The organism is Polaromonas sp. P4_F9 (assembly GCF_056401235.1).
The window spans coordinates 1-56,903 of sequence record NZ_JBFUJT010000032.1; the positions used below are offsets into that span (position 1 = coordinate 1).

51 protein-coding genes (1 of these 51 running past the window's edge) are annotated in these 56,903 nt (G+C 61.7%); 38 read left to right on the top strand and 13 right to left on the bottom strand.

The window, feature by feature from the left end; all coding sequences use genetic code 11:
* The 19 genes from AC1DUB_RS22530 to slmA form a co-directional block, all read left to right on the top strand.
* A partial coding sequence (locus tag AC1DUB_RS22530) for a TDP-N-acetylfucosamine:lipid II N-acetylfucosaminyltransferase family protein (RefSeq protein WP_477731405.1) occupies nucleotides 1-735 on the top strand: 735 nt, incomplete at its 5' end.
* A gap of 1 nt (nucleotide 736) precedes the next feature.
* Nucleotides 737-1,309, top strand: coding sequence for an acyltransferase (locus AC1DUB_RS22535; protein ID WP_477731406.1), 573 nt, complete (start codon nucleotides 737-739; stop codon nucleotides 1,307-1,309).
* Complete coding sequence (gene rffA / locus AC1DUB_RS22540; RefSeq protein WP_477731407.1) at nucleotides 1,296-2,426, top strand: dTDP-4-amino-4,6-dideoxygalactose transaminase; 1,131 nt, start codon at nucleotides 1,296-1,298, stop codon at nucleotides 2,424-2,426. The genes AC1DUB_RS22535 and rffA overlap by 14 nt, the downstream gene beginning before the upstream one ends.
* The gene (locus AC1DUB_RS22545; RefSeq protein ID WP_477731408.1) at nucleotides 2,426-3,136 is read left to right on the top strand and encodes a methyltransferase domain-containing protein; all 711 of its coding nucleotides are present in this window, start codon (nucleotides 2,426-2,428) and stop codon (nucleotides 3,134-3,136) included. Before rffA ends, AC1DUB_RS22545 begins: the two co-directional genes overlap by 1 nt.
* 10 nt (nucleotides 3,137-3,146) lie before the next feature.
* Nucleotides 3,147-4,616: an MOP flippase family protein gene (locus tag AC1DUB_RS22550; RefSeq protein WP_477731409.1), complete on the top strand. Its 1,470-nt coding sequence runs from the start codon at nucleotides 3,147-3,149 to the stop codon at nucleotides 4,614-4,616.
* Between the two features lie 2 nt (nucleotides 4,617-4,618).
* Complete coding sequence (asnB, locus tag AC1DUB_RS22555) at nucleotides 4,619-6,583, top strand: asparagine synthase (glutamine-hydrolyzing) (RefSeq protein WP_477731410.1); 1,965 nt, start codon at nucleotides 4,619-4,621, stop codon at nucleotides 6,581-6,583.
* Between the two features lie 108 nt (nucleotides 6,584-6,691).
* Nucleotides 6,692-7,945 carry a glycosyltransferase gene (locus AC1DUB_RS22560; RefSeq protein WP_477731411.1) on the top strand — a complete coding sequence of 418 codons (1,254 nt, stop codon included), beginning with the start codon at nucleotides 6,692-6,694 and terminating at the stop codon, nucleotides 7,943-7,945.
* Nucleotides 7,946-8,064: 119 nt separating this feature from the next.
* Complete coding sequence (locus AC1DUB_RS22565) at nucleotides 8,065-8,985, top strand: glycosyltransferase family 2 protein (RefSeq protein WP_477731412.1); 921 nt, start codon at nucleotides 8,065-8,067, stop codon at nucleotides 8,983-8,985.
* The gene (locus AC1DUB_RS22570; protein WP_477731413.1) at nucleotides 8,982-10,073 is read left to right on the top strand and encodes a glycosyltransferase family 4 protein; all 1,092 of its coding nucleotides are present in this window, start codon (nucleotides 8,982-8,984) and stop codon (nucleotides 10,071-10,073) included. The genes AC1DUB_RS22565 and AC1DUB_RS22570 overlap by 4 nt, the downstream gene beginning before the upstream one ends.
* 2 nt (nucleotides 10,074-10,075) lie before the next feature.
* Complete coding sequence (gene asnB / locus AC1DUB_RS22575; protein WP_477731414.1) at nucleotides 10,076-12,046, top strand: asparagine synthase (glutamine-hydrolyzing); 1,971 nt, start codon at nucleotides 10,076-10,078, stop codon at nucleotides 12,044-12,046.
* Nucleotides 12,043-13,173 (top strand): glycosyltransferase family 4 protein, encoded by a 1,131-nt coding sequence (locus AC1DUB_RS22580; protein ID WP_477731415.1) that lies wholly within the window; start codon nucleotides 12,043-12,045, stop codon nucleotides 13,171-13,173. Before asnB (AC1DUB_RS22575) ends, AC1DUB_RS22580 begins: the two co-directional genes overlap by 4 nt.
* Nucleotides 13,170-14,132, top strand: a complete 963-nt coding sequence (locus AC1DUB_RS22585) for a UDP-glucose 4-epimerase family protein (RefSeq protein WP_477731416.1) — start codon at nucleotides 13,170-13,172, stop codon at nucleotides 14,130-14,132. Before AC1DUB_RS22580 ends, AC1DUB_RS22585 begins: the two co-directional genes overlap by 4 nt.
* Nucleotides 14,116-14,676: a sugar transferase gene (locus AC1DUB_RS22590; protein ID WP_477731417.1), complete on the top strand. Its 561-nt coding sequence runs from the start codon at nucleotides 14,116-14,118 to the stop codon at nucleotides 14,674-14,676. The genes AC1DUB_RS22585 and AC1DUB_RS22590 overlap by 17 nt, the downstream gene beginning before the upstream one ends.
* Before the next feature lie 78 nt (nucleotides 14,677-14,754).
* The gene (locus AC1DUB_RS22595; protein WP_477731418.1) at nucleotides 14,755-15,108 is read left to right on the top strand and encodes an H-NS histone family protein; all 354 of its coding nucleotides are present in this window, start codon (nucleotides 14,755-14,757) and stop codon (nucleotides 15,106-15,108) included.
* A gap of 18 nt (nucleotides 15,109-15,126) precedes the next feature.
* Nucleotides 15,127-17,070: a polysaccharide biosynthesis protein gene (locus AC1DUB_RS22600; protein ID WP_477731419.1), complete on the top strand. Its 1,944-nt coding sequence runs from the start codon at nucleotides 15,127-15,129 to the stop codon at nucleotides 17,068-17,070.
* Nucleotides 17,071-17,148: 78 nt separating this feature from the next.
* Complete coding sequence (gene argB / locus AC1DUB_RS22605; protein WP_477718374.1) at nucleotides 17,149-18,066, top strand: acetylglutamate kinase; 918 nt, start codon at nucleotides 17,149-17,151, stop codon at nucleotides 18,064-18,066.
* A 95-nt stretch (nucleotides 18,067-18,161) separates the two neighbouring features.
* Nucleotides 18,162-18,854, top strand: a complete 693-nt coding sequence (locus AC1DUB_RS22610) for a response regulator (RefSeq protein WP_477721862.1) — start codon at nucleotides 18,162-18,164, stop codon at nucleotides 18,852-18,854.
* A 146-nt stretch (nucleotides 18,855-19,000) separates the two neighbouring features.
* Nucleotides 19,001-20,512 (top strand): ATP-binding protein, encoded by a 1,512-nt coding sequence (locus AC1DUB_RS22615; RefSeq protein WP_477731461.1) that lies wholly within the window; start codon nucleotides 19,001-19,003, stop codon nucleotides 20,510-20,512.
* Nucleotides 20,513-20,620: 108 nt separating this feature from the next.
* Complete coding sequence (slmA, locus tag AC1DUB_RS22620; RefSeq protein WP_477731420.1) at nucleotides 20,621-21,271, top strand: nucleoid occlusion factor SlmA; 651 nt, start codon at nucleotides 20,621-20,623, stop codon at nucleotides 21,269-21,271.
* Nucleotides 21,272-21,630: 359 nt separating this feature from the next.
* Here the strand turns inward: slmA and manD are convergent, their stop codons facing one another.
* Both manD and AC1DUB_RS22630 read right to left on the bottom strand, forming a co-directional pair.
* Nucleotides 21,631-22,842 carry a D-mannonate dehydratase ManD gene (manD, locus tag AC1DUB_RS22625; protein WP_477731421.1) on the bottom strand — a complete coding sequence of 404 codons (1,212 nt, stop codon included), beginning with the start codon at nucleotides 22,840-22,842 and terminating at the stop codon, nucleotides 21,631-21,633.
* A gap of 53 nt (nucleotides 22,843-22,895) precedes the next feature.
* The gene (locus AC1DUB_RS22630) at nucleotides 22,896-23,633 is read right to left on the bottom strand and encodes a FadR/GntR family transcriptional regulator (protein ID WP_477731422.1); all 738 of its coding nucleotides are present in this window, start codon (nucleotides 23,631-23,633) and stop codon (nucleotides 22,896-22,898) included.
* Nucleotides 23,634-23,974: 341 nt separating this feature from the next.
* Here AC1DUB_RS22630 and AC1DUB_RS22635 point away from each other — a divergent pair, with 341 nt between their 5' ends.
* The 7 genes from AC1DUB_RS22635 (at nucleotide 23,975) to AC1DUB_RS22665 (ending at nucleotide 30,672) form a co-directional block, all read left to right on the top strand.
* Nucleotides 23,975-24,781, top strand: coding sequence for a transporter substrate-binding domain-containing protein (locus AC1DUB_RS22635; RefSeq protein WP_477731423.1), 807 nt, complete (start codon nucleotides 23,975-23,977; stop codon nucleotides 24,779-24,781).
* A 93-nt stretch (nucleotides 24,782-24,874) separates the two neighbouring features.
* Nucleotides 24,875-25,582, top strand: coding sequence for an amino acid ABC transporter permease (locus tag AC1DUB_RS22640; protein ID WP_477731424.1), 708 nt, complete (start codon nucleotides 24,875-24,877; stop codon nucleotides 25,580-25,582).
* Entirely contained in the window at nucleotides 25,579-26,238 is a 660-nt protein-coding gene (locus AC1DUB_RS22645) for an amino acid ABC transporter permease (RefSeq protein WP_477731425.1), read from the top strand. Before AC1DUB_RS22640 ends, AC1DUB_RS22645 begins: the two co-directional genes overlap by 4 nt.
* Entirely contained in the window at nucleotides 26,219-26,950 is a 732-nt protein-coding gene (locus tag AC1DUB_RS22650; protein ID WP_477718366.1) for an amino acid ABC transporter ATP-binding protein, read from the top strand. Before AC1DUB_RS22645 ends, AC1DUB_RS22650 begins: the two co-directional genes overlap by 20 nt.
* Before the next feature lie 69 nt (nucleotides 26,951-27,019).
* On the top strand, nucleotides 27,020-28,081 hold the full coding sequence (locus AC1DUB_RS22655) for an Ldh family oxidoreductase (protein WP_477731426.1): 1,062 nt from the start codon (nucleotides 27,020-27,022) through the stop codon (nucleotides 28,079-28,081).
* Entirely contained in the window at nucleotides 28,078-29,226 is a 1,149-nt protein-coding gene (locus AC1DUB_RS22660; RefSeq protein WP_477731427.1) for a beta-propeller fold lactonase family protein, read from the top strand. Before AC1DUB_RS22655 ends, AC1DUB_RS22660 begins: the two co-directional genes overlap by 4 nt.
* A gap of 6 nt (nucleotides 29,227-29,232) precedes the next feature.
* Nucleotides 29,233-30,672 carry a mannitol dehydrogenase family protein gene (locus AC1DUB_RS22665; protein WP_477731428.1) on the top strand — a complete coding sequence of 480 codons (1,440 nt, stop codon included), beginning with the start codon at nucleotides 29,233-29,235 and terminating at the stop codon, nucleotides 30,670-30,672.
* A 237-nt stretch (nucleotides 30,673-30,909) separates the two neighbouring features.
* Here the strand turns inward: AC1DUB_RS22665 and AC1DUB_RS22670 are convergent, their stop codons facing one another.
* From AC1DUB_RS22670 to AC1DUB_RS22700, 7 genes are all read right to left on the bottom strand, one after another.
* Nucleotides 30,910-31,656 (bottom strand): SDR family NAD(P)-dependent oxidoreductase, encoded by a 747-nt coding sequence (locus AC1DUB_RS22670; protein ID WP_477731429.1) that lies wholly within the window; start codon nucleotides 31,654-31,656, stop codon nucleotides 30,910-30,912.
* 138 nt (nucleotides 31,657-31,794) lie between these two features.
* On the bottom strand, nucleotides 31,795-32,946 hold the full coding sequence (locus AC1DUB_RS22675; RefSeq protein ID WP_477731430.1) for a dehydrogenase: 1,152 nt from the start codon (nucleotides 32,944-32,946) through the stop codon (nucleotides 31,795-31,797).
* A gap of 127 nt (nucleotides 32,947-33,073) precedes the next feature.
* Complete coding sequence (locus tag AC1DUB_RS22680; protein ID WP_477731431.1) at nucleotides 33,074-34,600, bottom strand: UxaA family hydrolase; 1,527 nt, start codon at nucleotides 34,598-34,600, stop codon at nucleotides 33,074-33,076.
* Between the two features lie 51 nt (nucleotides 34,601-34,651).
* Complete coding sequence (locus AC1DUB_RS22685; RefSeq protein ID WP_477721873.1) at nucleotides 34,652-36,046, bottom strand: TRAP transporter large permease; 1,395 nt, start codon at nucleotides 36,044-36,046, stop codon at nucleotides 34,652-34,654.
* Nucleotides 36,047-36,622: a TRAP transporter small permease gene (locus AC1DUB_RS22690; RefSeq protein ID WP_477721874.1), complete on the bottom strand. Its 576-nt coding sequence runs from the start codon at nucleotides 36,620-36,622 to the stop codon at nucleotides 36,047-36,049.
* A gap of 124 nt (nucleotides 36,623-36,746) precedes the next feature.
* Complete coding sequence (locus tag AC1DUB_RS22695) at nucleotides 36,747-37,733, bottom strand: sialic acid TRAP transporter substrate-binding protein SiaP (protein ID WP_477721875.1); 987 nt, start codon at nucleotides 37,731-37,733, stop codon at nucleotides 36,747-36,749.
* Between the two features lie 90 nt (nucleotides 37,734-37,823).
* The gene (locus AC1DUB_RS22700; protein WP_477718357.1) at nucleotides 37,824-38,543 is read right to left on the bottom strand and encodes a FadR/GntR family transcriptional regulator; all 720 of its coding nucleotides are present in this window, start codon (nucleotides 38,541-38,543) and stop codon (nucleotides 37,824-37,826) included.
* A 171-nt stretch (nucleotides 38,544-38,714) separates the two neighbouring features.
* On the opposite strand from AC1DUB_RS22700, the gene AC1DUB_RS22705 reads away from it, so the two are divergent.
* The 11 genes from AC1DUB_RS22705 (at nucleotide 38,715) to AC1DUB_RS22755 (ending at nucleotide 51,431) form a co-directional block, all read left to right on the top strand.
* Nucleotides 38,715-39,827 carry a mandelate racemase/muconate lactonizing enzyme family protein gene (locus tag AC1DUB_RS22705; RefSeq protein ID WP_477731432.1) on the top strand — a complete coding sequence of 371 codons (1,113 nt, stop codon included), beginning with the start codon at nucleotides 38,715-38,717 and terminating at the stop codon, nucleotides 39,825-39,827.
* Nucleotides 39,828-39,872: 45 nt separating this feature from the next.
* Complete coding sequence (locus AC1DUB_RS22710) at nucleotides 39,873-40,604, top strand: SDR family oxidoreductase (RefSeq protein ID WP_305639372.1); 732 nt, start codon at nucleotides 39,873-39,875, stop codon at nucleotides 40,602-40,604.
* Nucleotides 40,601-41,347 (top strand): SDR family NAD(P)-dependent oxidoreductase, encoded by a 747-nt coding sequence (locus AC1DUB_RS22715; protein ID WP_477731433.1) that lies wholly within the window; start codon nucleotides 40,601-40,603, stop codon nucleotides 41,345-41,347. Before AC1DUB_RS22710 ends, AC1DUB_RS22715 begins: the two co-directional genes overlap by 4 nt.
* Nucleotides 41,348-41,386: 39 nt before the next feature.
* Entirely contained in the window at nucleotides 41,387-42,241 is an 855-nt protein-coding gene (locus tag AC1DUB_RS22720; RefSeq protein ID WP_477718353.1) for a fumarylacetoacetate hydrolase family protein, read from the top strand.
* 514 nt (nucleotides 42,242-42,755) lie between these two features.
* Nucleotides 42,756-43,523: a TetR/AcrR family transcriptional regulator gene (locus tag AC1DUB_RS22725; protein ID WP_477731434.1), complete on the top strand. Its 768-nt coding sequence runs from the start codon at nucleotides 42,756-42,758 to the stop codon at nucleotides 43,521-43,523.
* Nucleotides 43,524-43,539: 16 nt separating this feature from the next.
* Nucleotides 43,540-45,351, top strand: coding sequence for an acyl-CoA dehydrogenase C-terminal domain-containing protein (locus AC1DUB_RS22730; protein WP_477731435.1), 1,812 nt, complete (start codon nucleotides 43,540-43,542; stop codon nucleotides 45,349-45,351).
* A 97-nt stretch (nucleotides 45,352-45,448) separates the two neighbouring features.
* On the top strand, nucleotides 45,449-47,890 hold the full coding sequence (locus tag AC1DUB_RS22735) for a 3-hydroxyacyl-CoA dehydrogenase/enoyl-CoA hydratase family protein (RefSeq protein WP_477731436.1): 2,442 nt from the start codon (nucleotides 45,449-45,451) through the stop codon (nucleotides 47,888-47,890).
* A gap of 112 nt (nucleotides 47,891-48,002) precedes the next feature.
* Nucleotides 48,003-48,545, top strand: a complete 543-nt coding sequence (locus tag AC1DUB_RS22740) for a DUF4442 domain-containing protein (RefSeq protein WP_477731437.1) — start codon at nucleotides 48,003-48,005, stop codon at nucleotides 48,543-48,545.
* 60 nt (nucleotides 48,546-48,605) lie between these two features.
* The gene (locus AC1DUB_RS22745) at nucleotides 48,606-49,136 is read left to right on the top strand and encodes an endonuclease domain-containing protein (RefSeq protein ID WP_477731438.1); all 531 of its coding nucleotides are present in this window, start codon (nucleotides 48,606-48,608) and stop codon (nucleotides 49,134-49,136) included.
* Between the two features lie 44 nt (nucleotides 49,137-49,180).
* Nucleotides 49,181-50,377: an acetyl-CoA C-acyltransferase gene (locus AC1DUB_RS22750; RefSeq protein WP_477731439.1), complete on the top strand. Its 1,197-nt coding sequence runs from the start codon at nucleotides 49,181-49,183 to the stop codon at nucleotides 50,375-50,377.
* 184 nt (nucleotides 50,378-50,561) lie between these two features.
* Nucleotides 50,562-51,431 (top strand): alpha/beta hydrolase family protein, encoded by an 870-nt coding sequence (locus AC1DUB_RS22755; protein ID WP_477731440.1) that lies wholly within the window; start codon nucleotides 50,562-50,564, stop codon nucleotides 51,429-51,431.
* On the opposite strand, the gene amaB is transcribed toward AC1DUB_RS22755, so the two are convergent.
* The 3 genes from amaB to AC1DUB_RS22770 are packed head-to-tail and all read right to left on the bottom strand — an operon-like array spanning nucleotide 51,428 to nucleotide 55,226.
* Entirely contained in the window at nucleotides 51,428-52,945 is a 1,518-nt protein-coding gene (gene amaB, locus AC1DUB_RS22760; RefSeq protein WP_477731441.1) for an L-piperidine-6-carboxylate dehydrogenase, read from the bottom strand. The genes AC1DUB_RS22755 and amaB overlap by 4 nt on opposite strands.
* A complete protein-coding gene (locus tag AC1DUB_RS22765; RefSeq protein WP_477731442.1) occupies nucleotides 52,942-54,198 on the bottom strand; it encodes an aminotransferase-like domain-containing protein in 1,257 nt (418 codons plus the stop codon). The genes amaB and AC1DUB_RS22765 overlap by 4 nt, the downstream gene beginning before the upstream one ends.
* A complete protein-coding gene (locus tag AC1DUB_RS22770) occupies nucleotides 54,195-55,226 on the bottom strand; it encodes a 2-oxoadipate dioxygenase/decarboxylase family protein (protein ID WP_477731443.1) in 1,032 nt (343 codons plus the stop codon). The genes AC1DUB_RS22765 and AC1DUB_RS22770 overlap by 4 nt, the downstream gene beginning before the upstream one ends.
* A gap of 81 nt (nucleotides 55,227-55,307) precedes the next feature.
* Between AC1DUB_RS22770 and AC1DUB_RS22775 the strand changes: the two genes are divergently transcribed.
* A complete protein-coding gene (locus AC1DUB_RS22775; protein ID WP_477731444.1) occupies nucleotides 55,308-56,231 on the top strand; it encodes a LysR family transcriptional regulator in 924 nt (307 codons plus the stop codon).
* A gap of 6 nt (nucleotides 56,232-56,237) precedes the next feature.
* On the opposite strand, the gene AC1DUB_RS22780 is transcribed toward AC1DUB_RS22775, so the two are convergent.
* A protein-coding gene (locus AC1DUB_RS22780; protein WP_477731445.1) for an IclR family transcriptional regulator crosses the window boundary here: on the bottom strand, nucleotides 56,238-56,903 show its 3' portion. Its footprint extends 168 nt past the window's final position; only the last 666 of its 834 coding nucleotides appear in the window; the start codon falls outside the window, past its right edge — the gene reads right to left on this strand; it ends in the stop codon at nucleotides 56,238-56,240.

The following is a 56,903-nucleotide window of genomic DNA, read 5'->3' on the forward strand; positions in this document are numbered from 1 at the left end:
ATTTGGGGTGGAGATTTGTACGCACACGAAGCTGAAAGCAAGGACTGGCGCTGGAAGAAGAACGAATTTTTCCGACGTCATGTGATTCAGCGTGTAGGGTATCTGCTGACATACATTCCCGGTGATGCAGAACTTGCCAGACAATGGTATGGCGCGAAAGGAAAACATCTGGAATGCCTGATGTACCCCAGCAATGTTGTGACGCCAGTGGATCTACCTGAAGCCGAGCACAGTACCACCACGGTGTTGATTGGCAACTCGGCAGATCCTGGCAACAATCATTTTGAAATTTTCGACTCCCTGCAGAAACTGGAAGAGRAAAATTTCAAGCTCATTTGCCCAATTTCATATGGCAACAGGGACTACGCTGGAAGGGTTGCAGCCGAGGGTCGGAAGCTGTTTGGCGATAAATTTGAGCCGCTCTTGAATTTCATGTCTCATCAGGACTATTTGCGTATGCTCGCTACCATCGATATGGCAGTTTTTGCTCATCGACGGCAGCAAGGCATGGGTAACACCATCACCTTGTTGAGTCTTGGAAAAAAAGTTTATATGAGGGACGAAGTGTCCTCGTCGAAAATGCTTAAGAGCATCGGCTTCCACATCAATTCATTTTCCGATTTTAATTTGATGGCAATGGATAGAGATTCCGCAGATGAAAACAAAAAACTTGCAAGAAGCTATTTTTCCCTAGACCGGCTCGTTGATCAATTAAAAATCATTTTTAGTAATTAGTATGCCATACCTGAATAATCTGCAACTTGAGGCTATTGGATTTAAGTCTGTCGGCCGAAATGTGAAAATTAGCGACAAGGCAAGTATTTACAATCCAGAACTAATTGAAATAGGGGATTTTTCCCGCATAGACGACTTTTGCGTGATTTCCGGTAGGGTTGTAATCGGTGCGTATTGCCATATAACCCCAATGTGCCTGATAGCTGGTGGTCAGCCCGGCATTTATCTGGCGGACTTTTGTACGTTGGCGTACGGCGTCAAAATGTTTTCGCAATCGGATGACTATTCGGGTGCGGGATTGGTGAATTCACTGATTCCCAAAAAATACAAACGGGAAATGTTCAAGGCGGTGACTGTGGGGCGACATTGCATATTTGGCGCTGGTACGGTCGTATTGCCTGGCGTTGAAGTAGCAGAAGGATGCTCAGTCGGTGCAATGGTATTGCTCAACAAAAGTACATCTCCCTGGGGAATATATGTGGGAATTCCGGCGCGTCGTCTAAAAGATCGTAAAAAAGACCTTCTTGAACTTGAGAAGGAATTCCTTGCAGAAGTTGCCAATGATTCCATTTAACCGTCCCGCTCATACTGGCGGCGAAGACCTGCATGTCCTCGCCGCTATGCGTAGTAGCAAGATCTCCGGTGATGGTGAATACGGTCATCGTTGCGAGCAGTGGTTTGAGCAAAACCTTCGTTGTGCCAAGGCATTACTCACACCTTCTTGCACCCAGGCACTCGAAATGGCGGCGCTGCTCATTGACATCCAGCCGGGAGATGAGGTGATCATGCCCAGCTACACCTTCGTCAGCACCGCCAACGCCTTCGTGCTGCGAGGGGCGAAAATAGTATTTGTGGATATTCGGCCAGATACCATGAACATGGATGAGCGCCTTATTGAGGCGGCAATTACACCCAGAACCAGAGCGATTGTGCCTGTGCATTATGCCGGGGTTGGCTGTGAAATGGATGTCATCATGGAAATTGCAGGCCGCCATGAATTGTTTGTCGTGGAAGATGCCGCTCAGGGCGTGATGTCAACTTATAAAGGTCGCGCGCTGGGCAGTATTGGGCACATGGCTGCCTACAGTTTTCATGAAACCAAAAACTTTACCAGTGGTGGCGAAGGAGGGCTGTTGATCATCAACGATGAACGGTTTGTTCAGCGTGCCGAAATCATTCGCGAAAAGGGAACTAATCGTAGTCAGTTCTTTCGAGGCATGGTGGATAAGTATTCTTGGGTCGATGTGGGCAGTAGTTATTTGCCCAGTGAACTACAGGCTGCTTATCTATGGGGGCAATTAGAGTGTGCAGAGAAAATAACGAATAACCGCCTTGCAACATGGAGTCGGTATTTGAACACTCTTTTGCCGCTGAAGGGTAAAGGCCAAGTGCAACTGCCTAATGTACCCGGTGATTGCACTCACAACGGGCACATGTTTTATTTGAAGACGAAAAATCTGCAAGAGCGAACAGCTCTTCTCGATTATTTAAAAAATCAAGGGATTTATGCCGTATTCCACTATGTGCCTTTACACAGTGCACAAGCTGGCAGCAGATTTTCAAGATTTCATGGTGAAGACCGCTTTACTACGCAAGAAAGCGAACGGCTCATTCGTCTTCCGCTTTGGTATGGCATGGACTCCGATACGGTAGATCATATAGCGCACACCGTCCAGTCCTTTTACGCTTGATGATGCTTAGCAAAAACCACAGTAATCGTCGTGCGCATAATTGGCTTATTTACGATATTGGTGATCGCTTCCTGCAAAAGAATGTCAAGTATTTCAAAGGTGTTTTGTACGATTTGGGCTGTGGAGAGTCGCCTTTTCGTGATTTTTTCTTACAGTATTCCCAGCAATATGTCGGGGTAGATTGGGCCGGTAGCTATCACGATACCAAGGCTGATATTGCTGCTGACCTGAACAAGCCTTTGCCAGTAGAGTCAGAAGCTGCCGATACGGTTGTATCGCTATCGGTCATGGAGCATCTGTGCGAGCCGCAAATGATGCTTGACGAGGCTTTTCGTATTTTGAAACCGGGTGGTGCGATCGTGCTTCAAGTTCCATGGCAGTGGTGGATACACGAAGCGCCCTACGATTTTTTTCGTTATACCCCTTACGGTCTCAAATACATGTTTGAAAGAGCCGGGTTTTCGGATTTATTGGTGGAGCCGCAGGCAGGATTTTTTACCACCATAGTATTGAAATGGAATTATTTCACTAATCGTTTTGTGCGTGGACCCAAGCCAGTACGTTGGGTGATCAAGGCGGGTTTGTTGCCCTTTTGGTACTTTGGTCAGAAGGTCGCCCCGCTACTGGACAAGCTCGATCGCAACTGGGCAGCTGAAACCTCGGGGTATTACGTGACGGCTATAAAACCCCTGCAATCTGCCGCGGCATAACTGCTTAAAAATGGCGCAGCAAAACGCAACGGGTTCGCTTCGTCAACAAGCCGCAACTGGTGGCCGGTGGACTGCGATATCTGYCATGGCCAGCCTGGTCATACAGCTCATGCAATTGGCGGCATTGGGCCGCCTGCTGGAGCCCTCAGATTTTGGTTTGATGGCCATGATGATGGTCGTGATTGCGTTGGCTGCATCCATTTCCGATTTCGGCGTGGGTAACTATATTGTTCAAGTCAACGTTCTCTCGCTTCGGCTGTTCAAGCATTTATTTGCGCTGAGTTTTGCGATGTCTGTCATGTTGTCAGCAATCATCGCTTTCGCTGCGCCCTGGGTTGCTAGCTACTATGCCTCTCCGGTGCTAAAGGATTTGTTGCCTTACCTGGGGCTGGTGGTGATCACAACTGCCGTGAGTCAGGTTTATTTTTCGGTTTTACAGCGTGCTTTAAGTTTTCAAATAATAGCGATTGTTGATGTTTTTTCCGCCACCTGTGGTTTGGTTGTTGCAGTTGGGCTGGCCTGGTTTGGCTATGGCGTATGGTCATTGATGGGAGGGCAACTTGCGCTTAATTTGAGCAAGGCTCTCGCCTTGTGTCCTGTCGCATCAACCCTGCTCAGAAACGCTCCGGTGGATTGTGAAGGACGTATTGCCAATGCGCTGCGCTTTGGCTACTTTCAACTCGGCGAGCGAATCTTGAACTTCGCGGGCTGGAATTTGGACAAAATCATCATTGGAAAGTTGTTGGGCGATCGTGATCTTGGGATTTACTCAGTGGCTTACCAGCTTGTGATGCGTCCCTTTTCAGTCCTTAACCCCATCTTTACCCGTGTTTCATTGCCCATTTTTGCAAAGATAAAAAATGACGATGCGCGTTTACGGCGCGGATATCTGGATGTCGTTCGCATCATCGGTCTGATTTCGTTCCCGGTTTATTTGGGGATCGCCATCGCTGCGCCTGCCATTGTCCGCATCTTGCTGGGTGAGCAGTGGGGTGAGGCGGCTCCCGTGGTTTCTGTTTTGTGTGGGTTGGGCTTCATATTTTCTTTGGGTAATCCTATCGGTAGTTTGATCTTGGCAAAAGGCCGGGCGGATTTGGGCTTTTATTACAATCTGGTTGCATTGTTCGTCTATGGCGTTGCTTATTATTTTGGCAGCAATTTTGGTTTATCAGGTGTGGCTATTGCTTTTGTTGTGGCTGCCGGTGGAGTTATCTATCCACTTGAATTTTTTCTTCGCTTGAAGTTGGTGGGCATGGGATTCATTGAATATTTTTCCGCGATTAAAAATCACCTGATCGGTGCAGCATTGCCTTTGCTTGGCTATATTTACTTTAGTGTCAATAATTCAATGTCTGAAAATCTCTGCTATCAGCTATTGGCTGGGGCTGGTGGGACTGGTTTTTTTCTTGCCTATTTGTGGTTGACGGAGCGTGCTTTGCTTAACAGCACTTACGCCCTCTTCACGCTTGGGAAAAAATAACCATGTGCGGAATTACCGGGTACTTTTTGGCCGAGGCGAGGCGCAGTACCAGCCCTATTGTCAAAATGTCAGCTGCTATCGCTCACCGTGGTCCCGATGATGAGGGATTCTTATTGGCTGACGTACCTGCAGGCAGAGTTCATACCTTCAGTTCGGTACGCAGTCCTTCAGTAATTCAAAATCAATGGCCGGTATTGGATGGCTGTGCGGAGATGCCGACCCATCAACTTGGCATGTCGCAGGTCCGCTACTCGATCATTGATTTGACTCCTGGTGGGCATCAGCCCATGTGGAGTGCCTCCGGGAGCGTGTGTCTGACATTCAACGGTGAAATTTATAACTTCATCGAACTGCGTGAAGAGCTTATCAAGCTCGGCTATCAGTTCTCAACCGCTTCGGACACGGAAGTGTTGCTCAATGGCTATATCGCATGGGGCGAGCATGTTTTTCAGCGGCTCAATGGTTTCTTCGCGGTCGCTATTTACGACGTCAGGCGGAAAGCCGTGTTGCTGGGTCGAGATCGGCTTGGCAAGGCGCATCTTTATTTCTCAAACCGGCCAGACGAATCCTTTTACTGGGCCTCAGAAATCAAGGCCCTGATTGCCGCCGGATGTGTGAGCCACGGCAGTATTGACGTTGCCTCGATAGCTGATTTTGTTTTGTTTAACCGACGCGACCGCGGAGGCACTTTTTGGCGTGATGTGCAGGACTTCCCGCCCGGTCACTACGCATGGGTTGATCAGTCTTGCGTTTTCAGGCCTGTACGGTACTGGGCCCTTCCTGCTAGCCGCCTCACTGTTAACGACCTCAGCCCAGCGGAAGCCAGTACCGGATTGGGCGACATCCTCACCGATGCGCTTAACTTGCGCCTGCGCGCTGACGTGCCCATCGGCTTCGAGCTCAGCGGCGGGATGGACTCGTCTGCGTTGGTGGGTCTGGCTGCCGGTCGGCTGCAGCGGCATTTCAAGACCTACACCATCGAGTTTGCGGAAGCGCATTCTAATGAGGAGCCTTTCGCGCGTGCCGTGGCTCAGCGCTACCCCAACCTCATCGACTACCAGGTGATCAAGCCGCCCAGGGAGGAATTTTGGCCTGAGGCCAATGATTTTGTGTGGTTGCAGGAAGAGCCATTTCATGCGCCCAACCTACACACCAACCAACGAATGCGACGGCAACTGAAGTCGGATGGCGCGCATGTCGTCATTACGGGTGCGGCGGGAGACGAGATGCTGGCAGGTTATGCCGGAGACTATCAGGGGCCTTATCTTCGTCATTTGCTTGGGTCTGCCAATGTGACGGGATTTTTTTCCGAACTGTTGGCCAACACCGAGGTTAAGCCGATGCACGCCATGAAGGGGCTTGTTGCCGACTTGTTTTGGAGTCAGGAGCAACGTGCATTGGCTGGCAAGCGCAGGCTGGGCGAATTGCAACTGTTGAGTCAGGTTCTGGCGCCCGCTGTTTTTGCCGCAACTCTTAACAACCCCAGTACCCGTGCAGAAAACAGTTTTCATGGGCGTACTCTTGCCAATATGACGCACCGATTGATGAATTACTGGCTGCGATCCGGCGCCAAATCGGACTACGGCATTCCTATTGAATCCCGGGCGCCATTTCTCGACTATCGTGTAGTTGAATTTTGCACGCAGTTGCCGCCCGAATACCTGATTCATAACGGTTGGCACAAGCATGTACTTCGCAAGGCGGTTGAGCCCTATGTCCCGCCTGAAGTAGTCTGGCGCCGTAACAAGATGGGTTTCCCGTTTCCTTATCGCGAATGGCTTCTCGAAAGCAGGCATATCGCCGAAAAAAATATTGCCGATGTTGATTGTCCCTATATTTCAGTTCGTGCTTTGCTCGAAAATTATGATCGCATGGTGTCGATTGCTCCGGTGACCCTTTGGCGTCTGCTTTCGGTTCTTCTCTGGTGGCGTCGCGTGGTTGAGCAGCGGCCAATTTACAGCCATTGATTTAGTATTTTTCAGAGGGCGTGCGGTTTTTTATCCCCTCATTGAGTGAGAAGATATGCGGAATCCGGCTGGGTGGGCTGGGTAAATAGACGACTCCCTGGATAAGCAATGACCCATAAACAAAAAAAAGCTGTTATTTATGCTCCTTTTTGGCGACAAGCCGGTCACGTAGGGAACAACCGGGTCGACCGTTTTATACGGTGGCTGGCTGACGATGGTTACTCCGTAGTCTTGATCCGAGCCGGTACGACGGATGCCGAGCAACGGGAGACTTGGGGCCAGGAAATAACAGTGCGGGATAGCCTGGGCCTTTATCGCGATACAGCGCCCGAAGCGGCCACCGCTGTCTCACCCCGCAAACCCAGCAAGTTCCGCCGTGCCTTGGCTTACTGGCTGTTTAACCCCGATCCAACGGTGGTATGGGCGCGAGCGGCAGCCAGGCACCCCATGGTGTTGCAGGCGATGGAAGGCGTAGCTTTTATTCTCTCGTCCAGCCCCCCCGAGTCGGCCCATGTGGGGGCATGGATGCTGTCACGCCGCACAGGGGTGCCGCATATAGTGGACATGCGTGATGGCTGGCTGGATGAGCCACTGAAGCCGATATTGCAAAACTCTGCCTTGCGTCGTTGGCAGGAAGGGCGAGTCGAAGCGCGCATCTTGCACGACGCCAAAATTATCCAGGTCACTTCAGACGTGTGGAGGGAATTGTTGTGTGAGCGATATCCTGCGCTTGCCGCCAAAGTTCGGGTTTTGACCAACGGTTATCCGCAACATACGCCAGTGCCGCTGACTAGGCCGACCAAAGGCGCTGATGACGAACTGGTGTTGATCCATGCGGGCCGGTTTACCGGGTCGCGCTTGACTCAATTGCCAAACCTTCTGCTGGCACCCTTGCTCAGGGATTTATCGGGGAAGTCTGTCAGAGGCGTAGTTCGATTAATTGGCCCACTTTCAGCGGATGAGCTGGGCATTATCGATTCATTCAGGCAACGTTTTATGGAGTGTGGCTGGCGTATTGAGTGTCCTGGCACCATGCCACGCCTTGAGTTATTGAAGCTATTATCAACCGCCGATGGATTGCTATTGCTATCGGCTTCTCATGCGGCCATCCCGAGCAAGCTTTTTGAGTATATTGTCACGGGCAGGACGATATTTGCAGTAACGGAAAAAGGCAGCGCGGTTTGGCGGATGTGCGCTACATTGAGGCAGGTGTGTTTATTAAATATTTTCAACCCTGATGGAGACGTAGATTTTATCAATAAAATTCTCTCCCATAAGGAGGGTAATTCGTCGGATATTCCGGATTGCTTTGCGGAGCCGTATTTGAAAGATATCTTTAAAAAGAGCGCAGAGAAGTTTTGAGCTGGTTGCTATCATGTGCGAGATTTGACTTTTCTTCAGCAATGGTAAATATGGATTGATGCCATTGTCATGAGTTTGTTGTTTGTGTTTACTCCGTGGAAAAAATAATTAACGCCGTGATGGATATAGTTGTTGTCAACTGGAACGCCGGTCCCCAACTCCGCGCCTGCATCGAGTCGATTGCCCAACATGGTGGCGGCTTGGTCAGGCACACCGTCGTGGTCGACAACGGCTCAGTGGATGGCTCGGATTCCAGCATTGCGGATTTACCCAATGTCACCCTGATTCGCACCGGCGCCAACCTGGGGTTCGGCAAGGCCTGCAACCTGGGCGCGCAGAACGCCGATAGTGAGTACCTGCTGTTCCTCAATCCTGATGCGGCGCTGCATGCAGACACTTTGCCCAAGGCGTTGTCTTATATGCAGGACCCTGTCAACGCGAAAGTGGGCATTTGCGGCGTGCAGTTGCTGGATGAAGCGGGTCATGTATCGCGCAGTTGCACGCGCTTGCCGTCGGCACCCGGATTTGTCGCGCACGCGGTGGGCCTGGATCGTCTTTTCCCCCGGCTGGGCCACTTCATGGCCGAGTGGGACCACGCGCAAACACGCGAGGTGGATCACGTGATTGGCGCTTTCTTTCTGGTCCGGCGCGCGCTGTTTGACGCCTTGGGCGGATTTGACGAGCGTTTCTTCGTGTATCTGGAGGACCTGGACTTTTCCTGCCGTGCCCGGCAAGCCGGATGGCGCAGCGTGTATTTGGCCGATGCGCAGGCTTTTCATGCAGGTGGCGGCACGTCCAACCAGGTGAAGGCGCGCCGCCTTTTTTACTCTTTACGCAGCCGTTTGATATATGCGTTCAAGCATTTCTCGCGGCTGGGGGCTGTGGCGGTTTTGCTGACCACGCTCCTGGTGGAGCCGTGGTCCCGGTCGGCGCTGGTTCTGCTGCGGCTGTCCTGGTTGGGCTGGAAAGAAACGTGGGCGGCCTATGGCTTACTGTGGCGCTGGTTGCCGGAGTGGGTGTTCAAAGGGGTTACCCGTTGAAAACGCTCAAGGTGCTGGTGCTAACCAAATACGGCCGCATGGGGGCGTCGTCGCGGCTGCGGCTCACCCAGTACCTGCCCTGGCTGCAGCAAGATGGCGCACAGGTCACGGCGCAAGCACTTCTGTCCGACGATATGTTGCTGGCGCGTTACCAGCGCGGTAGATACGGCCTGTGGGCGTTGTTGCGCGCCTATGCCGGCCGTTGTAAAGCCCTGCTGCAGCGTCATGATTTTGATGTGCTGTGGATTGAAAAGGAGGCCTTGCCGTGGCTGCCTTTGTGGCTGGAAGGGGCGTTGCTGCGCGGTGTTCCCTATGTGCTGGACTATGACGACGCCATTTTTCATAACTACGACCAGCACCCGCGACCCTGGCTCAGGCGGCTGTTTGGCCGGCGGTTGGACGGGCTGATGGCCAAGGCTGCCCTGGTGGTGGGCGGAAACAATTACCTGGCGCAGCGTGCACACGATGCGGGTGCGCCATGGGTGGAGGTGGTTCCCACCGTGATCGATCTGGATCACTATGCATTCGCGCCAAAAAAGCCGGCAATGGTGTCTGCAGCAGATGAGCCACCGCGCATCGTATGGATTGGCTCGCCGGCAACGGTGCACTACTTGCAGGTGCTTCGCGAACCTTTGCAGGCATTGGCCGGGCGTCATGCGTTTGTGCTCCGGATCATTGGCGGCGGCGCGGTAGATCTGCCTGGTGTGCGGGTGGAAGTGCTGCCATGGTCGGAAGACACCGAGGTTGAAAATATCAGTGGCTGCAATGTGGGGGTGATGCCCTTGCAGGATTCTCTGTGGGAGCGGGGCAAGTGCGGCTACAAGCTGATTCAGTACATGGCCTGTGGTTTGCCGGTTGTGGCGTCCAACGTGGGGGTCAATCCCGACATCGTGCAGGACGGTGAAAACGGCTTTTTGGCCAGCACGCCCCATGAGTGGGTTGCGGCGCTTGGCAAGTTGCTGAGCAACCAGTCATTGCGCGCTCAGATGGGTCTGGCGGGTCGCCAGTTGGTGGAGCGTACCTATTGCATTCAGCAAACCGGGCCAAGAATGGCAAAGTTGCTGTGGACCTCAGGTGGGGGGCGCTGAGCATGTGTGGACTCGCGGGCTATTTCAGTGGTCAGTGGCCGACCGAGGGGGATCAAGCATTGGCTCGGCTCAAGGCCATGACCGATGCGATCGCCCACCGTGGCCCGGATTCGGACGGCTATTGGCTGGATGCGGCCACCTGTATGGCGCTGGGGCATCGCCGCCTGGCAATTTTGGAGCTGTCGGCCGCTGGTGCGCAGCCGATGCACGCCGCGAGCGGCCGCTATGTCATTGCCTACAACGGTGAAATTTACAACCACCTGGATTTGCGGGCCGACCTGCAAAAAAGCGGGCGGTCGCCGGCTTGGCGTGGGCATTCAGATACCGAAACCTTGCTGGCGGGGTTTGATGCCTGGGGCATTCAGGGCGCAGTAGAGCGCACGGCCGGCATGTTCGCCTTTGCCGTTTGGGACCGCCAGGAACGCATGCTCACGCTCGGACGTGACCGCTTGGGGGAAAAGCCGCTTTACTATGGTTGGCAGGGCAGTGGCAGCTCCGCGGTCTTCCTGTTTGGCTCGGAGTTGAAGGCCTTGCGTGCGCACCCGGCGTTTGGGGCGCAAATCAGCCGCGACGCCCTGTGCCTTTACATGCGGCACAACAATGTGGGGGGCTCGCATTCTATTTACCAGGGCATCCACAAGCTGCTGCCGGGCACGCTGCTCACGGTGTCGCGGCGGTCGCCTGAGCCAGTGATTCGGCCCTATTGGTCGGGTGCAGAGGTTGCCGGGCGCGGCGTGGCACAGCCATTTGGCGGCACTTCCGGCGAGGCGGTGGATGCGCTGGAGGCCTTGCTGAAAGACGCGGTGCGTCAGCAAATGATGGCCGATGTGCCGCTGGGCGCTTTTTTGTCCGGTGGGGTGGACTCTTCTGCCGTGGTGGCACTGATGCAGACCCAGTCGTCGCGACCGGTCAAGACTTTTTCCATCGGTTTTCACGAGGCGGCCTACAACGAGGCCGAGCATGCCAAGGCGGTGGCGCAGCATCTTGGCACCGAGCATACCGAGCTGTATGTGACGCCCGAGCAGGCCATGGCCGTTATTCCGCGCCTGCCCACGCTGTATGACGAGCCGTTTGCCGATTCTTCGCAAATCCCGACATTTCTGGTCAGCCAGCTGGCGCGCCAGCACGTCACGGTGTCGCTATCGGGCGATGCTGGCGATGAGCTGTTTGGTGGCTACAACCGTTACCAGCTCACGGCGAGCCTTTGGCGCAAGCTGTCGGCGGTGCCACTGCCGCTGCGCCGTGCAGCGGCCTGGGGTCTGACACGGTTTTCTCCGCAGAGCCTGAACTCCCTGGCCGCGCTGATGCCGGCCAACGCCCGTTGGGCCCATATGGGCGACAAGCTGCACAAGGGGGCGGGCGTGATGGCGGGCCGTACAGTGGAGGACTTGTACCTCGGGATGGTGTCCGACTGGCACGATCCAGCGGCTGTGGTGATCGGTGGCCGTGAGCCTGCTACCTTGTTGAGGGGGCAGCGGCCAGACTTGCCCGGGCTCACCGATGTGGAGCGCATGATGGCCCTCGATATGCTGTCCTATTTGCCAGATGACATCCTCACCAAGGTAGACCGGGCCGCCATGGGTGTCAGCCTGGAAACGCGTGTGCCGTTTCTGGACCACCGGGTGGTGGAATTCGCGTGGCGACTGCCGCTGCACTACAAGCTGCGCCAGGAAGGCGGGCGCTACACCACCAAGTGGGCGCTGCGGCAGGTGCTGTACCGCCATGTGCCGCAGGCACTGATCGACCGGCCCAAGATGGGGTTTGGCGTGCCGATTGACCGCTGGTTGCGTGGGCCGCTGCGTGACTGGGCGGAAGACTTGCTGAGCGAGACGCGCCTCAAGCGGGAGGGCTATTTCAAACCTGCTCCCATTCGGCAGAAGTGGGCCGAACATCTGGGCGGGCAGCGCAATTGGGCCCCGCATTTATGGACTGCGCTCATGTTCCAGGCCTGGCTTGAGGCTCATCGCGCATGACACGCACACTGATGTTCGTGGTGAATGTGGATTGGTTTTTCCTGTCTCATCGCTTGCCGATCGCCCTGGAGGCTCAGCGGCAGGGTTATCAGGTGCACATTGCCACGGGTTTGACCGACAGGCTCGATGAACTCCAGCGCCATGGACTCGTGGTACACCCCCTGGCGCTGGACCGCAGTAGCGTTGGTTTGGGCAATGCGTGGCGTACGGTGGCACAGCTGTGGAGGGTTTTCAGGGCTGTGCGGCCCGACGTGGTGCATTTGGTCACCATCAAGCCCGTACTCCTGGGCGGCCTGGTGGCGCGGCTGGCAGGGGTGCCTGCAGTCGTGGCGGCAGTGTCGGGTCTGGGTTTTGTATTCATGGCGCACGGCGCCAAGGCAAAGGTGCGTCGCTGGCTGGTGGGGGCGCTGTATCGCGTGGCTTTGGGCCATCGCAACCTGAAGGTGATTTTCCAGAACCCTGACGATCTGCGCAGTCTGGCCAAGATAGCGGATTTGCCTGATAGCCGGGTAACCATGATTCGTGGCTCCGGAGTGGATTTGGAGCGCTATATCCCCCAGCCGCTGCCGGGGGGCGTGCCGGTGGTGGTGCTGGCGGCGCGTTTGCTGGCCGACAAGGGGCTACTCGAATTTGTGCAGGCGGCGCGTTTGCTCAAGCAGCGGGGCTGCCACGCGCGGTTTGCCCTGGTGGGCACGATTGACCCGGCCAATCCGACCAGCTTTACACAGGCTGAACTGGATGACTGGGTCCATGAGGGTGTGGTGGAGTGGTGGGGTCATCGCTCAGACATGCCTCAGGTGCTGGCGGCTGCGCAGTTGGTGGTGCTGCCTTCCTACCGCGAGGGCTTGCCCAAGGTACTGCTGGAGGCGGCGGCTTGCGGGCGGGCTGTGGTTACGACCGATGTGCCTGGTTGCCGTGACGCCATCGACCCTGGTGTCACTGGCGTGTTGGTTCCCGTGTGCAACGCTGCGGCGCTGGCCGATGCGATGGAGGGTTTGATCAACAGCCCCGCGCGGTGCCAGGCCATGGGCGATGCAGGACGTGCGCTGGCTGAAAGCGCTTTCGATGTGCGACAGGTGGTGGCTGCGCACTTGCGCACCTACCGGCAACTGATCGAAAAATCATGAAAGTGCTGGTGACCGGAGCGAACGGCTTTGTGGGCGGTGCGGTCTGGCGCAGGCTCCATGGCATGGGTGATGTCCAGGCCGTCGGCTGTGTGCGCCGGACGGTTGCATTCCCGGAGGTGGATGCGTTGGTAGCAAGCGTGGGCGACCTATCTGCATCAACTGATTGGTCATCGGCACTCTCCGGTGTCGAGGTGGTCGTTCACGCTGCAGCCCGGGTGCATGTGATGCAAGATGCAGCCACCGATCCGCTGCAGGAGTTTCGCCGCGTCAATGTGCAGGGTACCTTGCAGCTGGCAAGGCAGGCGGCGGCCGCTGGTGTGCGACGGTTTGTGTTCATCAGTTCCATCAAGGTCAATGGCGAGGCGACTCAGGCGGGGCATCCGTTCACGGCCGACGATGCGCCTGCGCCGCTGGATGCCTACGGGATTTCCAAAATGGAGGCCGAGCAGGGGCTGCGCGAACTGGCCGCGCAAACCGGCATGGAGCTGGTCATCATTCGCCCGCCGCTGGTGTACGGCCCGGGGGTGAAGGCCAATTTCCAGGCCATGATGCGCTGGCTGGCGCGCGGCATGCCTTTGCCATTGGGCGCCATTCACAACCAGCGCAGCCTGGTGGCCCTGGACAATCTGGTGGATTTGATCGTGACTTGCATCAATCACCCGGCCGCCGCAAATCAGACGTTTTTGGTGTCCGACGGTGAAGACCTGTCGACCTCACAATTGCTGCGGCGCATGGGGCAGGCCCTGGGCAAGCCGGCACGCCTGATTCCTGTTCCGCCTGCGTTGCTCAAGCTCGGTGCGGCATCGGTGGGCAAGCCCGCTGTGGCGCAGCGCTTGTGCGGGTCTTTGCAGGTGGACATCTCCAAAACGCGGCAGTTGCTGGGGTGGAGTCCACCCGTGTCAGTTGATGAGGGGCTGAAGAAAACCGCGGAGGGCTATTTGCGTGAAGCGTCTGTTTGATATGGTCCTGGCCATGTGCGCGGCCGTGATTCTGCTGCTGCCATTGCTGGTGGTGGCCCTGGCGGTGTGCCTGACTTCGCCGGGGCCGGCGCTGTACTGGTCGGACCGGGTGGGCAGGGGCAACAGGATTTTCAAAATGCCCAAGTTTCGCAGCATGCGCACGGGGACGCCGGCCGTGGCCACGCATTTGCTTGAAGATCCCAAGGCTTATCTCACCCCCATAGGCTCCTTTCTTCGCAAAAGCAGCCTGGACGAGTTACCCCAGCTGTGGAGCATTATCAGAGGAGATATGAGTTTTGTCGGACCCCGGCCTGCGCTGTTCAATCAGAATGATTTGATTTCCTTGCGCACCCAATATGGTGTGCATGAACTCCTGCCGGGCTTGACGGGCTGGGCGCAGGTTAATGGGCGGGATGAATTGCCCATTCCTCAAAAGGTTCAGCTGGATACTGAATATTTGCGGCGCCAGTCCCTCTGGTTTGATATAAAAATAATAGGCCTGACCATCTACCGGGTGATCAGGCGGGAGAGTGTTGCTCATTAACAAGATTGGCTGCAAATCGCCATTCAGGCAAATTCATATGATTTAATACCTGCACATTGTTTTAACAAGGAACGGGCCATGAGCAACTTGATTGATATTCAAACTCAAATTGAAAAACTTCAAAAACAAGCCAACGACATCAAAGTCCGGGAGTTTGATAAAACCGTTCAGGAAATCCTCGCCAAAATGCAGGCCTTCGGCATTACCCTGAAGGATCTGCAGCCTGGCAAGGGGCGTGGCCGCAAAGCCAAAGCCGCACCCCAGAAAAAACCGGCTGGCAAAGGCGCTGCCAAGAAACCGGGAATTGCCGTTGCCGCCAAATACCGTGGCCCCGAGGGCCAGACCTGGAGCGGCCGGGGCTTGACGCCGCGCTGGCTTGCCACGCTGCTAACCGAGGGCCGGACCAAGGAAGATTTCGCCATCAAGGACTGATCCGGCGCAACAAGTCACATGCAGCAAACAATCCTGGCGTGGCCGCGCGCCGTCAAGCGGCTGGTGGTGGCCGGGCTGGATGTGCTGCTGGCGCTGGCTGCCACCTGGCTGGCCTTTACGCTGCGCCTCGATGAGCTTCATCAGCCTACCGGTGCACAGTGGTGGGTTTATGTACTTTGCCCCGTGCTGGCGCTGCCCGTCTTCATCAAGTTTGGACTCTACCGCGCCATTTTCAGGTACACCGGAAGGGCGGCATTGGTGGCAACCACGCAGGCCGTTGCGGTGTATGGCCTGCTGCTGCTGGCTGCCTTGATGTGGTTGCAATGGCTGCATGTGTCGGATGCGGACATGCCGCGCAGCCTGGGTGTGTTGCAGCCCCTGATATTTTTGTTGCTGGTGGGTTTCAGCCGGGCCACGGCCCGGTTCTGGCTGGCGGGCCTGGGCCATGAGCATCGAAAAGCCGAAGGGCACTTGCTGATATTTGGTGCCGGTACGGCAGGCGTGCAGACGGCCTCGGCGATCGAGGACTCGGGGCAGTATGTGCTGTTGGGTTTTGTGGACGATGACCCGGGGAAAGTCGGGCGCGATATCAATGGGGTGGCTGTTTTTTCGCCGGCGCAGGTTTCGGGCTTGGTGCTTTACCAGGGCGTGACCGACATCCTGCTGGCCCTGCCCAGTGCGTCCCGAGAGCGCCGCAATGCGATTATTGACAGTTTGAGCGAGCTGCCGGTTCACGTCCGGTCGCTGCCGGGCCTGGCCGATCTGGCCAGTGGCCGTGTCACCGTGCGTGATTTCCGCGAACTGGATGTGGAAGACCTGCTGGGGCGGGACCCGGTGCCTCCCAACGCCGAATTGCTGGCGCGCGACCTGGCGGGTAAGGTGGTGCTGGTCACGGGTGCGGGCGGCAGCATAGGCAGCGAGCTGTGCCGGCAAATAGCGCTGCAGCAACCTCGCCAGCTGCTGCTGCTGGACCACAACGAGTTTGGTTTGTATAGCATCCATCAGGAGTTGCTGACCCTGTGTTCGGTTCAGGGACTCCGGATCGAGCTGGTGCCCCTGCTGGGCAGTGTCGCCAATTACCCGCGCATGGCGGCGCTCTGCCAGCGTTACCGGCCGGTCACGGTGTATCACGCGGCGGCTTACAAGCATGTACCTCTCGTGGAAAGCAACGCCAGCGAGGGCATTGCGAACAATGTGTTCGGCACCTTCAACATGGCCCGGGCTGCGATGGAGCAGGGTGCCAGCCGCTTTGTGCTCGTGTCTACCGACAAGGCCGTCAGGCCCACCAACGTGATGGGGGCCAGCAAGCGCATGGCGGAACTGGTGCTGCAGGCGCTGGCCGCCGAGGCGGCACCGGCGTTTTGTGGCAGCGGTGGCAGCAATGAAGCGCCGCAACGCGGGGTGGTCAACCAGACCTGTTTCACCATGGTGCGTTTCGGCAACGTGCTGGATTCAAGCGGTAGCGTGGTGCCGCTGTTTCGCCGGCAAATCGCGGAAGGCGGGCCGCTGACGGTCACGCATGCCGAAGTCACCCGTTACTTCATGACCATTCCGGAAGCCGCCCAGCTGGTGCTGCAGGCCGGCGCCATGGCAAGCGGCGGCGACGTGTTCGTGCTCGACATGGGCGCGCCGGTCAAGATACTGGATCTGGCGCGCCGCATGGTTGAGCTGTCGGGCCTGACGGTGCGCGACGCCGAATCGCCGGACGGTGACATCGACATTGAAGTCACCGGCTTGCGCCCTGGCGAAAAGCTGTACGAGGAATTGCTGATCGGGAACAACCCGCAAGCAACCGCGCATCCCCGCATCATGAAAGCGCATGAATCCCTGGCACCGTGGCCGCAGCTGTCGGCCGAATTGACGGCGCTGGGTGCGGCGGTGCAGCAGGATGACCTGGCCGCCATCAACGACCTGCTGGCACGGCATGTGCAAGGTTACAGCCCCAAGCCGGGCGCGTCCTGAGGGGTCCGGCACGGGTATTTCGGGTCCGGCACGCGCATGCGGCACAATTTGCGTATTGACTTTTCCTGAACAACTGCCATGACCCAACCCACCGTAACCGCTGACGATCCCGATCTGTCCCATGTAGGCCCGCGCGACAAGGCTGAAATCCTGGCCCAGGCGCTGCCCTATATCCGCAAGTTCCATGGCAAGACCATGGTCATCAAATACGGCGGCAACGCCATGACCGACCCGGCGCTGCAGGCCGACTTTGCCGAGGATGTGGTGCTGCTCAAGCTGGTGGGCATGAACCCGGTGGTGGTGCATGGCGGCGGCCCGCAGATCGAGGCGGCGCTGAACCGCCTGGGCAAGAAGGGCCATTTCATTCAGGGCATGCGGGTGACCGACGAGGAAACCATGGAGGTCGTGGAGTGGGTGCTGGCCGGCCAGGTGCAGCAGGACATCGTCGGCCTGATCAACCAGGCCGGTGGCAAGGCGGTCGGCCTGACGGGCCGCGATGGCGGCCTGATCCGGGCGCAAAAGCTCAAGATGGTGGACAAGGACGACCCGGCCAAGGAGCATGACATCGGCTTTGTCGGCGACATCGTCAGCATCGACCCCAGCGTGGTCAAGGCGCTGCAGGATGACGCCTTCATTCCCGTGATCAGCCCGATCGGCTTTGGCGAGGCCAATGAAAGCTACAACATCAATGCCGACGTGGTGGCGGGCAAGCTGGCGACCGTGCTGAAGGCCGAAAAGCTGGTGCTGCTGACCAATACGCCCGGCGTGCTGAACAAGGCGGGCGAGTTGCTGACCGACCTGACGGCGCGCGAGATTGACGACCTCTTTGCCGATGGCACGATTTCGGGCGGCATGCTGCCCAAAATCGAGGGTGCGCTGGATGCCGCCAAGAGCGGTGTCAATTCGGTCCACATCATTGATGGCCGGGTTCCGCATGCCATGCTGCTGGAAATTTTGACCGACCAGGCCTACGGGACCATGATCAGGTCGCATTAAATGGCCCCCACGCTTGCCACTTCGTGTGCTGCGCTGCCCCCCGAGGGGGCCCTCGCGCCTTGGGGCGGCCCGGCGGCGCTCAAGTGGGCATTGTCATGAGGCTGCTGCTGGTTGAAGACGATGTGATGCTGGCCAGCGGCATCAAGCTGGGGCTCAGCGACGCCGGGTATGCGGTCGACTGGGTCGGCAGCGCCGAGCGCGCCGAAGAGGTGTTGCAGGGCGAAACCTTCGATGCCGCCATCATTGACATCGGCTTGCCACAGCTCGACGGGCTGGAACTCACGCGGCGCCTGAGGCGTAGCGGCCTGGCCATGCCGGTGCTTATCCTGACGGCGCGCGATGCGCTGCAGGATCGCGTGCAGGGACTGGACATCGGCGCTGACGACTACATGGTCAAGCCCTTTGAACTGCCCGAGCTGCTGGCGCGCCTGCGCGCCTTGCTGCGCCGCTCGCAGGCTGCCACCAGCGCCACCTTGAGCTTTGGTGCGCTGGAGCTGGACACGGCCAACCGCCAGGCCCACGCCAACGGCCAGCTGATCGAGTTGGGCCCGCGCGAATGGACCGTGATGGAGTACCTGCTGATCAATGCGCCCAAACCGGCCAGCAAGGACAAGCTGCTGCAGGCCCTGACCGGCTGGGACAAGGAGATCACGCCCAACGCCATTGAGGTCTACATCTCGCGCCTGCGCGGCAAGCTGGAGCCGCATGGCATTGCCGTGCGCTCCATCCGGGGTTTTGGCTACCGCCTGGAGTTGCGCGAGGTTTCGCCAGGTGCCGGTGTGGAGTAGCGCCCATGAACTCCCCCGGCCGTGCCTGGTTTGCCCGCTTAAGCGACCTGGTACGCCGCCTGAGTAGTGGTCTGAATACTGGCCTGAAGAGCCGCCTTCACGCCAGCGCTTTCCATGTCGTCAACAGCCGGCTGATGCCTGCAGCCATGAAGTCGGGCCTGCAGCGCAGGTTGCTGCTGCTGCTGCTCGTTCCGCTCGGTATTTTTGCACTGGTGAGTATTTACTTTGACTACCAGACCGCCGGCAACGTGGCCTTGCAAAAAGACGAGCAACTGCTGCGGCTGATTCCCCTGCTGACCGATTCGGTGGTGGCGCCTGGTGCCACGCCAGACAGCGCGCCGGTGCTGCTGCTCGCCCCGGCGGTCGAAGACTTCATCAAGGGCCTCGCCGGCTCTGCGGGCTTTCGCATTTCCGATGCCAAGGGCGGGTTTCTGGCGGGTGAGCCCTGGATTGCCGACATTCTGCCCGCGACCCACGAGCCCGAGTTCCACAGCATGGAGTATGGCGGCGTGACTTACCGCATTGCGGTGCAGCGCGTGAACACCGTGGCCGGCGAACTGATCGTGCAGCTGGCCGACGGCTCGGACCCGCGCCAACAGTGGGTGCGCTCCATCCTGCTCAAGGTGCTGTTGCCCAATTTCATTCTGGTGGTGGCGGCAGGGTTTGCCGTCAACTGGGCCGTCACGCGCGCGCTCAAGCCGCTGATTGACCTGAAAGAAGCCGTGGAACGCCGCAGCCCGCGGGACCTGAGTGCCATTGACCCGCTCACCACGCCGGCCGAAGTGCGGCCGCTGGTGAGCGCCCTGAATCGCCTGTTTGGCCTCGTCAATGACCAGGCCGACGGACAGCGTCGCTTTGTCGCCGACGCTGCGCACCAGTTGCGTACTCCGCTGGCGGGGCTGCAGGCCCAAGTCGAGGCTTGGGCGCAGGCCGCGCGGGCCAAAGGGGCGGACGGCGCCATCCTGCTGTCCGCCGACAAAATCATCAAGCTGCGCAGCGCCACCAGGCGTACCTCGCAACTGGCCAACCAGTTGCTGGCACTGTCGCGCGCTGACGCCTCGGCCATGGGCGCCCAGCCCACGCAACGGGTGGACCTCAAGGACCTGTGCGAGTCGGTTTTGCCTGCGCACCTGGATGCCGCCACCCGCAAAGGCATCGACCTGGGGCTGGAAGCGCGGTCTGCGCAAGTGAACGGCCACGAGTGGCTGTTGCGGGAACTGCTGGGCAATCTGGTGGACAACGCCGTCAAATACACCCCACCCGGCGGCACGGTCACGATTCGCTGTGGCCCTCTTCCCGCTCCGGGTGATCACGCCCCTGATACCCGCCCGCCGCACCTGGCCGATGCTGATGCCGAGGCCGAGGCCGACAGCGCGCATCGGCGCTGGGGCGTTTTTCTGGAAGTGGAAGACGACGGGCCCGGCATTGCACCCGAGGAGCGCACCAGGGCCTTGCAGCGCTTTTACCGGGTGCGGGGCACGGCCGGCGAGGGTAATGGCCTCGGGCTGGCGATTGCCGATGAGATTGCCCGTGTGCACCACTCACAGCTGGAGCTTGACTATGCCAGCACAGGCCATGGTGGAGATGCCGGCGATGGAGAAGATGCGGACAATGTTGCGCAAGGCCCACGCGGTTTGCGCGTGCGCCTGCGTCTTTAGTCTTTCGCGTGTTTGGCCTCTTGGGTTCAGCCAGGGCTGTCGTCAGGCTGTGCGAGAATCAATTGCAACGATCACCGGTTTTTTGAAACATTCTTCATACCGCCACTTATGTCCGACTTAGCGTCTGAACCCGAACTGAGCCCGAACGCCACGCCAGCTTCTGCCGAGTCCGCCGTGCGCAAGCGCCCCAAGCCGGGTGAGCGACGGGTCCAGATTCTTCAGGCACTGGCGACCATGCTGGAGCAGCCGGGTGCAGAACGCATCACGACGTCGGCGCTGGCGGCCAGGCTGGAGGTGAGCGAGGCGGCGCTGTACCGGCATTTCGCCAGCAAGGCGCAGATGTTTGAAGGGCTGATCGAATTCATTGAGCAAAGCGTCTTCACGCTGGTCAACCAGATCGGCGAGCGCGAGACAGACCACGCGGCGCGTACCCGCAAACTCGTGGTGATGGTGCTGCAGTTTGCTGAAAAGAATCCGGGCATGACACGTGTGATGGTGGGCGATGCACTGGTGTTTGAAAACGACCGGCTGCAAGAGCGCATGAACCAGTTCTTCGACAAGCTTGAGTCCAGCCTCAAGCAAAGCCTGCGTGACGCAGCGGCCGCCAGCGGCGCCGCCACGCCCACGGTCGATGCCCAGGTGCGTGCTTCGGTGATCGTCGCCTTCATGGTGGGGCGCCTGCAGCGCTTTGCCCGCTCGGGTTTCAAGCGGCTCCCTTCCGAGCACCTGGAAGCCAGCCTGGCGACGTTGTTGGGCTAGGCCCAATGCGGTTCAGTTAGCACACCGCGTGCAGTGCCGATCATCTCCTTCCCCCGCTGGGGGAAGGCCGGGATGGGGGCTCACGGCGTGGGCATCGAGCCGCCGTGCTCACCTGGTCGCCGCTGGCCCCCACCCCAACCCTCCCCCAAAAGGGGAGGGAGCTTCACGGGTACTTGATTGAACCGTATGGGGGCCAGTCCACAGGGAAGCCAGTGGGGGCCGCGGAACGGGCTTTGCCCGGCCGCAGGCGCCGTCCCCTGGAAGGGGAAAAGGCGCGACACGAAGTGCGCGTCCGATAGGGGTGATTTTTTTCTGGAGGGGACGCTACACGCAGTGAGCGTCAGCAGGGGTGAGCTTGTTCACCAGTTCCACAACGTACCGTCATGCTGCAGGCGGTTCACCGGCAGGTAGGCGCGCTGGTAGGGGTATTTGGCGGCCAGCTTCTCGTCGATCTCCACGCCGTGACCGACGGCTTCGCCGCAGTCCATGAAGCCGTTCTTGAAGCTGTAGGCATGCGGAAACACTTCATCGGTCGCCTCAGTGTGGCGCATGTACTCCTGCACGCCGAAGTTCGGCACCCAGGTGTCAAAGTGCAGGGCCGTGCCCATGCACACCGGTGACAGGTCCGTCGCGCCGTGGCAGCCGGTGCGCACCTGGTACATCGCGGCAAAGTCGGCAATGCGCCGCAGGTGCGTGATGCCGCCGGCGTGGACCACGGTGGCGCGAATGTAGTCGATCAGCTGGTTCTGGATCAGGTCCTTGCAGTCCCACAGCGAGTTGAAGATCTCACCCACCGCCAGCGGCGTGGTGGTGTGCTGGCGTATCAGTTTGAACGCCTCCTGGTTCTCCGCCGGCGTGGCGTCCTCGATCCAGAACAGGTGATAGGGCTCCAGTGATTTGCCCAGCCGCGCCGCTTCGATGGGCGTGAGGCGGTGGTGCACGTCGTGCAGCAGGTGAATGTCGGGACCAACGGCCTGGCGCACCGCCTCGAACAGCTTGGGCGTGTGCAGCAGGTATTTCTCCGAACTCCAGTCATGCTCGCTGGGCAGGTCGGCGTCTGCGGGTTCGTAGAACAGCGTGCCTTTGCCCACGCCGTAGACCTTGTCCAACCCCGGCACGCCGCTCTGTGCGCGAATGGCCTGGTAGCCCATTTCCTTGTAGCGCAGGACTTCATCGACGGTTTGCTCGATGTCCTTGCCGTTGGCGTGGCCGTAGACCATCACCCCGGTGCGGCTGCGCCCGCCCAGCAACTGGTACAGCGGCAGGTTCGCCGCCTTGGCCTTGATGTCCCACAGCGCCGTATCGACCGCGGCGATGGCGCTCATGGTCACCGGTCCGCGCCGCCAGTAGGCACCCTTGTAGAGGTATTGCCAGATGTCTTCAATCTGGTGCGCATCACGCCCGATCAGGCAGGGAATCACATGGTCGGTCAGGTAGCTCGCCACCGCCAGCTCGCGGCCATTGAGCGTGGCGTCGCCGATGCCGGTGAGGCCCTCATCGGTTTCGATCTTGAGCGTGACGAAGTTACGGCCGGGGCTGCAGACGATGACGCGGGCGTTGGTGATTTTCATGATGCGTGCTGGGGTTTCAGTGAATGGACGGGGCGGGGGACCGGGGCCGCTGTTTAGCGCCAGGCCTGGGCGAATTCCTTGATCACGCGCTCCAGGTGAGCGCGCATGGCGGCGCGTGCCGCTACGGGGTCTCGCGCCATCAGCGCATCGAAGACGCGCTGATGGTCTTCCTGCGACGACACGCGCAGGGCGGGGCTGTGAAAGTGCTGGTCAATCTTGGCCCACACGGGGCCTTTGGCATGGTCCCACATCGCCGTCACCATCTGCAGCAAAACGCTGTTGCCGGTGGACTCCGCGATATACAGATGAAACCGGCGGTCGGCGGCTTCGTTGGCCACCTTGTCGTCCATGTGCAGGCGCATATCGGCCAGGGCCTCGAAGATGCGGTCAAGATCGGCGTCTTTGCGCGTCTCCGCAGCCACAGAGGCGATTTCAGATTCGATCAGGCAGCGTGCGCGCAGCAGCTCAAACGGCCCCGGCCCGGCCTCTGGCATGAAGACCGGGGTTTGTGTCGCCGTCGCCGGGGTCTGGATCACATAGGCGCCAGAGCCGCCCCTGACCTCGACGGCCCCCTGCAGTTCCAGCGCAATGATGGCTTCGCGCACCGAGGTGCGACTGACCTCGAACTGCTCGGCCAAAGCCCGTTCCGACGGCAGGCGGTCGCCCGCCTTGACACCTTTTTGCGCCAGCAGCGCCAGAATCTGCGCGGCCAGCCGCAGGTAGGGCCGCTCGACGTCGCCCTCTTCAGTGAGCGGTTTTGCTGCGGTAGCGGGAATGAGTTGGAGGTTCATAAGAGGGTTGCCAGAAGGACGGGCCTGTCAGGCACAAGAACTGAAGATGGTTTACCAATTAAGCCAGAGACTGCCAACCCTGACCATTCAACACGGCGTTTCATCGACGTGTCGCCGGGTTTGCTGCTTTTTTTGGGGGCCATGAATGTGACAGGGATGCATAAGTGTATCTCGTAGCGCTTACTGGTTAGACCAAACTATAAGTGGTTTACCAATTTTGATGTTACTGGTTTACCACTATGGCATTTTTGGTTGCCACTTTTAAACTTCCGTTCAGTTGGTGTCAGGCCAGCTCTTCCCAAAACCTGGCTTTTTCAAATCAAACCCAAGCGGAGTCATCTATGCAGATCAAGAAAATTCTCAGAGTTGCGGCGGTCGGCCTGACGGTTCTGGCCAGCGTCGCTTTGACGGGCAATATCGCTTCAGCCCAGACCGTCACCGACATCGTCAAGCGGGGCAAGGTCAAGATTGGCGTCCTGGTGGGGGCACCGCCCATGGGGGCGGTGGACTCGTCCGGCAATCCGGTGGGTTTTGACGCCGATACCGCGACCCTGCTCGGCAAGTACCTGGGCGTGCCGGTGGAGATGGTGGCGCTGGAGCCGCCAGCGCGTATTCCGGCGCTCGAGTCCGGCAAGGTGGACTTTCTGGTCTCGACCCTGGCGCCCACGCCGGAGCGCGCCAAGACGGTGATGTTCACGGTGCCCTACAACGCCTTCCAAGTCGGTATTTACGCCAAAAAAGGCGCCAAGATCAAGGACTGGGCGGACCTCAAAGGCAAGAAGGTCGGCGTGAATCGCGGCTCCAGCGTAGAGCCGACACTGGTCAAGCAGGAGGGCCTGGTCGGCTTGAAGGTCGTGCGTTTTGATACCGACGCCGCCGTGATCCAGGCGGTCTTTTCGGGGCAGATCGACGCGTGTGCCGAGCCTGACACCATGGTCAACCAGAGCCTGAAGGCCCGGCCCGATGGCGACATGGCGCTGAAATTCATGTTCAGCAAACAGCCCAACTCGATGGCCGTGCGCAAAGACGCCTTTGAGCTGCACCAGTGGCTGAACAACACGATCTACTTCATCAAGATCAACGGCGAGCTCGACGAGATCGCGCGCAAGTGGATTGGCTCCCCGCTGCCTGAGTTGCCTACCTTTTGATTTTTCCCTGGTCCCTTGGTCCCCCGGGATAAGGCATTGGCGCCGCCCGAAGCGGCGCCAATGTGCGTGACTTGCCGTTCAACCCGCTGAAAGATGCCTGTGAAAGCCGAGCTTCATTTTCAATCGATTTTTGCCAGCTGGCAGCTCTACGCCGAAGGTGCGCTGGGTACGCTGGGACTGGTGGTGTGCGTCATTCCGCTGGGATTTGCGCTGGCGGTGGCACTGGCGCTGGCGCGCAAGATTGCACCCCAGCCGATTCCCAAACTCGTCACGGTCTATGTCGAGTTTCTGCGCAACACGCCTTTTATCGTCCAGCTTTTTTATGTCTACTTCGGGCTGGGGTCGATGGGATTTCCGATCCCCCCGCTGATGGGGGCCTTGCTGGCGCTGATGCTTAACTTAAGCGCCTATTCCACGGAAATCATCCGGGCCGGCATCGACTCCATTCACCGGTCCCAGCTGGAGGCCGGGTTGTCCCTGTCCATGACCCGCGTCCAGCTGTACCGCCATGTGGTCATCATGCCGGCGCTGGCCAGGGTCTGGCCGGCGCTCAGCAGCCAGTTCGTGCTGACCATGCTGGCCACCAGCGTGTGCTCGTTCATTCCGGTGACCGACCTGATGGCCGCCACCAAGTTTGTGGAGTCCAACACCTCACGCGGTTTTGAGGCCTACCTCATCCCCGCACCGATTTACCTCGGCGTCGCGCTGCTGATGAAGTGGGGTTTGGCCGTGCTGGGGCGGGCGCTGTTCCCGGCGCAGCAGGACGCCAAAGCCAATGCGATTTCGAAAGGTTTGGGATGATGATCGAAAGCTTCGGGTTTCCCGAATTCATGTTTTTGATCCGGTCGCTGGGCTGGACGCTGGCACTGACCGCTTCGTCGCTCCTGCTCGGCAGTGTGATCGGTGCTTTTTTTGCCATTGCGCGGGTGTCTCACAACAATCTGCTGCGCAATGTCGCGGTTCTCTACATTCAGGTGCTGCAGGGCCTGCCGGTTCTGCTGGTGTTGTTCCTGGCGTATTTTGGGCTGGCCTATATGGGTTTCGATCCGCCGGCGCTGGTCATTGCCACCATCGCCCTGGGCCTGTACGCCGGGGCCTATCTGGCCGACATCTGGCGTGGCGCGATGGAGTCGGTGCCCTACCAGCAATGGGAGGCCTCCTCCTCGCTGGCCATGACGCGGGCCCAACAGTTTCGCTTCATCATCCTGCCGCAGTCGGTGCGTATTTCGCTGCCGCCCACGGTCGGGTTTCTGGTCCAGCTGATCAAGAACACCTCGATCGTGTCCGTCGTGGGCTACATCGACCTGATGCGCGCCGGCGAGCATATCGAGACCAGCCTGCACTCTCCCTTCATGGTTTACGGGATCGTGGCGCTGCTGTATTTCTCGCTGTGTTTTCCCTTGTCCCACCTGAGCAAAATGTTAGAGAGGAAAGTACATGCCGATCGTCAAAATTGAAAATGTCGTCAAGCGTTTTGGCGCAGTCGAGGTGCTCAAGGGTGTTTCGCTTGATGTCCAGGCGGGCCAGGTGGTGGCCATCATCGGGCGCAGCGGTTCGGGCAAAAGCACCTTGCTGCGCTGTCTCAACGGGCTGGAAACGATTTACGCCGGCAACATCGACATTGCCGGCCACAAGCTCGACAACAGCGGCCGGCATTTGCGGGAACTGCGCAAGGACGTGGGCATTGTTTTTCAAAGCTACAACCTGTTCCCCCATTTGACCGTGGGTGAAAACATCATGCTGGCGCCGCGCATCACCAAAGGCATCTCGCGGGAAGAAACCCGGCGCATTGCCGAGGCGACGCTGGCGCAGGTGGGGCTCTCGGAGAAATTCGGCGCCTACCCGGAGAAGCTGTCCGGCGGGCAGCAGCAACGCGTGGCGATTGCGCGCTCGCTGGCCATGCAGCCCAAGGTCATGCTGTTCGATGAAGTGACTTCCGCGCTGGACCCCGAGTTGACGGGCGAGGTGCTGATCGTGATGGAAAACCTGGCCAAAAACGGCATGACCATGCTGCTGGTGACGCACGAGATGGGTTTTGCCAAGAGCGTGGCCGACATCACCGTCTTCATGCACCAGGGCAAGGTCTGGGAGGCCGGCCCGTCAGAGCAACTCTTTGCATCTCCCCAAACGCCCGAGCTGCGGCAATTCATTGGCGGCAGCCTGAAATAGCCGTCCTTATCCTTCATTGCAACGCCTCGTTCCATTCACTGACCCCATCCAAATTTGCGATTCAAACCCATGACCACAGCCCAACGCCACACTCCCGCCGACCTGACCCGATTTGCCAGCCAGTTGCTCACGGCCGCCGGCCTGCCCGCCGTCAAGGCAGACACCGTGGCCCGTTTGCTGGTGCTGACCGACATGATGCAGCGCCACACCCACGGCGTGGCGCTGTGCCCGCTCTACATCGACCAGTTGAAGAACCAGCTGATGGGCACTGACGGTGAGCCCGAAGTGGTGCGGGACACGGGAGCCACCGTGGTGTGGGACGGCCACTACCTGCCCGGTCTGTGGCTGGTCGACAAGGCCTTGAGCCTGGCGTTCGAGCGCGTCGCCCGGCACGGCGTCGTGACCTTCGCCATGCGCCGCAGCCACCATATCGCCTGCCTGGCCGCGCTGGTCAAACAGGCCACCGACCGGGGCCTGGTGGCCATCCTTGCCACGTCCGATCCGGGTGGCAAGTTTGTCGCACCTTTCGGCGGACGTGATCCGGTGTTGACGCCCAACCCGTTTGCCATCGGCTACCCCGGCAGGAAGGCCCCGGTGCTGGTGGACATCTGCGCCTCCATCACCACCGTCTCCATGGCCCGCACCAAGGCCGCCGCCGGTGTGCAGTTCGAACACCCCTGGTTGATGGACAACGCCGGCCAGCCGACCACCGACCCGCGTGTGCTGGAGCAGACCACGCCGCGCGGCTCCCTGCTGCTGCTCGGCGGCGCGGAATACGGCCACAAGGGTTTTGGCCTGGCCCTGATGGTCGAGGCCCTGACTCAGGGGCTGGCCGGCCACGGCCGAATCGATGCCCCCAACCGCTGGGGCGCCAATGTGTTTCTGCAGGTCATGGACCCGGAAGCCTTTGCCGGCCGCGACAACTTCCTCACGCAAATGGATTTCATTGGCGACGCCTGCCGCGCCAGCACACCGGTTCAGGCCGATGGCCTGGTGCGTTTGCCGGGCGACCAGGCCAGCGGCAACATCGCGCGCGCGCAGCGACAGGGCATTGCCCTGAGTGAGGCCACGCTGGACAAGCTCGCGGCCTGTGCGGCCCAATTGGGCGTTGTACCTTTGGGCAATGCATGAGCATGGCAGCCACCAGTGCCGGAGCCACTAGCGCCGGAAAAAGGCAGATCGCCCTCTCGGCCGTCGATGGCAAGCTGGTGCTGGACAAGGGCGCCATCAAAGTCATCAACCACGGTGAGCGCGACGGCGCCATGCTGTACGACCTGTCCGTCTTCCCACCCCGGGAAGTGGGCTATCTGGCCATGCCCACCAGCCTGGCCGGCCCGCCGCAAAGCGTGGCCGTCAGCCCGGACCAGACGCTGGCCCTTGTCACGGCCGCGCAAAAGACCGATCCGGCCAACCCCGCGCGTACGGTACCCGACACGCGCGTGACCGTCATCGACATCGCGTCCGGGCCCGCACGCATCACGCAAACCCTGGAAGCCGGGCTGGGCCCCACGGGGGTGTCGTTTTCACCCGACGGGCGCATGGCCGTGGTGGCCAACCGCAATGACGGCACGTTGTCCGTGTTCCGTGTCGAGGGCCAAACCCTGGCCAAAACCGCCACCGTGCCGGTCGGCGACCGCCAGTGCCAGCCTGCTTCGACGGCTTTCACGCCCGATGGCGCCACCCTGCTGGTGTCGCGCGACGGCGACCACTTCGTGTCGGTCTTTGACGTGGCCGATGGCCAGGTGCGGGCGGCCGGGCGCGACATCAGCGCCGGCATCAAGCCCTATGGCCTGTCGGTGGCGCCCAACGGTCAGTTCGCGGTGACGGCGAACGTAGGGCGGGTCAGCGGCGATGCGGACTCGATCAGCGTGATCGATCTCACGCGCAAGCCCTACCGCGTGGTGGACACGCTGGGTGTTGCCGCGACGCCGGAAGCGGTGCTGGTCTCGCCCGATGGCGCCTGGGTGGTGGCGGTGTGCCACAACGGCTCCACCCGTGCGGAGGACTCGCCTTTTTTCAACCCGAACGGCACCCTGGTGGTGTTCCGTGTCAGCGGCCTGCAGCTGGTCCGCCATGCCGAGCACCCGATTGGCCGCTGGGCGCAGGGCGCAGCGTTTTCGCACGACAGCACTGCCCTGCTGGTGCAAAACACCGTGGAGCGTGAGCTGCAGGTGTTTCGCGTCAGCAGCCAGGGTTTCACCGACACTGGCGAGCGGCTGCCCATTTCATTCGGCAGCTTTGCCGCCATCCGCACCGTCGATTTTCCATCCGCCTGATCACCTATGCAGCCATTGACCCAAGCCACACTGACGCAACTGGTGCAACCAACACAACGGACGAGCGCTGCGCTGACCATGCCGTCGTCCGTGCAGCTGCCGCGCTACCGCCGCACCGATGCCCGTGTGGGCGTGGTGCATCTGGGGCTGGGCGCTTTTCACCGCGCCCACCAGGCCATGGTGTTTGATGCCCTGTTGCAGCGCGGCGACCCGCGCTGGGGCGTGCTGGGCGTGGCCATGCGCACGACCGAACTGGCCGATGCACTGACCGCGCAAGACGGGCTGTATGCGGTGCAGCTGGCCAGCCGCGAGGCGCTGCGCTGGCAAGTGGTTGGCGCTGTGCTGCAGACCTGTGTGGCGGCGCGTGAGCCTGAGCAGGTGGTGGCGGCCATCGCCGCACCCGGCACGCGCTGGGTCACGCTGACGGTGACCGAAAAAGGCTATGGCCCGGCGCTGGCGGCCTTGCTGATGCAGGGGCTGGCGGCGCGTCATGCGGCGGGTTTGGGCGGGCTGACGATCGCTTCCTGCGACAACCTCTCTGACAACGGCCGCAAGCTGCAGCAACTGTGTGTGGATGCGGCGCAGCACGATGCTGCGCTGGCGCAGTGGATTGACACCGCCTGCGCCTTTCCCAACAGCATGGTCGACCGCATTGTGCCGGCCGCCACCGCACAGCATCGCAGCGATGCGGCACAGGCGCTGGGACTGGCGGATGCCTGCGCCCTGGGCACCGAAGAATTCTGGGAGTGGGTGATCGAGCGCCGCTTTGTCGACGACGCGGATGGCGACGCGCTGGCGGCTGCCGGTGTCCAGGTGGTGGAAGACGTCAAGCCCTTTGAGGAGGCCAAGCTGCGCATGCTCAATGGCAGTCACACGGCCATCGCGTTGATCGGTGCGGTGCTGGGCTTGCCCACAGTGGCCGACTGCATTGCCCGGCCGGCCATCCGCCGCTTTGTTGACGGCCTCATGACCGACGTGATGATGCCGCAGCTGCAGCGTCCCGGGCTGCCGGCCTACCGCGACGCCTTGCTGGCGCGCTTTGCCAATCCCGAACTCCGGCACAAGGTACACCAGATCGCCACCGACAGTTCGCTGAAAATCCCGCTGCGCTGGACGGCGACGGTGCAGGCCCGCCTGGCCGCTGGCACGAGTGTTGAGCCGCTGGCGCTGGCGACGGCCGTGTGGATGCGCTACCTGCTGGGCGCGGATGAACAGGGCCAAGCCTATGCCATCTCGGACCCGCTGGGGCCGGCCTTGCAGGCTACCGCGCAGCGGCGCCGGGACGATGTGCCTGGCACGGTGCGTGCGCTGCTCGCCGTGAGCTCGATATGGGGCGAGGTGTTGCCGCACGATGCACGCTGGACCGCGCGCGTGGAGCACTGGTTGCAGGTCATTCGGCGCCAGGGTGTCGCTGCTGCGCTGGCGCAGCTGCAGCCGTCAGCTTGAGCCCTTGCCGGGACTTCTCTCAATTATCAGACGGGCATTCGGCTACCGTTCGTCCTGAGCCTGTCGCAGGGCTTCGTCACTTCGACAAACCCAGGACAGGCCAGGCTCAGCCTGAACGGTGTGGTGCCATGATTTACATCAATAAGGCGATAAAGCAATAAGACGGTGCGCACTGGTTGCGCCGCACCGCTGCGACCTGTTCGCACCGCAGCAAGGCGCGAACAGCCGCGGGTTCACTCAATCGAACTGCAGGCCGCCGTTGAGGTCCAGCACCTCGCCGGTGATGAAACCGCTCAGCGGGTGCGCCAGAAACAGCACACTGTGGGCAAATTCCTCGAGCTCGCAAAAGCGGCCCACCGGGATTTTCTGGCGCAGCTCGGCTTGTCGCTCGGCGCTGACCTGCTCGGTCAGCATCTGGGTCTTGACGAAGGTCGGGGCCAGGGCGTTGCAGGTCACGCCAAACGGGGCGTATTCGCGTGCAAAGCTGAAGGTCAGCGAGATCACRCCGCCCTTGCTGGCCGCATAGGCCGGCAGCGGCGACAGGCCGCCGGTTTTGGCGCCGTATGACGACACGTTGACGATGCGGCCAAAGCCGCGTGCCTTCATGCCCGGCGCCACGCGCTGGCTCACGTAAAACACGCCATCGAGGTTGATGCTCAGCGTCTTGCGCCAGAGTTCGGGGGTGGTTTGTTCGCAATTGGCGTACTGCAGAAAACCGGCATTGTTCACGCACACGTCGATGCGGCCAAAGCGCGCCTCGATCTGGTCGCAGGCCGCATGCACCTGGGCCTGATCGCTCACGTCCATGGTGAAGCAGGCCAACCGGTCGCCGTGCGATGCCAGCAAGCTGGCGACCTGGTCGGTCCGCAAGTCGGTGGCGGCTACACGGTAGCCTGCGTCGAGCAGGGCGCGGACGGTCGCCAGGCCCATGCCGGCGTTGGCGCCGGTGACGAGGGCGACCTGGTCCTGAATGGGGGGAGTCATGGTGTTGAAAGACATTTGAAAAGTATTTGATTAAAAAGTGTTTGAGAGTGTTTTGAATACCTGGCCATTGATCTATCCGTTCAAATAGCTATCAATTTGGTAGCGGAATGTAATAGCTGAATGGTAGGGCTGTGGAAATCAGTCCTGCAAGGTCGCACCGACCTTGCGGCCGGCGGCAACCATCTCTTGCCAGGTCTGGTCATCCACCGTGATGCCTTCGACTTCCCGCTGCGCGCGGGTGGCACGCTCCGGGTCGCCGGCAATCTGCACGGCGTCAAAGCCGGATCCGACCGGCCCGGCCTGGAGCCAGTCCACAAAGGCCACCGCTTCCTGCTCGAAAGCGGCCTGGGTGCCCAGCTTGGCTGGGTCGATCAAAATCGTCAGCATGCCATTGACGACGGCGCGCACGGCCGGGTCGGTGGCTTTGTGCCAGGTGCCGCCGCCTGTCAGCGCGCCGCCCAGCAGTTCGCAGGCCACGGCCATGCCGTATCCCTTGTGCTCGCCAAAGGCCAGCAGCGCGCCAAACAGCCCATTGCTCTGGGGCACCACCACCACGCCCGGGTCGGTGGTCGGGTTGCCGTGTTCGTCGATGAGTGTGCCGGGCTCAACCTGAATCCCCTTGTTGTGCGCCACACGCATCTTGCCCTGCGCCACGCGGCTGGTGGCAAAGTCGAGAATGAAATGAGCCCCCACGCTCGTCACTTCGTGTACTTCGCTGCCCCCCGAGGGGGCTGAGCTTGCTTGGGGCGGCCCTTCGCGGCGCTCGCTCGCGCCACGCCCCTTCAGTGGAATGCCGATGCAGCAGGGGTTGGTGCCAAAGCGGCCATCGCCTCCGCCAAACGGCGCCACCACCGGTCGCGACAGCACGTTGACAAAATGCAGGGACACCAGGCCTTGATCCACCGCCATTTCGGCGAAGTGCCCGATGCGCCCGAGGTGGTGGGCATTGCCCAGCGTCATGATGCAGCTGCCGTGGGTCTTGGCGCGGTCTATGCCCAGCGCCATCGCCTGCTCGCCGACGACCTGGCCGTAACCGCGCTGGCCGTCCAGCGTGAGCAGCGAGCCGGTGTCGAGGACTACCCGCACGCTGCTGTTGGGTTTCAGGCCGCCTTCCAGCACCGCGTCCACGTAACGCGGCAGCATGCCCACGCCGTGCGAGTCATGGCCGCTCAGGTTGGCCAGCACCAGGTTGGCGGCAACAGTGGCCGCCTCTTCGGGCGAACTGCCGGCGGCTCTTAAAACAGTCGCTACCTGGACTCGTAACTGGGGGGCGGAGATGGTGTGGCTCATGAGGGTGTCGAAGGTGTTGTGGGTTTTATTCCCTCTCCCCCTGGGAGAGGGTCAGGGTGAGGGCCTCTCGGCGCGCAGGGCCCTCACCCCCGCCCTCTCCCAGCGGGAGGGGGAGTGAAGAAAAGGACTACATCACCGCGCCGACTTGCCAGGGCACAAACTCGTTTTGCCCGTAGCCGTGTTTTTCGCTTTTGCTGGGTGCGCCCGAGGCGGTGGCCAGCACCAGTTCGAAAATGCGTTGCCCCATCTCGGCCACCGTGCTGCTGCCGTCGATGATTTCGCCGCAGTTGATGTCCATGTCGTCTTCCTGCTTGCGCCACAGCGCCGAGTTGGTCGACAGCTTGAGCGAGGGCGAGGGCGCGCATCCATAGGCCGAGCCGCGGCCGGTCGTGAAGCAGATCAGGTTGGCGCCGCCGGCCACCTGGCCGGTTGCGCTGACCGGGTCGTAGCCGGGCGTGTCCATGTAGACAAAGCCGTGGGCCTGCACCGGCTCGGCGTATTCGTAGACCGCCTGCAGGTTGCTGGTGCCGCCCTTGGCGACGGCGCCCAGCGATTTTTCCAGGATGGTGGTCAGCCCGCCGGCCTTGTTGCCCGGCGAGGGGTTGTTGTTCATCTCGCCTTCGTTGATTTCGGTATAGTGCTCCCACCACTTGATGCGCTGGATCAGCTTCTCTGCCACCTCGGGTTTCACCGCCCGGCGCGTCAGCAGGTGTTCCGCGCCGTAAATTTCGGGTGTCTCGCTCAGGATGGCGGTGCCGCCGTGTGCCACCAGCAGGTCCACCGCCGCGCCCAGCGCCGGGTTGGCGCTGATGCCGGAGTAGCCGTCCGAGCCGCCGCACTGCAGGCCGATGGTGATGTGCGCGGCGCTGCAGGGCTCGCGTTTCACGTTGTTGACCGCGGGCAGCATCTCGTTGATCAGTGCCACGCCTTTGGCCACGGTCTTGGTCGTGCCGCCCGTGTCCTGGATGTTGAACACCTTGAAGGTTTCGCCTTCCCGCAGGCTGCTGTGGGCCAGCCAGGCATTGATCTGGTTGGCTTCGCAGCCCAGCCCCACCACCAGCACGGCGGCGAAGTTGGCGTGCGTGGCGTAACCGGCCAGCGTGCGCTGCAGCATCTGCATGCCCATGCCCTCGGTGTCCATGCCACAGCCGGTGCCGTGGGTCAGCGCCACTACGCCATCGACATTCGGAAAATCGGCCAGTGCCGCCGGGTTGGTGCGCCGCGAAAAATGGTCGGCTATGGCGCGGGCCGCCGTGGCCGAGCAGTTCACGCTGGTCAGCACGCCGATGTAGTTGCGTGTCGCGACGCGGCCGTCGGCCCGCTTGATGCCCATGAAGGTGGCTTCCCGCCGCGGCGGCTCGGGTTTGACATCGGCGCCAAAGGCGTAGTCGCGCTCGAAGTCGCCCTTGTCCGGGCCCATGTCGAGGTTGTGCGTGTGCACATGCTCACCGGCGGCAATCGGTTTGCTGGCAAAGCCGATGATCTGGTTGTAACGCCGCACGGGCTCGCCCGGCGCGATGGCGTGGGTGGCAATCTTGTGGCCGGCCGGGATCAGGCCCTTGACCGGGACACCTTCGACGCTGGTGCCGCTCAGCAGTTGCTGGCGGGCGATCAGGACGTCATCGGCAGGGTGAAGGCGAATGAATGGGGTCATGGAAATTTCTCTTCAGTCAAACATTTCAACAAAATACATCAACAAGACATTTCAATAAAACATCTTCGGCAGCCACAGCACCAGCTTGGGGAAGTAGGTGATGATGATCAGACTGCCCAGCAGCGGAAACAGCCAGGGCAGGATGGCGATGGTGGTGCGCTCGACCGAGAGCTTGGCCACGCGCGCCAGCACAAACAGCACCATGCCCATGGGCGGGTGCAGCAGGCCAATCATCAGGTTGAGCACCATCACCAGTCCGAAATGGATGGGGTCAATGCCCAGCTGCACGGCGATGGGCACCAGGATGGGCACCAGAATCGTGATGGCCGCCGTAGGCTCCAGGAAGCAGCCCACAAACAGCATCAGTACATTGGCCAGCAGCAGGAAAACCCAGGCCTCCTTGGTGAAAGCCAGCACCCAGCTGGCGATGTCGGTGGTCACGCCGGTGGCTGTGAGCATCCAGCCGAAGATGGACGCCGCGGCCACGATGAACAGCACGGTGGACGTCGTCTCCACGGTATCGAGGCACACCTTCACGAAACTCTTGAAGGTCAGCGTGCCGTACCAGGCAAAGCCGAGAATCAGCGACCAGACGCAGGCAGCAATGGCGCCTTCGGTGGGCGTGAAGATGCCGGTGGTCATGCCGCCGATCAGCAGCACCGGCGTCATGATGGGCAGCACGGCCTGGAACTTGAACGCCTTGTCGGCCGCGAACAGCGCCACCAGCGCGGCGGCCACGGTAACTTGCGGCGGAAAGTCCAGCTTGCCGATCAGCAGCCACAGCAGCAGGGGCCAGCCGATGACCACGGCGGTCTCGATCAGCGCCTTGCTCAGGCGGCTCCACTCGAACTTGACGTCGGCGCCCCAGCCGTTCTTGTGGGCGAAGTAAGCCACCGTCAGCATCATCAGGATGGCCATCATGACGCCCGGCAGTATGCCCGCCAGAAACAATGCGCCGACGCTGACGTTGGCCATCATGCCGTAGATCACAAAGGGCAGGCTGGGCGGAATGATGGGCCCCAGCGTGGCGGAAGCCGCCGTCACGCCCACGGCAAATTCGGTGCTGTAGCCGTGGTCCTTCATGGCCTTGATCTCGATCGTGCCGAGTCCGGCCGCGTCGGCGATGGCGGTGCCGCTCATGCCGGCAAACACCACCGAACCCACGACATTGACATGGCCCAGCCCGCCCTTCATCCAGCCCACCAGCGCCAGCGCGTAGTTGTAGATGCGGTTGGTGATGCCGGCGTTGTTCATCAGGTTGCCGGCCAGGATGAAGAAGGGCACGGCCAACAGCGGAAAGCTGTCGATGCCGCTGACCATGCGGTGAATCACCACGAAGGGCGGGGAGCTCTGGGTGAACAGGATGTAGAGGAGCGAGGCGCCGGCCATGGCCATGGCCACCGGAAGGCCGCCGCTCATCAGGAACAGGAAAACAACCTTCAACATTTAACGGTCCTCCATGGTGGATTCAGGGCGTTCCAGCACGCTGTAGCCGCGCTTCACGTGCACACGCATGACCCAGAGCGAGCGCACGCACATGGCCGCAAAGCCGATCAGGCAGATGCCATACACCAGGTTCATGGGCAAGTCGACGATGGTCATTTTGTAATTGCCCATCTTCATCATCATTTGCCAGGTCAATACAACCGCAGCCGCCAGGAAGGCGATGCGCAGCACATCGGTGAGCAGGGCCATGGCCCGCCCCAGCCAGGGTGGCATGAAGCGGTAGAAAAAGTCGACCTGGATGTGGTTGTTCTTGGCCACGCCAATGGCGGCGCCCACGAACACGGTGGCGATCAGCAGGTAGCGCGCGATCTCTTCGGTCCAGGCGGCGGAGTCGTTCATCACATAGCGTGTGAAGAATTGGTAGAAAACCGTCAGCCCCAGTGCCCAGAAAAACAGCAGTGCCGCCCAGGCTTCGGCGGGTGTGTCCGACAGGTCAACCGCTTCGTCGGTGGCATGGAACTCGCCGTCGTCGCCCATGACCTTGGGCAGGGCGTCGATGTCAGGAATGGTGATCATGATGGTAGGGCGCAGGGGTTGGTGGGGAAGCCCCTCCCCGCGACGGGGAGGGGATCGAATGGCATGGGGATGGCGATCTGCAGCGTTAAGCCCCGCCCAGGTTCGGCGGGGCAACACGCAGTGCCTACTTGAGGGCCTGGATGCGGTCCCAATCCTTCTTGTCATAGCCCATGGAGCTCATGTCCACGGCTTTCACGATGCGGTCGCGGAACTCGTCCTTGTTGACCGTGACGACATTGAGGCCTTTTTTCTTGAACTCGTCGACCAGCTCGCCTTCACGTTTCTTGATGTCAGCCGTGGCGCTGGCTGCGGCCTCCTGCATCACGTCGGTGAAGATTTTCTTGTCCGCATCGCTGAGCTTGGTCCAGACGTGGGGGCCGACCTGCGTCACCAGTGAGTCCAGGATGTGGCCGGTCAGGATGATGTTCTTCTGGACCTCGAAAAACTTCTTGGCTTCGATGGTGGGCAGCGGATTTTCCTGCGCATCGACGGTGCCGTTCTGCAGGGCCAGGTAGACCTCGGCAAAAGCGATCGGCGTCGGGTTGGCGCCGCAGGCGCGCGGCAAGGCCATGTAGGCGGGCACGTCCGGCACCCGCATCTTCAGGCCCTTCATTTCATCGCAGGTCTTGAAGAGCTTGTTGCTGGTGGAGTGGCGTGCGCCGTAGTAGGTGACGGCGACGGTCTGCACGCCCGTTTTCTGCTTATAGCCGTCGGCCAGTTCCTTGAAGACATCGCTCTTGGAGTATTTGAGCAGGTGCTCAGGGTCGCGGAAGGTGTAGGGGTAGTAGCCCACGCCGATGCGCGGAAAGCTGCGGGCAGCGAAGGAGGCGCCCGAGATGATGATGTCGACGGTGCCCAGCTGCAAGCCCTGGTTGATGTCGCTTTCCTTGCCCAGCGTGGAAGCCGGGAACACCTGGATCTCGTAGCGGCCGGCGGTGCGCTTCTTGATCTCGTCTGCCGCCCAGACCGACCACTTGTGATAGGGCTCCGACGTTTCATACACGTGGGCCCACTTCAGCTTGGTTTGCGCATGGGCGATGCCAAATGACCCCATGGTCCCCGCCAATATTGCGCACAGGGCCATGGTTTTTATCGTCGATCGTTTTGTCATGTTGTCTCCTCGGTTGAAAAAAGGTGAACGTGAAAAGTTAAAAAATTGAAGAAGGTAAAAGTAAAAGCAGGGAAGTGCTGGACGCAGGCATCAGCTCGTCTTCGCGCGGCGCCAGCTCGCGCTGAATCGGGTGTGGGATTTGTCCATGTGGGCATGCATCGCAGCGCGGGCAGCGGCGCCGTCATGCGCGCAGATGGCGGCGTAAATCGCTTCGTGCTCGTCGATGGCGGATTGCCATGACTTCATGGTCTCGAAATAGCCACCCAGGCGCGTGAACAGCGGGCCGCGGCGCGAATCCCAGAAGCTCTGGACGGTTTCGATCAGCACCACGTTGCCGCAGGCCTCGACGATCGCGGTATGAAAGGCCCGGTCGCCTTCGAGCGGCAGTACGCCGCGCCCGGCATCGTTTTTCATGGCGTCTATGGCTTTGCGCATCGCGTCAATGTCTTTGCGTTTGGCCTGGACGGCGGCCATGGAGGCAATTTCGCCTTCCACCACGCGGCGCGCCCGGATGAGTTCCAGCGGTCCCCATTCGGTCGGCGCAATCTGCGGCCCGTTTTTCCGCTGAACCTGGTTCGACCGGTCCAGCACGTAAACGCCGGAGCCGGTGCGCACTTCGACCCAGCCTTCCACTTCCAGCGCGATCAGGGCTTCACGCACGGAGGGGCGGCTCACGCCCAGTTGCTTGGCCAGGTCGCGCTCAGCCGGCAGGCGTTTGCCAGCCGCAAACTCGCCCTTGCTGATCAGCGAGCGCAATTGCTCGGCAATCTGGCGATAGAGGCGTTTCGGTTCGACGGTTTGGATGGGCATGCGGGCTTTGGCGGCGAATTAAGGGTTAGCCAGAATTGGACAAGTGGTAAGACCAATTGATAATCCCATGAATCCACCGGCGGTGGCATCCGGCTAAACCCTGTAATACCGTTCATGACCTGAATAACCGACCTGAATAACCGCGAATAACCCTGGATACCCTTCTGCACCATGAAACCGCAAGTAACGATCGAATCCATACGCCTGCGGCAGGTCAATTTGCCGCCCAAGGTCGTGCGCACCGACGCCATCCAGTCCTTTGTGACGCAGGAGACGCTGCTGCTGACCGTGCGCTGCAGCGATGGCGTGGAGGGCACCGGCTACGCCTACACCATAGGCACCGGCGGCTCGTCGGTGATGGCTTTGCTGCATGACCACCTGGCGCCGCGCCTGCTGGGCCGCAACCCGCTGTTGATTGAAGCCATCTGGAAAGACCTGTTTTTTCATACCCACGCCACGGCTGTCGGGGCCATCACCAGCCTGGCGCTGGCCTGCGTGGACACCGCGCTGTGGGACTGGCGCGCGCGCAGCCAGAACCTGCCCTTGTGGCAACTGCTGGGTGGCGCGCAGCCGCGGGTGCCGGTCTACACCACCGAAGGTGGCTGGCTGCACCTGAGCGCGGATGAGCTGGTGGACCAGACGCTGGCCGCCAAGGCCGAGGGTTTCAAGGGCGCCAAGATCAAGGTCGGCCGGCCGCATGTCAGCGAGGACGTGGCGCGCCTGTCCAAGGTGCGCGAGGCGGTCGGTGCGGGCTTCAACATCATGACCGATGCCAACCAGGGCTTCAACCGCCCCGAGGCCGTGCGTCGGGCGGCGGCTTTTGCCGCGCTGGACCTGGCCTGGCTGGAAGAGCCGCTGCCCGCGGAAAACATCTCCGGCCACCGGCATCTGCGCGAACACACGGCCATTCCGGTGGCGGTGGGCGAGTCGATGTACCACCTCAGCCAGTTCCGCGAATACCTGGAGCAGGGCGCCTGCAGCATCGTTCAGCCCGACGTGGCCCGCATCGGCGGCATCACGCCCTGGATCAAGGTGGCGCATCTGGCCGAGGGCTTTGATGTGCCGGTGTGTCCGCACTTCCTGATGGAGCTGCATGTGAGCCTGTGCGCCGCCGTGCCCAACGCGGCCTGGGTCGAGTACATACCGCAGCTCGACGACATCACGACCAGCCGCATCCGCGTCGACGGCGGCTATGCCTTCCCGCCGGACACGCCCGGCCTGGGCATTGAATGGGACTGGCCTGTCATCGGCAAGCGGCAGCTTGCCGACGTGACCATCAAGTAAGTCATCGCAATCATCACAACCATCGTCAACAACCAAGGAACAAGCATGAGACTCCAGGGAAAAACCGCACTGGTCACGGCCGCCGGACAGGGCATCGGAAAGGCCACCGCACTGGCCATGGCGGCCGAGGGCGCCCAGGTGTGGGCTACCGACGTCAATGAGAAACTGCTCGCCGATTACGCCGGCGTGCCCAACATCAAAACTGCGGCGCTCAATGTGCTCGACAAGGCCGCCATCCAGAAACTGGCAGCCGAGTTGCCGCCGCTCAATGTGCTGTTCAACTGCGCCGGCTTTGTCCACGCCGGCTCCATCCTGCAGGCCACCGACGAAGACTGGGACTTTGCCTTCAACCTCAATGTGCGCTCGCAGTTCTGGATGATCCAGGCGGTGCTGCCCAAGATGCTGGCCCAGGGCGGCGGCAGCATCATTAACATGGCCAGCGTCTGCGGCTTCAAGGGCCTGCCAAACCGCTTTGTCTATGGCGCCTCCAAGGCCGCGGTGACCGGCCTCACAAAATGCGTGGCCGCCGACTTCGTGACGCAGGGTGTGCGCTGCAATGCCATTTGCCCCGGCACGGTCGATACCCCCTCGTTGCAGGACCGCATCAATGTGTTTGAGGACCCCGACGAGGCGCGGAAAAATTTCATCGCGCGCCAGCCCATGGGCCGCCTCGCGCAGGCCCATGAAATTGCGCCGCTGGTGGTGTTTCTGGCCAGTGACGAATCGGCCTTTGTGACGGGGCAGTCCTATGCCATCGACGGCGGCATGACCATATGAACCAGCTTGACCTGGCCGGCCGCCATGCGGTGATCACCGGCGGCGCGGCGGGCCTGGGCTTTGCCATTGCGCAGCGCATGCTGGCTTCGGGCGCGACCGTCACCGTGTGGGACCTCAACCCGCAGGCGCTGGCGGCGGCCCGAACCGAACTCGGTGCGGGTGTGCATACCGTTGTGGTGGATGTGAGCAGCCATGCCAGTGTGGTGGAAGCCGTGCGGCAAACCGTGGGCCACCAACCGGTCATTGATGTGCTGGTCAACTCGGCCGGCATCACCGGCCCCAACGTTAAGCTGTGGGACTACCCGCCCGAGCAATGGATGCAGGTGCAGCAGGTCAACCTGAACGGACTGTTCTTCTGCTGCCGCGAGGTGGTGCCGCACATGCGCACGCGCAACTATGGCCGCATCATCAATATCGCCTCGGTGGCGGGCAAGGACGGCAATCCCAATGCCAGTGCCTACAGTGCCAGCAAGGCAGCGGTGATTGCGCTGACCAAGTCCTTGGGCAAGGAACTCGCCGATACTGGCGTGCGCGTCAATTGCGTGACGCCGGCTGCGGTAAAGACGCCAATTTTTGACCAGATGACGGCGGAACACATCCAGTTCATGCTGTCGAAAATCCCGATGGGCCGCTTCGGCACCCCCGAGGAGGTCGCCGCCATGGTGACGTGGCTGGCCACCGAAGAGTGTTCGTTCTCGACCGGCGCGGTGTTCGATCTATCTGGCGGGCGTTCGACTTATTGACCTATTGATATGACTTTGATTTAACCAGAAGGAAAAACCATGAAACTCGTTCGTTATGGCAACCCGGGCAAGGAAAAGCCCGGACTGATTGATGCCGAAGGCAAGCTGCGCGACCTCAGCGGCGTGATCAAGGACATCGGTCCCGACCAGCTCGGCGATGCGGCGCTGGCCAAGCTGCGCAAATTGAAAACCGACAAGCTGCCACTGGTCAGGGGTTCGCCGCGCATGGGCTGCCCGGTCAGCGGTGTCGGCAAGTTCATCGCCATCGGGCTGAACTACGCCGACCACGCGGCCGAGTCCGGCTTGCCGATTCCCGCCGAACCCGTCGTGTTCATGAAGGCCACCAGCTGCATTCAGGGGCCCAACGATCCGGTCATGCTGCCCAAGGGCTCGGTCAAGACCGACTGGGAAGTCGAGCTCGGCGTGGTGATCGGCACCCGCGCACGCTATGTGTCGCAGAAGGACGCGCTCACTTATGTGGCCGGCTACTGCACCATCAATGACGTCAGCGAGCGCGAGTTCCAGATCGAGCGCGGCGGTACCTGGGACAAGGGCAAGGGTTGCGACACCTTCGGCCCGATCGGYCCCTGGCTGGTGACGCGCGACGACGTGCCCAACCCGCAAAAACTGAGCATGTGGCTGGAGGTCAACGGCAAGCGCATGCAAAACGGCTCTACCAAAACCATGATTTTCAGCGTGGCCAAGCTCGTYAGCTACGTCAGCCAGTTCATGACGCTGGAGCCCGGCGACGTSATCACCACRGGCACGCCCCCWGGCGTGGGCCTGGGCATGAAACCGCCGGTGTACCTGAAAAAGGGCGACCAGATGGCGGTGTGGATCGAGGGCCTGGGCGAGCAGAAGCAGACGGTCGTGCCGTTCAAGCTCGTGAAATAAAGCCCCCACGGTCGCTCGCTTCGCGTAGCTCCCGAGGCCTTGCAGGCCGCGGCTCGCGAGACGCTTCGCCTCTGTCGCCTGTCCAAAGCTGCTCGAGCAGCTTTGGAGCCGCAGGCTCCAGCCCCTCGGGGGCCGCTGCGCCTGCGGCCCGGCCCTTCGACAGACTCAGGACAAGCCAACGCCGGTTCCGCGGCTCATGCTGGGTTAAAGACTTCAGGGAGCACAACCAGGGTGCCGCGGGACTGGCTTTGCCAGACCGCAGGCGCCGCCCCCTGGAGGGGGGAACAAGCTACACGCAGTGAGCTTGGACAGGGGTGGGCTAATTCACCGCCCCCTGAGGGGGGAACAGGCTACACGCAGTGAGCCTGGACGGGGGTGGGCTTGTTCTAGGGTTTACCCTTGGTTTGGCTAGACCTTGTTCTCTATAAACAGACACTCCATCACCCTCAGGGTTTGACTGTCATGGAATTGTTGCAAAATAGAACGATCGTTCGTTTTATTTTGGCTCAATCCCATGACCGTCAATGAACTTCCTGTCAAAACCGTTCCCGTCCCGGCTGCGCCTATCCCTGCGATCGGTGCAGCCGTGCCCAAAAGCCAGCAAAAAGGCCAGCAGACCAAGGCGGCCATTGTCGATGCTGCCTTGGGGCTGGCCACACAAATTGGCCTGGAGGGCCTGAGCATAGGAGCGCTCGCCGAAGTCATGCACATGAGCAAGTCCGGCGTGTTTGCCCATTTTGGCTCACGCGAGGAACTGCAGATTTCGGTGGTCCGCGAATACCACAGCCGCTTCGAGGAAGAGGTGTTCTTCCCGGCATTGCAGGCTTCCAGGGGTCTGCCGCGCCTGCGCGCACTGTTTCACAACTGGATGAACCGCACCTCGGTCGAGATCGATTCGGGATGCCTGTACATCAGCGGTGCCGTCGAATTCGACGACCGGCCGGGGCCGGTGCGCGATGCGCTGGCGGGCTCGGTGCGGACCTGGCTGGCCGCGATGTACCGCGCCGTGATGCAGGCCAAGGAGGCCGGGCACCTGCAGCGCGATGCCRACGAACAGCAGATGGTCTTCGAGATTCACGGACTCATTCTCGCGCTGCATTACGAAGCCCGTTTCCTGAAGTCCCCCGGCTCTGTCGCCCGCGCCAACACCGGCTTTGCCAACATCCTGGCGCGTTACGGCAACGATGCGCCGTCGCCAGCAGAGCCATCCCCTGGCGCTTCGCCGACGAAGGCGCCGGCAAAAAACTCTCCCAAAATATCTTCATCTTCGAAACCGGCTTAAAGCCAAAGGACCCTCCATGCCTCAGTACACCCCACCCCTGCGCGACATGCAATTCGTCATGCACGAAGTGCTCAAGGTCACCGATGAGTTGAAGGTCTTGCCGCGGCATGCCGACATCGATGCCGACACCATCAATGCGGTGCTTGAAGAAGGCGGCAAGTTTGCGGCTGAAGTCACCTTCCCGCTCAATGTCAGCGGCGACCAGGAAGGCTGCAAGCTCGACAAGACCACCCATGAAGTCACACCGCCTAAAGGCTTCAAGGAAGCGTATGCGAAGTACGTGGAAGGCGGCTGGGCAGCGCTCAGCTGCGACCCCGAATACGGCGGCCAGGGCCTGCCCTTTGTCGTCAACCAGTGCTTTTACGAAATGCTGAACTCGGCCAACCAGGCCTGGACCATGTACCCCGGCCTGTCGCACGGCGCGTACGAAGCCCTGCATGCCCACGGCACGGAAGAGCAGAAAAAACTCTACCTGCCCAAGCTCACCAGCGGCGAATGGACCGGCACCATGTGCCTGACCGAGCCGCATTGCGGCACCGATCTGGGCCTGCTGCGCACCAGGGCCGAACCCCAGCCCGATGGCAGCTACAAGCTCACCGGCAACAAGATTTTCATCAGCGCCGGCGAACACGACATGACCAGCAACATCGTGCACCTGGTGCTGGCCCGCCTGCCCGATGCACCGCAGGGCAGCAAGGGCATCAGCCTGTTTGCCGTGCCCAAGTTCAACGTCAACCAGGACGGCTCGATCGGTTCGCGCAACGGCATTTACTGCGGCGGTATCGAGCACAAGATGGGCATCCACGGCAATTCCACCTGCCAGATGGTGCTGGAAGACGCCGTGGGCACCCTGGTGGGCGCACCCAACAAGGGCCTGGCCGCGATGTTCGTGATGATGAACGCCGCGCGCCTGGGCGTGGGCAACCAGTCGCTGGGGCTGACCGAAGTGGCGTACCAGAACGCCCTGGCCTATGCCAAAGACCGCATCCAGATGCGCTCGCTCTCCGGCGTGAAAGCCAAGGACAAACCGGCCGACCCCATCATCGTGCACCCCGACGTGCGCAAGATGCTGCTGACCGCCAAGGCCTATGCCGAAGGCGGCCGCGCCCTGGCCATTTATTGCACGCTGCTGCTCGACAAGGAGCTCCACCACCCCGACGAAAAGGTGCGCAAGGATTCCGGCGAAATCGTCGCGCTGCTCACACCCATCGTCAAGGCCTTCCTGACCGACAACGGCCACATCGCCACCAACGCCTGCATGCAGGTGTTCGGCGGCCACGGCTTCATCAAGGAATGGGGCATGGAGCAGTTTGTGCGAGACAACCGCATCAACATGATCTATGAGGGCACCAACACCGTCCAGTCGCTGGACCTGCTGGGCCGCAAGATACTGGGCAACAACGGCGCCACGCTGAAGAAATTCGGCAAGCTGATCGGCGCCTTGATCGAAGAAGAAGGCGTGAACGAGAAGATGGCCGAGTTCATCAACCCGCTGGCTTACCTGGCCGACCAGATGACCAAGTTCACGACCGAGCTGGGCTTCAAGGGTTTCCAGAACCCTGATGAAGTGGGCGCCGCGGCGGTCGATTACCTGCGCGTGGCCGGCCACCTGGTGTTCGGCTACTTCTGGGCCCGCATGGCGCAGGTCGCGCTGCGCGAGATTGCCGCCGCGCAATCACAAGGCAAGCCGACCGACAAGTTCTACGTGGCCAAGCTGCAGACCGCGCGCTTTTACTTCGCCAAACTCTTCCCCGAAACCGCGACGCTGATGCGCACCGCGCGTTCAGGCAGCCGGGCGCTGATGGACACCGATGAGGCGCTGGCTTGAACCATGCGGGGTCAGCCCCCACCCAGTCATCTCCGCTTTATCCCCTCGCCCTCTGGGAGAGGGTTAGGGTGAGGGCTCTCCGATAAAGGAATACAACATGCAAAAATTCACAGTCAAAAAAGTCGCCGTACTCGGCGCCGGTGTGATGGGCGCGCAGATCGCCGCCCATCTGGTCAATGTCAAGGTGCCTGTGGTGCTGTTTGACCTGCCCGCGAAAGAGGGCCAGAAAAATGGCATTGTCACCAAGGCGATCGAAGGCTTGAAAAAACTCAAGCCCGCGCCGCTGGGTGTGCCCGAGGACGCAGCGCTGATCCAGCAGGCCAACTACGAAGAGCATATGGATGTGCTGAAAGAGTGCGACCTCATCATCGAGGCCATCGCCGAGCGCATGGACTGGAAGACCGACCTGTACCACAAGATAGCCCCCTTCATTGCCGAAGGCGCAATCGTGGCCAGCAACACCTCGGGCCTGTCGATCACCAAACTCAGCGAGGCCCTGCCCGAATCGATCAAGCCGCGCTTTTGCGGCATCCATTTTTTCAACCCGCCGCGCTACATGACGCTGGTGGAGCTGATCAACACACCCACCACCGAGCCGAAAGTGCTCGACGACCTCGAAGCCTTTGCGGTCAGCGCGCTGGGCAGGGGCGTGATCCGCGCGCACGACACGCCCAACTTCATTGCCAACCGCGTCGGCATTGCCGGCATGCTGGCCACCATCAAGGAGGCCGAGACCTTCGGCCTGACGTATGACGTGGTCGATGACCTGACCGGCAAGAAGCTGGGCCGCGCCAGCTCCGGCACCTTCCGCACCGCTGACGTGGTGGGCCTGGACACCATGGCCCATGTCATCAGGACGCTGCAGGACAACCTCGGCCCTGTGGGTAGCTCAAGCAGCGGAAAAGTGGAAGACCCGTTTTCGAACATCTACGGCACGCCGCCGGTCCTGGCGAAACTGCTGGAATCCAAAAGCCTGGGCCAGAAAACCGGCGCCGGTTTTTACAAGAAGGTCGGCCGGGACATCTTGCGGCTCGACCCCGAGAGCATGGAGTACGTGGCCGCAGGCGCCAAGGCCAACGAGGTCGTCGGACGCATGTTGAAGAAGCCGGCCGGCGAGCGATTGAAGCTGCTGCGCGAGGCCGAGGGCGCCGAAGCGCGTTTCCTCTGGGCCATCTTGCGCGACCAGTTCCACTATGCCGCGGTACACCTGGAAAGCATTGCCGAAACCGCGCGCGACATAGACTTTGCGATGCGCTGGGGTTTTGGCGCGAAGCAAGGCCCGTTCGAGTTGTGGCAACAGGCCGGCTGGAAGCAGGTGGCCACCTGGATCCAGGAAGATATTGATGCGGGCAAGGCGTTGAGCAAAGCGCCGCTGCCCGACTGGGTGTTCAAGGGCCCGGTGGCCGACGCGGGTGGCGTGCACACCGCGGAAGGCTCGTGGAGTGCTTCGGCCAAAAAATTCATTCCCCGCCGCCAACTGCCCGTCTATGAGCGCCAGTATTTCCCCGAAGACGTACTCGGTGCCAACGCCCCGGCTTTCGAGACCGCTGGTACCACGCTGCATGAAGACGATGCCATTCGCCTCTGGACACTGGACGGCGCGAACGGAGAAAAAGGCGATGTGCTGATTGCCAGCATCAAGACCAAGATGCATGCCATCAGCCCCGATGTGGCGGAAGGCCTGGCGATGGGCGTGGACCTCGCCGAGAAAGGCTACAAGGGCATGGTCATCTGGTCCAACGACGAGATGTTCTCGGCAGGCGCCGATCTGCAGGCCATGCTGCCTGCCTTCATGATGGGTGGCGCCAGGGCAATTGAAGGCGCCGAGGCCGAGCTGCAGAACGTCATGCTCAAGCTGCGCTACGCGGCTGTGCCCGTCGTCTCGGCCATTCGTGGCCTGGCGCTGGGCGGCGGCTGCGAGATGGCGGTGTACTCGGCCAAGCGCGTCGCCGCGATGGAAAGCTACATCGGCCTGGTCGAAGTCGGTGTCGGCCTCGTGCCCGGTGCCGGCGGCCTGGCGTACATTGCGCGCCGTGCAGCGGAAAACGCCGCCACGTCCACCAACAAGGACATACTGCCTTTCCTGACGGAAGGCTTCACGGCCGCCGCCATGGCCAAGGTGGGCACCAGTGCGATTGAAAGCCGCAAGATCGGCTACTTGCTGGACAGCGACGTCATCGTGTCGAACAAGGACGAATTGCTGTTCGTCGCGCTGAACGAGGCACGCGCCCTGTTCAACTCGGGCTACCGCGCGCCGCACAGGCGGCCCTTCCCGGTCGTGGGCCGCAACGGCCTGGCCACCATCAAGGGCCAGCTGGTCAACATGCGCGACGGCGGCTTCATCAGCGCGCATGACTTTCACATCGCCAGCCTGATCGCCAACGTGGTGTGCGGCGGCGACGTGGATGCCGGTACGCTGGTGACGGAAGAGTATTTGATGACGCTGGAACGCAAGGCTTTCTGTTCGCTGCTCGAAAACCCGAAAACGCAGGAACGCATCATGGGCATGATGAGCACCGGCAAACCGGTGAGAAACTGATGAACACCCCCGTTGCGGACTCACTTCGTGTAGCCGCCTCCCCCCTTGCAGGGGGCAACACCAGCAGCCCGGCAGAGCCGGTTCTGCGGTGTTCGCTGGTGGGGAGAAAGTGATGATTGATTTGACGAAGATACCCCCCAACCGCCTGGAGCGCCAACTCGAGCGCCTGTCCGAGGTGCCGGCCTTTGCCCGCACCTGGTTTCGCAGCGTGATCCTGCGTCGCGCCGTGCCATTCACCGGTACGGCCGGGCTGGACTTTTTGCAGATGAGCAACAACCGGGTCGAAATCGGCATCCAGAACCAGAAGAAGGTGCAGAACCACATCGGCGGCGTGCATGCCTCGGCCATGAACCTGCTGGCGGAAACCGCCACCGGCATGGTGGTCGGCATGAACGTCCGAGATGACTGCGTCCCGCTGGCCAAGGAGCTGAAGATGGCGTTCAAAAAGCGCGCCACCGGCTCGTTGCGCGCCGTCGCCACGCTCACCGACGAGCAGCGAGCGGCCATGCAGGCCAGTGACAAGGGCGAAGTCAATGTGGCGGTCACGGTGACTGATGAAGCTGGCGTGAATCCGGTGGAATGCGAGTTTGTCTGGGCCTGGGTGCCGTCTGTGCGCTCGCAGCCCACGCCGGCACCCAAGGAGGCCACGGCCTGAACATCTCCCCGCATTGCTCCTTCCCCCGCTGGGGGAAGGCAGGGATGGGGGCTCTACGACATGCAAAACCAAGCCACCCTCAACGCCAGAAAGTTCGCCAGGTCGCTTCGCCGGGAAATGACCGACGGTGAGCGCCTGCTATGGCAGCGCTTGCGTGGCGAGCAACTGAGCGTCAAATTCAGGCGCCAGCATCCTGTCGGGTCCTACGTGGCGGATTTTGCGTGCCTTGCTCCCCAGCTGATTGTCGAGATAGACGGGTCGCAGCATATTGACCAGCAGGCCTATGACGCTAAGCGCGATGCTTATTTCAAGTCTCTCGGATTTGACGTGATGCGTTTTCCGGCAAATTTGCCGTTCTCCGATTTGCAATCGATGGTTCAGGCGATACACCACCGTTTGACCGAATTGGCCGCGGTCGCCCCCATCCCAACCTTCCCCCAGAGGGGGAAGGAGCCTGAGAATTCACCCGTAGCACCTCTTCCGCCTCGGGGTGTAGAGCCTGAAAATTTCCCCGCACCACTCCTTCCCCCGCTGGGGGAAGGCTGGGATGGGGGCTCTCCCGAACCCTTGCCCACAAGCCGCCCCTTTTAAAAGACCCCACAACTTTTTACAGATTCACCGAGAAAGAGTTCCCCATGAAACAAGTCCAGGAAGCCTACATCGTTGCCGCCACGCGCACGCCCATCGGCCGTTCGCACCGGGGGTTTTTCCGCAATACGCGTCCCGACGACCTGCTGGTCAAAGCGCTGCAGGCCGCGCTGGCCCAGGTGCCCACGCTGGACCCGAAGGCCATTGAAGACATCATCTGCGGCTGCGCGATTCCCGAAGGCCCGCAAGGCCTGAACATCGCCCGCATCGGTGCGGTGCTGGCGGGTTTGCCCACCAGCGTGGGCGGCATCACCGTCAACCGCTTTTGCGCCTCGGGCCTGTCCGCCGTGCAGATGGCGGCAGACCGCATCCGTGTCGGCGAAGCCGATGTGATGATTGCCGCCGGTACTGAAAGCATGAGCATGGTGCCCATGTCGGGCAACTCGCCGTCGCTGTCGCCGGAAATGTTTGCCAACGACGAGAACGTCGGCATCGCCTACGGCATGGGCCTGACGGCCGAAAAGGTTGCGCAGCAGTGGAAGGTCTCGCGTGATGCGCAGGACCAGTTCGCTTACGACTCCCACATGAAGGCGCTCAAGGCCCAGCAGGCCGGCGAGTTCACGAATGAAATCACGCCGGTGGAAGTGACCGACCGCAGCGCCAACCTGGAAACCGGCGAAGTCATCGCCACCACCCGCACCGTGAGCCTGGACGAAGGCGCACGCCCCGACACCACGGTGGAAGGCTTGGCCAAACTGAAGACTGTGTTTGCCGCGCGCGGCTCGGTCACGGCCGGCAACAGCTCGCAAACTTCCGACGGCGCCGGCGCGCTGATTCTGGCCAGCGGAAAAGCCGTCAAGGAATTCGGCCTGAAACCGCTGGCGCGTTTCGTCAGCTACGCCGCCAAGGGCGTACCGCCGCACATCATGGGCATAGGCCCGATCGAAGCCATTCCGGCAGCGCTGCGTTACGCCGGCCTGAAGCAGGACGACATCGACTGGTTCGAACTCAATGAAGCGTTTGCCGCGCAGTCGCTGGCGGTGATCAACACGCTGGGCCTGAACGCGGYCAAAGTCAACCCGATGGGCGGCGCGATTGCACTGGGCCACCCGCTGGGCGCCACGGGCGCGATTCGTGCAGCCACCGTGATTCACGCGTTGCAACGGCATCAGCTGAAGTACGGCATGGTGACCATGTGTGTCGGCATGGGGCAGGGCGCCGCCGGCATCTTCGAACGGGTGTAGCGGCTACTGCGCGGGCGCATTGCGTCGTTGCAGCCCAAAGAAAATCCTCACGACCCTTTAGGTCGCTCCGGTTTTCTTCGGGCCCCCGCGCCTAGCACTGCATCCCGCTCGCTACGCCGGGGGAGTGGCGGCTGTTGTGGACTAAACCGGCGAAGACCGGCGTGCAATTTTTTGGGGACAAGACATGCAAAAACAGATTCTCGACTCGGGCACCTCGCAGCTGTCGCTGCGTGTGTACGAGGCCAGCACGCCAGCCCGCGCCAGCGTCGTGATCGGCGGCGCGATGGGCGTGCGGCAGGACTACTACACGCCGTTTGCCGAATGGCTGTCCAGCCAGGGCTTTCGTGTCACCACCTTTGACTACCGCGGCTCGGGGGAGTCACTGCCTGATACCGCGGACGGCAGCCTGCGCGGCTTCAAGGCCGACCTGCTGGATTGGGCAAGCGACTACGAAGCCGTGGTGGACGCGGCCAAGTCCGCACTGCCCGACGCGCCGCTTTACCTGCTGGGCCACAGCCTTGGCGCGCAGCTGCCGGGCTTCCTGAAGAACCAGGGCCAGGTCGACGGGATGATCAGCATTGCGGCCGGCAGCGGCTACTGGCGCGACAACGCGCCGCAGCTCAGGCGCATGATTCTGTACTTCTGGTATGTGCTGGTGCCGCTGGCCACGTGCCTGTTCGGTTATTTCCCGGGACGCAAGCTCAAAAAAGTGGGTGACCTGCCGGCAGGCGTGATGTTGCAGTGGCGCAAGTGGTGCCTGGACCCGCAGTACAGCGTGGGCGCCGAGGGGGAGAGCGCGCGCCTGAGCTACGGGCGGGTCAGCTTCCCGGTGAAGGCCCTGTCCATCACCGACGACGAACTGATGACCTGGCGCGGCACGCAAAACCTGATCAACCTGTATGCCAATGCGCCGCGCAGCTTTGAGCGGATCGCGCCGGCCGACCTGCAGGTCAAGCGCATCGGCCATTTCGGGTTTTTCCGCGAACAGTTTGACCAGACCCTGTGGCCGCGCGCCCGGCAGATTCTGGACGGCATGGCGCGGGTGCCGGCTTAAATCTCGAAACGAATCCCCTGCGCCAGCGGCAGGCTGGAGCCGTAGTTGACCGTGTTGGTGGCGCGGCGCATATAGGCTTTCCACGAATCCGATCCCGACTCCCGGCCGCCGCCGGTTTCTTTCTCACCGCCAAACGCACCGCCGATTTCCGCGCCGCTGGTGCCGATGTTGACATTGGCGATGCCGCAGTCCGAGCCGCGCGCCGAGGTGAAGCGCTCGGCCTCGCGCAGGTCCTGGGTGAAGACGGCGGACGACAGGCCGTGCACCACGGCATTGTTCATGGCAATGGCTTCGTCGAAGTCGTCGTAAGGCACCACATACAGAATCGGCGCAAAGGTTTCGTGCAGCATCGGGCCGGCCTGCTCGGCCAGTTCCACGATGGCGGGCCGCACATAGTGGCCTGCACTACCACCAGCGCCTTCTTCGCGCTGGCCGAAGTGAACCTTGGCGCCCAGGCCCTTCGCGCTGGCCAGTGCGGTTTGCATGGCGTCGAAGGCGCGGCCGTCGATCAGCGGGCCGACCAGCGTGCCTTCCGTGAGCGGGTTGCCCACCGGCAGACGTGCGAACACCGATACCAGCCGCTCCACCAGCGCTGGGTAAACGGAGCGGTGCACGATCAGCCGGCGCAGGCTGGTGCAGCGCTGGCCGGCCGTGCCGGCGGCGGCAAATGCCGCGCCGCGCACCACCAGTTCCAGGTTGGCCGAGGGGCAGACAATGGCCGCGTTGTTGCCGCCCAGCTCGAGCAGCGCGCGCTTGAACTGCGCGGCGCAGGCCATGGCCACGTTCTTGCCCATCGCAGTGGAGCCGGTCGCGCTGACCAGCTTGACTTGCGGATGGTTGACCAGCGCTTCGCCGACAGGGCGCTCTCCGATCAGCAACTCGCTCAGGCCTTCGGTCTCCAGCCCCAGCTCCTTGGCCGCGCGCAGCAGCAGGCCATGGAGTGCGACGGCCGACAGCGGCGTTTTTTCGGAAGGCTTCCAGGCCAGCGTGTTGCCGCAGACCAGCGCCAGCGCGGCATTCCAGGCAAACACCGCCATCGGGAAATTGAAGGCCGAGATGATGCCGACCACGCCCACCGGATGCCAGGTCTCCAGCAGCTTGTGGTCGGGCCGCTCGCTGGCAATCGTCAGGCCGTAGAGCTGGCGCGACAGGCCGACCGCAAATTCGCAGATGTCGATCACTTCCTGCACTTCGCCCAGGCCCTCCTGCAGGATCTTGCCGGTCTCCAGCGAGATCAGCTGCCCGAGTTCTGGCTTGTGGCGCCGCACGGTTTCGCCGAAGGCGCGCACCAGTTCACCGCGCTTGGGTGCCGGCACATCGCGCCAGCTCAAAAACCGCTGGTGTGCGCGGTTCAGCGCGGCATCCACCTCGGCCGGGCTGGTGGTGGCGAGACGCGCCAGCCGGCTGCCGTCAATCGGGGTGTGAACCTCAAGGGTCGCGGACGCCTGGCTGTTCAGGTCGGCGCGGATGCCCAGGCTTTGCAGCAGGGACGAGATGTCGTTGGCGTGGCTCATGGTGAAGTCCTTTCGGGGAAATGTTGGCGTGATGATGGCGTATCGGCCGGGGCGGCAAGGCTGCGCAGCCCGCGGCCCAGGCGTTGCGCGCCTTGCAGCAGGGCGTCTGCACTGGGGTTGGCAAAACTCAGGCGCAGCCAGGGCTGTGCGGTGTTGTGAAGGCTGAAGGCGGCGCCTGGCACGGCCAGCACCTGGTGCTGCAGGCCAAAGTCCACCCACGCCTGCGAGGGCATCAGTGGCAGTGCGCTGGCAAGCCGGGCCCAGACAAACATGCCGCCCTGGGGCTCGCTGAATTCAAGCAGCCCGTCGCAATGCGCGTGCAGTGCAGCAGCCAGCGTGCGGGCCTTGACCGCATAGGCCTTGCGCAACGCGGCCAAGTGCTCATCCAGGCGGCTGGAGGCCAGCATCGCGGTCAGGGTCAGTTGCTCAAGCGAGCCGCTGTGCACATCGGCGGCCTGCTTGGCCAGCACGACGGCGCGCAGCACGTCCGGGGGCGCCATCAGCATGCCCAGGCGCAGGGCCGGGGCCACCACCTTGGAATAACTCGTCATGTAGGCCACCTGCGCATGTGATCCGGTTTGCTGGTTGATCTGCGCCAGCGAGGGCGGTGGCGCCGCGCCAAACCAGAGTTCACCATAAGGATCGTCCTCGATCAGTGTGACCTCGTGCCGTGCGGCAAGTTCCAGCAGGCGCACGCGCCGCGCCAGGGGCATCACGGCACCTGTCGGGTTGGCAAAGTTGGGAACCACATACAGCACGCGCGGCCGTGCGCTGGTCAAAACACTTTCGAGCCGCTCGACATCCAGCCCCTGGGCATCGGCAGGAACTTCCACCAGCTGCGCACCCGCAAAGCGGAAGGCCTGCAGGGCGGCCGGGTAGTTGAAGGACTCCACCGCCACGCCGGCGCCCGGCTCGACGAGAACCCGTGCCAGCAGGTCAATGGCCTGCTGCGAGCCGGTGGTGATCACCACATTCTCGGCCTGGGCCTGCAGGCCGCGTTGTTGCAGCAGCTCGGCGCTGGCCGCACGCAGCGCGGGCAGGCCCTCGGTGGCGCCGTATTGCAGGCTGTGCCCCTGCAGGCCGGAGGCCACGGCCAGCATGCATTCGCGCAGCCAGTCCGCCGGCAGCAGCGCGGGGTCGGGATGACCGCCTGCCAGCGAAATCATGCCGGGCTGTCCGGCCAGCGCCAGCATGGCACGAATCGGCGAACCGCTGGCCTGCGCGTAGAGCGGGCGGACCGGCGTTTGGCTCATGCGCGCGCCGCCGTCATGCCGAAAATGCCGGTGGCATTGCCGGCGTCAAAGGCCAGGTCCAGGCGGCCGCCTTGCGCCGGGTCATTGGCGGCAGGGCTGGCATGCAGCTCGGCGCGGGTGATGAATTCATAGAACGAACCCGGCACCGCGCGCGTGACCTGGCCGGCGGGTGTGAGGAATTCGCGCTGCACCGTCGCTGCGCGAAACGCCGTCTGGCGCACGCGGCCACTGGCCGAGACTTCGACCTTGTCTTTGATGGGGCGGCCCAGTTCGCGCTGGCGCTGGGCCACCGCATCGACATCGCCGACGCGGTCGGTCGCGTGGTTGAAGGCGTTGCCCTCGGTGGCGATCCAGGCCATTTCGGCGGACTCGGCCAGCAGCAGCTCATAGTCGTCCAGCGTAAACACGCCATGCTGGCGGTCAAAGCACTGGAGCATCACTGGCAGCAGCCGCAGCGCCTGTTGCAGCGGCAGCTTGCCGTCGCGCGCCAGTTGCTCCAGGTCCGCCACATCTTGCGGGCCCAGCGGATCGCGTGAGGTGGACAGCACCCGCGTGACGGCGGCCTGGAAGGGCACCGTGAACTGTTCGGGATGCAGTTCGGACACAAAAAACTGCGCGATCTCCTGCGGGAAATCCTGGTGGCACCAGGCGCGGCCGGTCATCTTCAGGCGCGGCAAGGGGTAGGTGTCTTGCAGCGTAAACCCCAGCGGGCGCAGCAGCCGCGTGAAGGCAGCTTCGCCCGGAGGCAGGGCGCCGCTGGGCCAGCGCACGGTGCGCAGCGCGCCGTGGTCAAAGACGACCTGGCGCTGTTGCCCGGCCACGTCGCTGGCCATGTACTCTTGCGCCGCCGGCACCCGCTGCACCAGGCCATGGAACAGGGCCATGTTCAGGGCCTGGGCCAGTTCGGCGCGCGTCACCGTGCCGGACACGCCGGACTGCAGGGCGGGATGGACGTACATCTGCTCATGGATGTGCTGCACGGCTTCGGACGGCAGGCAGCTCGCAAGCAGGGTCTGGAGGTTGGTCATTGCGTGGGTAATTTCAACGGGTAGAAGCCGGATTCTCGGGAAATCACGGCCGCTGCGCAAAGGATGTATTTCGATGCAGGCATGAGATATATTCATGCGATGCGCCGAAAAATCCCCTCCACCCAGGCCCTGCTGGCCTTTGAAGCGGCGGCGCACCGCGGCAGTTTCACGCTCGCGGGGCAGGACCTGTCGGTGAGCCAGAGTGCGGTCAGCCATCAGATCCTGGGGCTGGAGCAGGACCTTGATGTGAGCCTCTTTTTGCGCCTGCCGCGCCAGCTGGTGCTGACCGATGCCGGGCGCTCGCTGCTGTCGCGTGTCAGCCCGGCACTCGATGCGCTGGAGGCGGCGATGCTGGACCTGGCGTCTTCCAAGGGCGAGGGCGGTACGCTGGAGCTCGGCGTGGTGCCCACCTTCGCCACCAAGTGGCTGATTCCCCGCATGCCCACGTTCCTCAAGGCGCATCCACATGTGACGCTGAACCTGTCGACCCGGCTGCTGCCCTTTGATTTCTCGCTCACCGGCCTGGACGCCGCCATCCACTACGGCCGGCCCGACTGGCCCGGCACCGAGTCCGAGTACCTGATGGGTGAGGAAAGCGTGGTGGTGTGCAGCCCCGAGCTGATGAAAAAGCGCCAGCTGCGGCGCCCGGCCGACGTGCTGAAGTTCACGCTGATCCACCAGAGCACGCGGCCGCACGCCTGGCGCGACTGGCTGCAGCTGGCCGGCATTGACGACGCGCAGGGCGCCAGCACCGGCCCGAAGTACGAGCTGTTTTCGATGATCGCCCAGGCCGTCAAGGCCGGGCTGGGGGTGGCGGTGCTGCCGCGCTTTTTGGTGGCCGACGAGATTGCCGACGGCACCCTGGCCGTGCCGTTTGACCTGTCATTGAGTTCCGACTTTGCCTACTACCTGGTGTGGCCCACGCAAAAGGCCAGCTGGCGGCCCTTGCTGCAGCTGCGCGAATGGCTGCGCGAGCAGGCGGCACCTCCGGCGTCCTCGGTGTAAGGGGGCTCAGGCGCTGTCGGTGGGCGCCAGGCTTTGCGCCGGCCGGCGCAGCGTGCTGTCAAAAGGGTTGAGCTGCGCGCCGATGGCCGTGGCCTCGCGCTTGAGCAGTTCCACCACCGTCGGCAGGCGGTCGGGGCTGAGCCGCGACGAGATCGTGCCGACGCTCAGCGCCGCCACGGCGCGGCCTTCACGGTCCAGCACCGGCACGCCGACGCCGGCCATGCCATCGAGCAAACCGGTGTTGCGCCCGGCATAGCCCGTCTGGCGCACCCGTTCGATTTCGGTCCGCAGGTAGACCTCGTCATACACGCCGTACTCGCGCATGCGCGGCAGGTTGTAGCGAATCACCTCTTCCCGCTCGGACTCCGGCAAAAAGGCCAGGATGGCCAGGCTGCCCTGGCCCATGCCCAGCGCCACCCGGCCGCCGATGTCGCCGGTGAAGGAGCGGATCGGGAAGGGGCCTTCGCTGCGGTCCAGGCACACCGCGTCAAAGCCGCTGCGCACCAGCAAAAAGATGGTGTCGCCCAGGCTGGCGCACAGCCGCAGCATGGACGGGCGGCACAGCGCGCGCAAGTCCATCGAGTTGCCGGCCTGTGCGGCCAGCGCAAAAAAATCAATGCTCAGGCGGTAGAGCTTGGACGCGGCGTCCTGCTCCACGACGTGCTCGGCCAC

Excerpts from the sequence above, each read along its gene's own strand:
- AC1DUB_RS22580 (WP_477731415.1), top strand. The coding sequence starts at position 12,043 with ATGACACGCACACTGATGTTCGTGGTGAATGTGGATTGGTTTTTCCTG.
- amaB (WP_477731441.1), bottom strand. The coding sequence starts at position 52,945 with ATGAGCCACGCCAACGACATCTCGTCCCTGCTGCAAAGCCTGGGCATC.
- AC1DUB_RS22600 (WP_477731419.1), top strand. The coding sequence starts at position 15,127 with ATGCAGCAAACAATCCTGGCGTGGCCGCGCGCCGTCAAGCGGCTGGTG.
- AC1DUB_RS22745 (WP_477731438.1), top strand. The coding sequence starts at position 48,606 with ATGCAAAACCAAGCCACCCTCAACGCCAGAAAGTTCGCCAGGTCGCTT.
- asnB (WP_477731410.1), top strand. The coding sequence starts at position 4,619 with ATGTGCGGAATTACCGGGTACTTTTTGGCCGAGGCGAGGCGCAGTACC.
- AC1DUB_RS22645 (WP_477731425.1), top strand. The coding sequence starts at position 25,579 with ATGATGATCGAAAGCTTCGGGTTTCCCGAATTCATGTTTTTGATCCGG.
- AC1DUB_RS22710 (WP_305639372.1), top strand. The coding sequence starts at position 39,873 with ATGAGACTCCAGGGAAAAACCGCACTGGTCACGGCCGCCGGACAGGGC.
- AC1DUB_RS22775 (WP_477731444.1), top strand. The coding sequence starts at position 55,308 with ATGAGATATATTCATGCGATGCGCCGAAAAATCCCCTCCACCCAGGCC.
- AC1DUB_RS22770 (WP_477731443.1), bottom strand. The coding sequence starts at position 55,226 with ATGACCAACCTCCAGACCCTGCTTGCGAGCTGCCTGCCGTCCGAAGCC.
- manD (WP_477731421.1), bottom strand. The coding sequence starts at position 22,842 with ATGAAAATCACCAACGCCCGCGTCATCGTCTGCAGCCCCGGCCGTAAC.
- AC1DUB_RS22585 (WP_477731416.1), top strand. The coding sequence starts at position 13,170 with ATGAAAGTGCTGGTGACCGGAGCGAACGGCTTTGTGGGCGGTGCGGTC.
- AC1DUB_RS22595 (WP_477731418.1), top strand. The coding sequence starts at position 14,755 with ATGAGCAACTTGATTGATATTCAAACTCAAATTGAAAAACTTCAAAAA.
- AC1DUB_RS22560 (WP_477731411.1), top strand. The coding sequence starts at position 6,692 with ATGACCCATAAACAAAAAAAAGCTGTTATTTATGCTCCTTTTTGGCGA.
- AC1DUB_RS22740 (WP_477731437.1), top strand. The coding sequence starts at position 48,003 with ATGATTGATTTGACGAAGATACCCCCCAACCGCCTGGAGCGCCAACTC.
- rffA (WP_477731407.1), top strand. The coding sequence starts at position 1,296 with ATGATTCCATTTAACCGTCCCGCTCATACTGGCGGCGAAGACCTGCAT.
- AC1DUB_RS22700 (WP_477718357.1), bottom strand. The coding sequence starts at position 38,543 with ATGCCCATCCAAACCGTCGAACCGAAACGCCTCTATCGCCAGATTGCC.
- slmA (WP_477731420.1), top strand. The coding sequence starts at position 20,621 with ATGTCCGACTTAGCGTCTGAACCCGAACTGAGCCCGAACGCCACGCCA.
- AC1DUB_RS22630 (WP_477731422.1), bottom strand. The coding sequence starts at position 23,633 with ATGAACCTCCAACTCATTCCCGCTACCGCAGCAAAACCGCTCACTGAA.
- AC1DUB_RS22615 (WP_477731461.1), top strand. The coding sequence starts at position 19,001 with ATGAAGTCGGGCCTGCAGCGCAGGTTGCTGCTGCTGCTGCTCGTTCCG.
- AC1DUB_RS22765 (WP_477731442.1), bottom strand. The coding sequence starts at position 54,198 with ATGAGCCAAACGCCGGTCCGCCCGCTCTACGCGCAGGCCAGCGGTTCG.
- AC1DUB_RS22755 (WP_477731440.1), top strand. The coding sequence starts at position 50,562 with ATGCAAAAACAGATTCTCGACTCGGGCACCTCGCAGCTGTCGCTGCGT.
- AC1DUB_RS22705 (WP_477731432.1), top strand. The coding sequence starts at position 38,715 with ATGAAACCGCAAGTAACGATCGAATCCATACGCCTGCGGCAGGTCAAT.
- AC1DUB_RS22715 (WP_477731433.1), top strand. The coding sequence starts at position 40,601 with ATGAACCAGCTTGACCTGGCCGGCCGCCATGCGGTGATCACCGGCGGC.
- AC1DUB_RS22535 (WP_477731406.1), top strand. The coding sequence starts at position 737 with ATGCCATACCTGAATAATCTGCAACTTGAGGCTATTGGATTTAAGTCT.
- AC1DUB_RS22610 (WP_477721862.1), top strand. The coding sequence starts at position 18,162 with ATGAGGCTGCTGCTGGTTGAAGACGATGTGATGCTGGCCAGCGGCATC.
- AC1DUB_RS22655 (WP_477731426.1), top strand. The coding sequence starts at position 27,020 with ATGACCACAGCCCAACGCCACACTCCCGCCGACCTGACCCGATTTGCC.
- AC1DUB_RS22635 (WP_477731423.1), top strand. The coding sequence starts at position 23,975 with ATGCAGATCAAGAAAATTCTCAGAGTTGCGGCGGTCGGCCTGACGGTT.
- AC1DUB_RS22735 (WP_477731436.1), top strand. The coding sequence starts at position 45,449 with ATGCAAAAATTCACAGTCAAAAAAGTCGCCGTACTCGGCGCCGGTGTG.
- AC1DUB_RS22660 (WP_477731427.1), top strand. The coding sequence starts at position 28,078 with ATGAGCATGGCAGCCACCAGTGCCGGAGCCACTAGCGCCGGAAAAAGG.
- AC1DUB_RS22730 (WP_477731435.1), top strand. The coding sequence starts at position 43,540 with ATGCCTCAGTACACCCCACCCCTGCGCGACATGCAATTCGTCATGCAC.
- AC1DUB_RS22650 (WP_477718366.1), top strand. The coding sequence starts at position 26,219 with ATGCCGATCGTCAAAATTGAAAATGTCGTCAAGCGTTTTGGCGCAGTC.
- AC1DUB_RS22545 (WP_477731408.1), top strand. The coding sequence starts at position 2,426 with ATGATGCTTAGCAAAAACCACAGTAATCGTCGTGCGCATAATTGGCTT.
- AC1DUB_RS22685 (WP_477721873.1), bottom strand. The coding sequence starts at position 36,046 with ATGTTGAAGGTTGTTTTCCTGTTCCTGATGAGCGGCGGCCTTCCGGTG.
- AC1DUB_RS22680 (WP_477731431.1), bottom strand. The coding sequence starts at position 34,600 with ATGACCCCATTCATTCGCCTTCACCCTGCCGATGACGTCCTGATCGCC.
- AC1DUB_RS22565 (WP_477731412.1), top strand. The coding sequence starts at position 8,065 with ATGGATATAGTTGTTGTCAACTGGAACGCCGGTCCCCAACTCCGCGCC.
- argB (WP_477718374.1), top strand. The coding sequence starts at position 17,149 with ATGACCCAACCCACCGTAACCGCTGACGATCCCGATCTGTCCCATGTA.
- AC1DUB_RS22640 (WP_477731424.1), top strand. The coding sequence starts at position 24,875 with ATGCCTGTGAAAGCCGAGCTTCATTTTCAATCGATTTTTGCCAGCTGG.
- AC1DUB_RS22675 (WP_477731430.1), bottom strand. The coding sequence starts at position 32,946 with ATGAGCCACACCATCTCCGCCCCCCAGTTACGAGTCCAGGTAGCGACT.
- AC1DUB_RS22690 (WP_477721874.1), bottom strand. The coding sequence starts at position 36,622 with ATGATCACCATTCCTGACATCGACGCCCTGCCCAAGGTCATGGGCGAC.
- asnB (WP_477731414.1), top strand. The coding sequence starts at position 10,076 with ATGTGTGGACTCGCGGGCTATTTCAGTGGTCAGTGGCCGACCGAGGGG.
- AC1DUB_RS22665 (WP_477731428.1), top strand. The coding sequence starts at position 29,233 with ATGCAGCCATTGACCCAAGCCACACTGACGCAACTGGTGCAACCAACA.
- AC1DUB_RS22695 (WP_477721875.1), bottom strand. The coding sequence starts at position 37,733 with ATGACAAAACGATCGACGATAAAAACCATGGCCCTGTGCGCAATATTG.